General features: G+C 34.7%; 51 protein-coding genes and 1 tRNA gene. 31 read left to right on the top strand and 21 right to left on the bottom strand.

The window, feature by feature from the left end; all coding sequences use genetic code 11:
• Nucleotides 1-365 precede the first annotated feature (365 nt).
• From JST55_09905 to JST55_09885, 5 genes are all read left to right on the top strand, one after another.
• Complete coding sequence (locus JST55_09905) at nt 366-1,229, top strand: energy transducer TonB (GenBank protein MBS1493816.1); 864 nt, start codon at nt 366-368, stop codon at nt 1,227-1,229.
• A 276-nt stretch (nt 1,230-1,505) separates the two neighbouring features.
• Nucleotides 1,506-2,357 carry an energy transducer TonB gene (locus JST55_09900; GenBank protein ID MBS1493815.1) on the top strand — a complete coding sequence of 284 codons (852 nt, stop codon included), beginning with the start codon at nt 1,506-1,508 and terminating at the stop codon, nt 2,355-2,357.
• A gap of 18 nt (nt 2,358-2,375) precedes the next feature.
• A complete protein-coding gene (locus JST55_09895; protein ID MBS1493814.1) occupies nt 2,376-2,627 on the top strand; it encodes a hypothetical protein in 252 nt (83 codons plus the stop codon).
• Nucleotides 2,628-2,641: 14 nt separating this feature from the next.
• Nucleotides 2,642-3,613: a substrate-binding domain-containing protein gene (locus JST55_09890; protein MBS1493813.1), complete on the top strand. Its 972-nt coding sequence runs from the start codon at nt 2,642-2,644 to the stop codon at nt 3,611-3,613.
• Between the two features lie 20 nt (nt 3,614-3,633).
• Nucleotides 3,634-5,112, top strand: coding sequence for a tetratricopeptide repeat protein (locus JST55_09885; protein MBS1493812.1), 1,479 nt, complete (start codon nt 3,634-3,636; stop codon nt 5,110-5,112).
• Between the two features lie 70 nt (nt 5,113-5,182).
• Here the strand turns inward: JST55_09885 and JST55_09880 are convergent, their stop codons facing one another.
• From JST55_09880 to JST55_09865, 4 genes are all read right to left on the bottom strand, one after another.
• Complete coding sequence (locus JST55_09880; protein MBS1493811.1) at nt 5,183-5,386, bottom strand: hypothetical protein; 204 nt, start codon at nt 5,384-5,386, stop codon at nt 5,183-5,185.
• 19 nt (nt 5,387-5,405) lie between these two features.
• Entirely contained in the window at nt 5,406-5,612 is a 207-nt protein-coding gene (locus JST55_09875; protein ID MBS1493810.1) for a hypothetical protein, read from the bottom strand.
• 44 nt (nt 5,613-5,656) lie between these two features.
• Complete coding sequence (locus tag JST55_09870) at nt 5,657-7,123, bottom strand: T9SS type A sorting domain-containing protein (protein ID MBS1493809.1); 1,467 nt, start codon at nt 7,121-7,123, stop codon at nt 5,657-5,659.
• A 175-nt stretch (nt 7,124-7,298) separates the two neighbouring features.
• On the bottom strand, nt 7,299-8,768 hold the full coding sequence (locus tag JST55_09865; protein MBS1493808.1) for a T9SS type A sorting domain-containing protein: 1,470 nt from the start codon (nt 8,766-8,768) through the stop codon (nt 7,299-7,301).
• Between the two features lie 154 nt (nt 8,769-8,922).
• Here JST55_09865 and JST55_09860 point away from each other — a divergent pair, with 154 nt between their 5' ends.
• The 7 genes from JST55_09860 to JST55_09830 all read left to right on the top strand — a co-directional run bounded on the left by JST55_09860 (nt 8,923) and on the right by JST55_09830 (nt 13,899).
• The gene (locus JST55_09860; protein ID MBS1493807.1) at nt 8,923-9,432 is read left to right on the top strand and encodes an isoprenylcysteine carboxyl methyltransferase; all 510 of its coding nucleotides are present in this window, start codon (nt 8,923-8,925) and stop codon (nt 9,430-9,432) included.
• A gap of 14 nt (nt 9,433-9,446) precedes the next feature.
• Complete coding sequence (locus tag JST55_09855; GenBank protein MBS1493806.1) at nt 9,447-9,761, top strand: hypothetical protein; 315 nt, start codon at nt 9,447-9,449, stop codon at nt 9,759-9,761.
• Nucleotides 9,762-9,810: 49 nt separating this feature from the next.
• Nucleotides 9,811-10,900, top strand: a protein-coding gene (gene prfB, locus JST55_09850; GenBank protein MBS1493805.1) for a peptide chain release factor 2 whose coding sequence is annotated in 2 segments (ribosomal slippage) — nt 9,811-9,879 and nt 9,881-10,900 — 1,089 coding nt in all. Because the reading frame shifts where the segments join, the coding sequence is not laid out codon by codon here.
• A gap of 102 nt (nt 10,901-11,002) precedes the next feature.
• Nucleotides 11,003-12,133, top strand: a complete 1,131-nt coding sequence (locus JST55_09845; protein ID MBS1493804.1) for an ABC transporter permease — start codon at nt 11,003-11,005, stop codon at nt 12,131-12,133.
• A 12-nt stretch (nt 12,134-12,145) separates the two neighbouring features.
• Nucleotides 12,146-12,835, top strand: a complete 690-nt coding sequence (locus tag JST55_09840) for a ubiquinone/menaquinone biosynthesis methyltransferase (GenBank protein ID MBS1493803.1) — start codon at nt 12,146-12,148, stop codon at nt 12,833-12,835.
• 100 nt (nt 12,836-12,935) lie between these two features.
• Nucleotides 12,936-13,229, top strand: a complete 294-nt coding sequence (locus JST55_09835; GenBank protein MBS1493802.1) for a 30S ribosomal protein S18 — start codon at nt 12,936-12,938, stop codon at nt 13,227-13,229.
• Nucleotides 13,230-13,365: 136 nt separating this feature from the next.
• Nucleotides 13,366-13,899, top strand: coding sequence for a redoxin domain-containing protein (locus tag JST55_09830; GenBank protein ID MBS1493801.1), 534 nt, complete (start codon nt 13,366-13,368; stop codon nt 13,897-13,899).
• Nucleotides 13,900-13,906: 7 nt separating this feature from the next.
• Here JST55_09830 and JST55_09825 read toward each other — a convergent pair whose 3' ends face one another.
• Genes JST55_09825 through JST55_09810 form a run of 4 tightly spaced genes read right to left on the bottom strand, consistent with a single transcriptional unit; the run spans nt 13,907 to nt 17,035 of the window.
• Complete coding sequence (locus JST55_09825; protein MBS1493800.1) at nt 13,907-14,419, bottom strand: GrpB family protein; 513 nt, start codon at nt 14,417-14,419, stop codon at nt 13,907-13,909.
• A gap of 8 nt (nt 14,420-14,427) precedes the next feature.
• On the bottom strand, nt 14,428-16,167 hold the full coding sequence (locus tag JST55_09820; protein MBS1493799.1) for a PP2C family protein-serine/threonine phosphatase: 1,740 nt from the start codon (nt 16,165-16,167) through the stop codon (nt 14,428-14,430).
• A gap of 30 nt (nt 16,168-16,197) precedes the next feature.
• Nucleotides 16,198-16,677: an ATP-binding protein gene (locus tag JST55_09815; protein MBS1493798.1), complete on the bottom strand. Its 480-nt coding sequence runs from the start codon at nt 16,675-16,677 to the stop codon at nt 16,198-16,200.
• A gap of 7 nt (nt 16,678-16,684) precedes the next feature.
• The gene (locus JST55_09810) at nt 16,685-17,035 is read right to left on the bottom strand and encodes an STAS domain-containing protein (GenBank protein MBS1493797.1); all 351 of its coding nucleotides are present in this window, start codon (nt 17,033-17,035) and stop codon (nt 16,685-16,687) included.
• A gap of 446 nt (nt 17,036-17,481) precedes the next feature.
• On the opposite strand from JST55_09810, the gene JST55_09805 reads away from it, so the two are divergent.
• The 4 genes from JST55_09805 to JST55_09790 all read left to right on the top strand — a co-directional run bounded on the left by JST55_09805 (nt 17,482) and on the right by JST55_09790 (nt 22,096).
• Complete coding sequence (locus tag JST55_09805) at nt 17,482-18,645, top strand: anhydro-N-acetylmuramic acid kinase (GenBank protein MBS1493796.1); 1,164 nt, start codon at nt 17,482-17,484, stop codon at nt 18,643-18,645.
• Nucleotides 18,646-18,876: 231 nt separating this feature from the next.
• The gene (locus tag JST55_09800) at nt 18,877-19,617 is read left to right on the top strand and encodes an SDR family NAD(P)-dependent oxidoreductase (GenBank protein MBS1493795.1); all 741 of its coding nucleotides are present in this window, start codon (nt 18,877-18,879) and stop codon (nt 19,615-19,617) included.
• Between the two features lie 21 nt (nt 19,618-19,638).
• Nucleotides 19,639-20,697, top strand: coding sequence for an NAD(P)-dependent oxidoreductase (locus tag JST55_09795; GenBank protein MBS1493794.1), 1,059 nt, complete (start codon nt 19,639-19,641; stop codon nt 20,695-20,697).
• 10 nt (nt 20,698-20,707) lie between these two features.
• Nucleotides 20,708-22,096: an aldehyde dehydrogenase gene (locus JST55_09790; GenBank protein MBS1493793.1), complete on the top strand. Its 1,389-nt coding sequence runs from the start codon at nt 20,708-20,710 to the stop codon at nt 22,094-22,096.
• 61 nt (nt 22,097-22,157) lie between these two features.
• Here the strand turns inward: JST55_09790 and JST55_09785 are convergent, their stop codons facing one another.
• A complete protein-coding gene (locus tag JST55_09785) occupies nt 22,158-23,606 on the bottom strand; it encodes a hypothetical protein (GenBank protein ID MBS1493792.1) in 1,449 nt (482 codons plus the stop codon).
• 183 nt (nt 23,607-23,789) lie between these two features.
• On the opposite strand from JST55_09785, the gene JST55_09780 reads away from it, so the two are divergent.
• Nucleotides 23,790-24,071: a hypothetical protein gene (locus tag JST55_09780; protein ID MBS1493791.1), complete on the top strand. Its 282-nt coding sequence runs from the start codon at nt 23,790-23,792 to the stop codon at nt 24,069-24,071.
• Here the strand turns inward: JST55_09780 and JST55_09775 are convergent.
• The 8 genes from JST55_09775 to JST55_09740 all read right to left on the bottom strand — a co-directional run bounded on the left by JST55_09775 (nt 24,068) and on the right by JST55_09740 (nt 36,020).
• Nucleotides 24,068-24,667 (bottom strand): isoprenylcysteine carboxylmethyltransferase family protein, encoded by a 600-nt coding sequence (locus JST55_09775; protein ID MBS1493790.1) that lies wholly within the window; start codon nt 24,665-24,667, stop codon nt 24,068-24,070. The genes JST55_09780 and JST55_09775 overlap by 4 nt on opposite strands.
• 50 nt (nt 24,668-24,717) lie before the next feature.
• Complete coding sequence (locus JST55_09770) at nt 24,718-25,446, bottom strand: MtnX-like HAD-IB family phosphatase (protein MBS1493789.1); 729 nt, start codon at nt 25,444-25,446, stop codon at nt 24,718-24,720.
• 129 nt (nt 25,447-25,575) lie between these two features.
• Complete coding sequence (locus JST55_09765) at nt 25,576-26,640, bottom strand: M42 family peptidase (protein ID MBS1493788.1); 1,065 nt, start codon at nt 26,638-26,640, stop codon at nt 25,576-25,578.
• Nucleotides 26,641-26,659: 19 nt separating this feature from the next.
• A complete protein-coding gene (gene smc, locus JST55_09760; GenBank protein ID MBS1493787.1) occupies nt 26,660-30,439 on the bottom strand; it encodes a chromosome segregation protein SMC in 3,780 nt (1,259 codons plus the stop codon).
• Nucleotides 30,440-30,468: 29 nt separating this feature from the next.
• Nucleotides 30,469-33,123, bottom strand: a complete 2,655-nt coding sequence (locus tag JST55_09755; GenBank protein MBS1493786.1) for a hypothetical protein — start codon at nt 33,121-33,123, stop codon at nt 30,469-30,471.
• Nucleotides 33,124-33,203: 80 nt separating this feature from the next.
• The gene (locus JST55_09750; protein MBS1493785.1) at nt 33,204-34,331 is read right to left on the bottom strand and encodes an NADAR family protein; all 1,128 of its coding nucleotides are present in this window, start codon (nt 34,329-34,331) and stop codon (nt 33,204-33,206) included.
• Entirely contained in the window at nt 34,312-35,433 is a 1,122-nt protein-coding gene (locus JST55_09745; protein MBS1493784.1) for a hypothetical protein, read from the bottom strand. The genes JST55_09750 and JST55_09745 overlap by 20 nt, the downstream gene beginning before the upstream one ends.
• 212 nt (nt 35,434-35,645) lie before the next feature.
• Nucleotides 35,646-36,020, bottom strand: a complete 375-nt coding sequence (locus JST55_09740) for a PEGA domain-containing protein (GenBank protein ID MBS1493783.1) — start codon at nt 36,018-36,020, stop codon at nt 35,646-35,648.
• 898 nt (nt 36,021-36,918) lie between these two features.
• Between JST55_09740 and JST55_09735 the strand changes: the two genes are divergently transcribed.
• The 13 genes from JST55_09735 (at nt 36,919) to JST55_09675 (ending at nt 41,706) form a co-directional block, all read left to right on the top strand.
• Nucleotides 36,919-37,326 carry a hypothetical protein gene (locus JST55_09735; protein MBS1493782.1) on the top strand — a complete coding sequence of 136 codons (408 nt, stop codon included), beginning with the start codon at nt 36,919-36,921 and terminating at the stop codon, nt 37,324-37,326.
• Between the two features lie 131 nt (nt 37,327-37,457).
• The gene (locus tag JST55_09730) at nt 37,458-37,802 is read left to right on the top strand and encodes a hypothetical protein (protein ID MBS1493781.1); all 345 of its coding nucleotides are present in this window, start codon (nt 37,458-37,460) and stop codon (nt 37,800-37,802) included.
• 90 nt (nt 37,803-37,892) lie between these two features.
• On the top strand, nt 37,893-38,084 hold the full coding sequence (locus tag JST55_09725) for a hypothetical protein (GenBank protein MBS1493780.1): 192 nt from the start codon (nt 37,893-37,895) through the stop codon (nt 38,082-38,084).
• A 171-nt stretch (nt 38,085-38,255) separates the two neighbouring features.
• Nucleotides 38,256-38,621, top strand: coding sequence for a hypothetical protein (locus JST55_09720; GenBank protein MBS1493779.1), 366 nt, complete (start codon nt 38,256-38,258; stop codon nt 38,619-38,621).
• A 29-nt stretch (nt 38,622-38,650) separates the two neighbouring features.
• Nucleotides 38,651-38,848, top strand: coding sequence for a hypothetical protein (locus tag JST55_09715; GenBank protein MBS1493778.1), 198 nt, complete (start codon nt 38,651-38,653; stop codon nt 38,846-38,848).
• Nucleotides 38,849-38,872: 24 nt separating this feature from the next.
• Nucleotides 38,873-39,064: a hypothetical protein gene (locus JST55_09710; GenBank protein ID MBS1493777.1), complete on the top strand. Its 192-nt coding sequence runs from the start codon at nt 38,873-38,875 to the stop codon at nt 39,062-39,064.
• Nucleotides 39,065-39,260: 196 nt separating this feature from the next.
• Nucleotides 39,261-39,479 (top strand): hypothetical protein, encoded by a 219-nt coding sequence (locus JST55_09705; GenBank protein ID MBS1493776.1) that lies wholly within the window; start codon nt 39,261-39,263, stop codon nt 39,477-39,479.
• A complete protein-coding gene (locus tag JST55_09700; protein ID MBS1493775.1) occupies nt 39,476-39,706 on the top strand; it encodes a hypothetical protein in 231 nt (76 codons plus the stop codon). Before JST55_09705 ends, JST55_09700 begins: the two co-directional genes overlap by 4 nt.
• Nucleotides 39,707-39,759: 53 nt before the next feature.
• Entirely contained in the window at nt 39,760-40,131 is a 372-nt protein-coding gene (locus tag JST55_09695; GenBank protein ID MBS1493774.1) for a hypothetical protein, read from the top strand.
• A 298-nt stretch (nt 40,132-40,429) separates the two neighbouring features.
• Entirely contained in the window at nt 40,430-40,726 is a 297-nt protein-coding gene (locus tag JST55_09690; GenBank protein ID MBS1493773.1) for a hypothetical protein, read from the top strand.
• A 66-nt stretch (nt 40,727-40,792) separates the two neighbouring features.
• Complete coding sequence (locus JST55_09685; protein ID MBS1493772.1) at nt 40,793-41,092, top strand: hypothetical protein; 300 nt, start codon at nt 40,793-40,795, stop codon at nt 41,090-41,092.
• Nucleotides 41,093-41,105: 13 nt separating this feature from the next.
• A complete protein-coding gene (locus tag JST55_09680) occupies nt 41,106-41,255 on the top strand; it encodes a hypothetical protein (GenBank protein MBS1493771.1) in 150 nt (49 codons plus the stop codon).
• 43 nt (nt 41,256-41,298) lie between these two features.
• Entirely contained in the window at nt 41,299-41,706 is a 408-nt protein-coding gene (locus JST55_09675) for a hypothetical protein (protein ID MBS1493770.1), read from the top strand.
• Nucleotides 41,707-41,826: 120 nt separating this feature from the next.
• On the opposite strand, the gene JST55_09670 is transcribed toward JST55_09675, so the two are convergent.
• The 3 genes from JST55_09670 to JST55_09660 form a co-directional block, all read right to left on the bottom strand.
• Nucleotides 41,827-42,519 carry an SDR family oxidoreductase gene (locus tag JST55_09670; GenBank protein MBS1493769.1) on the bottom strand — a complete coding sequence of 231 codons (693 nt, stop codon included), beginning with the start codon at nt 42,517-42,519 and terminating at the stop codon, nt 41,827-41,829.
• A 49-nt stretch (nt 42,520-42,568) separates the two neighbouring features.
• Nucleotides 42,569-42,642: transfer RNA gene (locus JST55_09665), tRNA-Arg, on the bottom strand.
• A gap of 104 nt (nt 42,643-42,746) precedes the next feature.
• Nucleotides 42,747-44,204: a hypothetical protein gene (locus JST55_09660; protein MBS1493768.1), complete on the bottom strand. Its 1,458-nt coding sequence runs from the start codon at nt 44,202-44,204 to the stop codon at nt 42,747-42,749.
• Between the two features lie 540 nt (nt 44,205-44,744).
• On the opposite strand from JST55_09660, the gene JST55_09655 reads away from it, so the two are divergent.
• Complete coding sequence (locus JST55_09655; GenBank protein MBS1493767.1) at nt 44,745-45,248, top strand: hypothetical protein; 504 nt, start codon at nt 44,745-44,747, stop codon at nt 45,246-45,248.
• 223 nt (nt 45,249-45,471) lie between these two features.
• On the opposite strand, the gene JST55_09650 is transcribed toward JST55_09655, so the two are convergent.
• On the bottom strand, nt 45,472-46,788 hold the full coding sequence (locus JST55_09650) for a hypothetical protein (GenBank protein ID MBS1493766.1): 1,317 nt from the start codon (nt 46,786-46,788) through the stop codon (nt 45,472-45,474).
• Nucleotides 46,789-46,975: the final 187 nt, after the last annotated feature.

Here is a 46,975-nt window from a genome sequence, read left to right as displayed (position 1 = left end):
GGGGACTGAGGGGGTGGTTTAAATCATATTCAAAAGATACACTAATTTTTTATTCAATTTTCATATTAACCTAGATATTCAAATAAGAATTGAAGAGTGTAACCACCCCCTAACCCCTCCCGCCTTTGGCGGGACAGGCTCTCCTTGAAAAGGAGAGGGAATTAGTTGAATATTTTTTTCTCACTCAATATGTTCCACTTGGAACAAGAAACACAAACTTCCCCCTCCTTGAAAACGAGGGGGACTGAGGGGTGGTTTTAGTTCATATAAAAAATCAGTCCAAAATTTACGGAACATTTCTATAACCTCATAGTTTAATCTCTAAGTTTATTAATCAAATAATCTAATAACTTGCGAGGTTTAAAATGAAAACCGAAAAAGCAAAAGAAAGAAACACAGAAGTAACAAAAGAAGTAAAACCCCTTGGTAACATGAAGTACGGTGCTCCTGAATTGGTAGCATTATATCAGAGGTATGCATTCAGAGGATTGTTAATTGCAATCGTATTTGCTTTTATTATCATTGGAAGCGTCGCATTGTATAGTTCGCTGCATGCAACCGGCAATGATGAAAAAGAATACAACAGAGAGATTGTGATATTGAATTATGATATGCCGATAATTCCGAAGACAGAAGAAATAACCGCGCCGGTAGATGTTCCAAAGGCGGAGCAGACTGTTAAGTTAAAAGACCTGGCTGCGCTTATTCCTCAGCCCGTTGCTAAACAGGAATCAGAAATAATGACTACAAAAACAGTCGAAGCTTTGGATAAGGTAAATAATATTCCTGTTGGAAAAGATGGAACAGAAAATCCGAATGAAGTAACTGCAAATATGAACGATAAAACAAATGATAAGATTGCAGAGAATATTATAAAAGAAGAACCGGTAAAGATAAAAGACGATAAACCGTTTCAATCGTTTGAAGTTGAAAAATCTCCTGTAGCAGTAAACTTAAGCTCAGTGAAGAGTTCAATGAGATATCCTGAAATTGCAAAACAGGTCGGAACAGAAGGAACATGCGTAGCGAAGATATTAGTCGGTTCAAGCGGAGAAATTATAAAGATTGCATCAATAAGCGGACCGGAAGTATTCCGCTCAGAGATAGAAGATAAGATTATGAATCTGCAGTTTACACCTGCTATTAAAGGCGGTGAAGCAGTAAAATGTTATGTAAATGTTCCTTTTAAATTTACACTTGGAACACAGAAGAAAAGCATAGATGAATAAAATTGATGATTAAATATTTACAGAAAGTAATTATATACATATAAAACAGATAAAACCGGCAATTCGATAAGGATTGCCGGATTTTCTGCTTAAAATCAGTAAAACCCATCCCTTAAAAAAAAGTGTAAAAAAATTGTAATATTACAATTTAGCAATAGATTTTATGTTATTTCTTCTTTATTTTGCAGTTAAGAGGAACAATTATAAAATAGACTGGTTAAATCTATTACAGTTTTCTTACGATTTTTAAAATAAAAAACTTGCGAGGTTTATAACATGGCAACCGCAACAGCTACACAAGAAGTAAAACCATTGGGCAAAATGACCTATGGAGCTCCTGAACTGATAGCCCTCTATCAGAAGTTCGCTACCAGAGGATTAATGATTGCAATTATTTTTGCATTCGTAATTATCGGAAGCGTATTTGCTTACAATAAAATTAAAGCAAGTATAGAAGCAGAAAAGGAGAATCAGCAAAGATTAATCACACTGCAGGATTTGGATTTACCTCCTCCGACAAGTGAAGAAACTCCTCCTCCACCGGAACTTGAAACACCTCCGCCTGTAGCATTGAAAGATCTTGCAGCTTTGGTACCTGAACCGGTAGCTAAGGAAAAATCAGAAGTTTTAACAACAAAGACTCAGGAAAAACTTGATGAAGTTAAAGTGCCCGTTGCATCAACAGGTACAGATGACCCGAACAAAGTAACATGGGACGGAACAGGAAAACTTGAGCAAAAGAAAGTTGAACAAAAAATTGAAACAAAAGAAGTAAAGAAAGAAGAAAAGAAAAAAGACTTCCAGTCTTTTGAAGTAGAGAAAGCTCCCGTTGCTGTTAATCTCAGCTCAGTAAGAGGTTCAATGAAATATCCTGAAATCGCAAGAGCATCAGGAATTGAAGGAACCTGCGTAGCAAAGATTTTAGTAGGAACAAGCGGAGAAATTATCAAAGTTTCTTCAATCAGCGGACCTGATGTATTCCATAGTGAAATTTCAGATAAGGTTATGAACCTTCAGTTCACACCTGCATTGCAGGGCGGACAGCCGGTAAGATGTTATGTTAACGTACCATTTAAATTCAGTCTCGGAACCAAGAAGAAAACCGATGACGACGATAAAGAAAAATAATTTATACAATTAGTCTGAATGAATACGAATACTTCTGTCATCATTAGTTATATCACATCAATTGTTTTACTTGTTGCAGGAATTCTATTGATGACAGGAGTAATCATGGGAGCCGCTGAAAAAAGCACCAGAATGGTTTTCGGAGGAATACTTATAGGCTATGCAATTTACAGAGCCCTTAATATTTACTCCAAGCAAAAAGCTGCTGTGCTTGAAGAACGCCGCGAAGAGATGAAGAAGCAAACGGAAAAGCTTCTCAAACGAAAATGAGAAGGAAATGAATCATGACAAAAATCTTTTTACACACCCTTATATTTACACTCTTCTTAAGTTTTTCCCTCTACTCCGGATGTGATTTTGATAAAATAAAATCGAAGGCAATTACAGGCAACTTAGATGTTGATGTTGACGAAACTGTTGAACCTTTGATGAAAAAGCAAAAGGACGAGTTTGAAAGACTTAACCCGGAAGCAAAATTATTTTTAACAACACTTCCAACCACAAATTGTATTGCCGATTTAATAAACGGTAAAACAAAAACAATTGTTGTAACGCGCGACTTTACAGGTGAAGAGAAAAAAATCATTGCAGATAACAAACTTGAATTTAAAAAGTTTGAATTTGCAATTGACGGAATTGCCTTCATTGTAAATCCAAAGAACCCTGTTCTCAGAGTTACATCAGATGATCTGAAAAATATTTTTACCGGTGAATATAAAAACTGGACAGATATAAAATCTCAGAACGAGGAACAGAATAGTGAAACAAAATCGTATTTCAGCGGTTCAAAGGGGAACATAAAACTTTTTATACAGAGACAGAACTCTGCAGTTTATAATTTTGTTAAAGACTCTGTGATGAAAAGAATGGATTACTCAAGCTCTGCTGCAGTATGCTCTACAAGCACACAGATGCTTCAGATGGTAAGAGAAAATGTTAACGCAATAGGAATAGTAAATATGGCATGGCTCTCTGAGGGAAATCAGGATTCGCTTGATGCAACAGTTAAGGCACTAAGAGTATCTCAGATAACTGCTACAGGTTTTCAAAAAGATTTTGTTCAGTTCCACCAGGGATATCTTGCAAATGGAAATTATCCCTACAGAAGATATGTTTATCTTATGACGGGTGATTTGGGAATCGGGCTTACAACAGGTTTCCTAAATTATCTTTTGAAGCCGGATGGACAGAAGGTTGTATTGAAAAACGGATTAGTACCTGTTAGTCAGCCGGTGCAAACTATACAATTAAACTAATTAACACTTATTATTTATATATGAAAAACATTAAAATTCTAACACTGTTTGTTTTTGCTTTTATGGTTTTTGCTTCGGGTATATTTGCTCAGGTTGATAAAGCCGAAGGCTTTATTAAAAAAGGTGACTACGTAGGCGCTGTGAATGCACTTAAGGATGTTGTAAAGTCAGATAACGGATACGATGCCAACTATCTTTACGGTCTTGCGCTGTATAAAACAGGAAACATTAAAGATGCTGAAACTTATCTTAATAAAGCACTTGCAAAAGATGATGAAGGCGTGATGGCATTAAAAACAATGGGTGATTTATACAGTTCAAAAAAACAGTACGACAAAGCAGATACATATTATAAAAAAGCTGCAAAGCTTGACGCTGAAAATATAACAGTGTTAATTTCACAGGCAAACAATTATTCACTTGCAGGAAAAGTTGATGATGCAATCAGAGTTTTAACTCTTGCAACAACTATCAGCAAAGAAAATGCAGATGTGTATGCAGGTTTAGGCGATGCTTATTATTACAGAAGAGCATACGGTCCTGCTTTAGATAACTATAAAAAAGCGTTAGGTCTTAATCCAAAGAATGCAACAGCTACATACGGCCTCGGCAGAGTTTATTATAAACAAAAAAAATATACAGAAGCTTTAAATCAGTATATTGCAGCAGAGCAATTAGATGCTAACTTTGCAGATGCATACTATGAAGCAGCAAGATTGCTGTACTTCAATGAAAATTATAAAACAGCTTTAGAAAATATTGATAAATATTTAGCTTTAAGACCCTCTTCAATAGATGGAAAATCTTACAAAGCAAAAATTTTATATTACCTTGGCGAAAAAGATCAGGCAGATGCATTGATTGATGAAGTATTAAAATCAGATCCGAATGATGAAGGCGCTAACAGAATTAAGGCAACTATTCAGTTCGAGAAAAAAGATTACGCAAATGCTTTAACATTTTATACAAAAGTGCCGGATGATTTTCTTGAAACCGAAGATTTTATAAATATTGCCAGAACAAATTTAGCATTAGGCGATACTGCAAAAGCATTTACAATTTTTGACAAAGCTGCAAAGCTTGATCCCGATGAAGACAGAGTATATTTTGAAAAAGGAAAAATTTATTTAGCACAGAAAAATTATTCAGATGCTATTGCTAGTTTTGATAAAGCTATCGGAATGGATACAAAGAATGTAACGGTTTACTTTGCAAAAGGTGTAGCGCAATATCAGGATGGAAAACTTGATGATGCTTTGGCAACATTTAATCTTTTATTACAAAAAGATCCTACGTATTCTTTAGGTTACTTTTATATTGGTATAATAAATTATGATAAAAGGAAAGCTGCTATAACAGCAAATAACACTGCAGATGAAGCAAAGTATAAGGAAGAAGCAATTAAGAATTTCAATAAAGTTCTTGAAATGGAGCCCGACAATGCAGATGCAAAATCATTTTTGAATGCATTACAGGGAACTCCTCCACCTTCAAAATAAATTAATAGAAATAATTTTTAAAATAAAACCTGCCTTGTGAAAACGAGGCAGGTTTTTTTACGCCTTCTTTTTAATGACTGAAAATTAATTCATGCTTAAAAGAAGACTTCATCAGCCCTTTACTAACGAACTCGGGATTATATTTTGTAAAGTACTCATCGAATTTTTTTCTTTTAGAATCATTAATTGATGTATTATTATCAGATGTTGAATGATTAAACCCAATGAATATTCCGCAGATGAATAAAAGTGCAATTAATATAATTATTTTCATTTTTTGGCTTAGATTTATTTTATAGTTCAACTGAATGTAATTCATGGAAAAACTCAGACTGCTTTGAATTAATCTTTATATTAGAACCGGTTATTTTTGCGCTCTTAAAATTATTTTGTATAATTTTGTTGTATATTTTTTCCTGCTCATTTTGAAGTTTACTATTATCGGATAAGTTTAATGATGCCAGTAAACGCTCTGTTATACTTGCTGTAAAAAATTTCATAGCTTAAATTATAATTTGGGTTACGTTCAATTAAAATCTTAAAGTTATTTTATAAGAATCATTTTTTTTGTTTCAGCGTAATCTCCGGAAATTAATCTGTAGTAATATACACCGCTTGGAAGCTCAGCTGCGTTAAATTCTATATCGTAAGTTCCGCTTGTCTTTACTTCATTAATCAGTTCAATTATTTCTTTGCCTACGCTATTGTAAACTTTTAAACTGGTCTGTCCGGTTATTGGAATGTTAAATTTTATTGATGTAACCGGATTGAACGGATTTGGAAAATTTTGACTTAAAGAATAATTAGCAGGAGATGTTTTATAATTGTTATCTACTGAAGTGCTGCCTCCATTTAGTGTATGATAAATCCTTCCTTCCTGAAATGTCCCGCCGGCGATGTAATTATGATATCTGTCTATCATTGAGCTCGATGTAACATTTACATTAGGAGCGCTTTCTGTTATTGTTTGTAAAGACCATGTTTCACCAAAATTTACAGTTCTCAATACAGCGGGAACATAATTATCTCCTGTATAATATTTTTCACCGAATGCGATTCCCACTCCGCTTTCACCGTAAAAATTAATTCCTTCCAATATCAAAGAGTCGCGTGTATAAATAGTATTCCAGCTGTTCCCCCGGTCAGTTGTCTTTAAAATTACTGCGCCTGTCAGATTTGATCCTGATATATAGCCTGTATTATTGTTTATAAAATGTACTTGAGTGAATTTAAGTGTATCGCGGGTTATACTTGTCCAGTTTACACCGCCGTTAGTTGTTCTAAGTATGGAGCTCATTTCCCGGGTTCCGTTGAATTCAAACCCTGTAGCAAAAGCAAGATTTTCGTTTACAAAATTAATTGAACTTAAATCTCGTTCTATCAGGTCATTCATTGTTTTAAACCAGGTTAATCCGCCGTTTGTAGTCTTAAGTATTTTTGTCTGAATAGTTGTATTGGTATCCATTATGCTTCCTATAGCCATTCCTGTATTTGCATTAATGAAATCACAGTAAGTAACGTAGTAACAATCAGGAGGCATAGTGCCGTATTTTACCCATGATATACCGCCGTTAGTAGATTTAAAAAAAGCTCCCAGGGAAAAATCTATTCCGTCATGATTATTCCCGTTAGGCAATCCGTTTCTTTTAAATTTGGAAAAATCATTTTTGGAATTGTTAAGTGAGAAATTTTCATTGAATACATTTAATGCGCCGGTTGCATAAATAATCTGTGAAGAAATATATTCCGTTGAAACAATTGCTCGGGATGAATCCGGTACTGAAGAGGTAATCCAGGTTAATCCTCCATTTGTAGTATAATAAGCTCTGGAGGTTGTTTCAGGGTGTGATGCATCAATACCCCAGCCTGATATAACTCCGTTATTGCTATTTGCAAAATTAATTGAGTTAAAGAAGAACACAGTGCCCGGAGTTGTCTGCCGCACCCATTGAGCTGATAAATTTATTGTCGCAAAAAGGCATAGCAATATACTGATTGTAAAAATTTTCATGGTTATAAATTGATTAATTTAAAAAACTAGTATTGAATAAGTGTTTTTGCGAGAAAAATACAAGTGTGTTTTGCGAGAAATGAGTGTAACTAAATATGTTATACTGATTTGGCGTGAATTTGTTACAGAGAAAATTAACCCTGTCCATAAAAAATATGAACAGGGCAATATGAGATTATTTGATGAGTATCATTTTACGTGTTTCAGAATAACTATCTGAAATTAACCGATAGTAATATATTCCACTTGGGTAAGCTGATGCATCGAAGTTAACTTCGTAGCTTCCTTCCGTTTTAACATCGTTAAGAAGTGTTGTTAATTCTTTTCCGTTAATATCATATACTTTCAAAAAAATATTACTTTTTGTTTGTACATTAAATTTAATAGTTGTAGTTGGATTGAATGGATTCGGATAATTTTGTTCCAATGAAAATTTATCCGGGGTAAATCCTGTAATAGCTGTAACACCCACACTTCCTCCATTTGTTGTATGCAGAATTGCACCTGAATTTGCTCCTATTCCGGAGATATAATAATTATATTTATCCAGCATGAAACTGTTTATAACTAACGGGTCATCATTTTCTGATAACCGTTGAACACTCCACGTAAGTCCGAAATTCGAAGTTCTGAAAGCATAGGGAATATATGAACTACCATTAAAATTTTTATTTCCAAAGGCAATTCCAACTCCTGTTTCTCCAAAGAAATTAATTCCCTGAAACGCTATAGTATCAGCTGCGAGAACTTTATTCCAGCTGATACCCTGGTCAGTTGTTTTATACACATGTCCGCTGGTGGAATTTGTACTGGGACCTTCAGATTCGCCCCCTGCGGTAAATCCGGTCTGACTATTTATAAAATGAACAGCATTTGAATATACTGTATCTCTTAATTGTGTAGTCCAGTTCGTTCCTCCATTAGTGCTTTTAAAAATAACATTATGTATAACTGTATCTATATTATAAAAACCGCCGGCAAAAATTACATTATCTGAAGCATATTTAATAAATACTATCTGTCCGTTAAAATTTTCAGTCAGTGTTGGACTCCATGTTAAACCACCGTTTGTGGTTCTAAGAATATTCATGAAGTTAGTTCCGTTTGGACCAACATCAGCTAATACTACACCCGTATTTTCATTGATAAAATCCATGTAAGTAAAGTAACTGCAGTCAGCTGGTACTGTTCCGTATTGTAACCAGTTTAGTCCGCCATTTGTAGATTTGAAAAATGCACCTTTTGCATTATTACCTGCATAAGAAATATTCTTGCTCACCGAAGGTTTAAGCCGTCCCATAAAATCATAATCACCGGATTTATGTTTATCAATAGAGAGGTTCAAAGCTCCGGTACCATAAAGTATTTGAGGAGTTATGTATTTTACTGAAGCAATAATGCGGCATGTGTAAGGCACAGTGCCTGAAATCCAGTTCGCCCCTGCATTAGTTGTGTACAATGCTCTGCCGGAAGTAATATTGGTTGCCCCAAAATCCCAGCCTGTAGAGACACCGTTGTTAGTATTAATAAAATTTATTGAATTTAAAATAGAAGCGCTGTCAGGAACGGTTTGTGTTACCCATTGCGAATGCAGACTTGAACAATACAGACTAAGATATAGAATGACGACTAAAATTTTCTTCATTATTGTCTTTTAATATTATAAAAATTCATTAATCAAAATTAAATATGATAACTTATAAAATATATGTAAAAATATTGTATTAGTAAGTTATTTTGAGATATATTCAATATTTTTTCTGACTAAATAACTTGCCAAATAAAGGGTATTTTAAACGATGACTACATTATTTATAGTAGTAATAGGGATAGTTATCTTACAAAGGCTGGTTGAGCTTGTCATTTCTAAAAAAAATGAGAAATGGCTTTTGGCGAACGGAGCTATTGAATACGGAGCTTCTCACTATAAATATATAGTCTTGCTCCACACATTTTTTTTTATCTCAATAATCGTTGAATTTATTGTTTTTGATAGGGGTAAAGATTTAAATATATTAAATTATTCATTTTTAGTATTTTTCATACTTTTGCAGTTGGGAAGAGTATGGGTGCTTTCATCTTTAGGTAAATACTGGAATACAAAGATTTTCAGAATAAAGGACAGACAGTTAATAAAAAAGGGACCTTATAAATTTTTAAAGCATCCTAATTATGTAGTAGTTGTTCTTGAAATTGCAGTTCTTCCTTTAACTTTCAATCTATACTATACAGGAATAATTTTTACGATTCTGAACGCACTTATGCTTTCAGTTCGCATTAAAGAAGAAAATAAAGTTTTAAATATTTAGCATATAATTTACAAATGAAAAAAATTCAATTAAGAGAGATCTGCCACGGAAGAAGCGGCGATAAAGGTGACGCCGCAAACATAGGACTTATTGCATACAAAAAAGAAGATTATGAAATAATTAAACGCGAAGTAACTGCTGAGCGCGTAAAAGAATTTTTCACCGGTATCTGCAAAGGTGAAGTTGATCGATACGAAATGCCGAACATAAATGCGCTGAATTTTGTTTTACATAATACACTGGGCGGCGGCGGAACAGTATCGCTTATGCTGGATGCGCAGGGCAAAACTCTTGCCTCTGCATTATTAAAAATGGAAATAGAAATTTAATTTATAAAAATACTAACAAGTTTTAGAAAAATAAGAACAGGTAAACAAAATGTTTGAACAACAGAAATACAGAATAAAAGACTACAAAGAGAAGCTAGAGCATCTAAGGAGGTTTCTTTGAAGTCGATGAGAAGACAGTACAAATAAAAGACCTCGAAATGAAAACCGAGAGCGGAGACCTTTGGGAAGATAACAACGCCGCTCAAAAATTACTTCAGCAAGTATCATCTCTAAAAAAATGGGTGGACGATTATAATAAAGTCGAAGCTCAGTTTTCCGATGTACAAACCTTAATTGAAATTTCAGAATCAGAAGGCGATGACTCAGTTACCGAGGAAATAAATTCCGAGATAACAAAGTTTGAAAATATGCTGGAAGAAATTGAGCTGAAAAACATGCTCGCCGATGTTGACGATAAACGGGATGCAATAATTACAATCAACTCAGGTGCGGGCGGTACCGAATCCCAGGACTGGGCTGATATGCTCTTGCGTATGTATCTCCGCTACTGCGATAAGATGGGATTTAAATCTCAGCTTGTCGATAAGCTTGATGGCGACGGCGCAGGAATAAAAAGCGCAACGATTGAAGTCGAAGGAGACTTTGCTTATGGATATTTAAAAGCAGAAAGCGGTGTGCACAGACTTGTGCGGATTTCTCCGTTTGATGCAAATAAAAAACGACATACTTCGTTTGCCTCGGTTGCAGTAACTCCGATTGTAGATGATACCATAGAAATTGAAATAAATCCTGCCGATATCAAAATGGATACATACCGCTCAGGAGGCGCAGGAGGTCAGAACGTTAATAAGGTGGAAACTGCTGTGAGACTGACACACATACCGTCAGGAGTAGTGGTTGCCTGCCAGATAGAGCGTACTCAGATGAACAACAGGCTGCTTGCGATGAAGATGCTGAAATCAAGATTGTATCAGATTGAAAGAGAGAAACAGTTGGCCGCATTAGATAACATTGAAAAAGGAAAGAAAAAAATTGAGTGGGGAAGTCAGATAAGAAGTTATGTTTTTCATCCTTACAATATGGTGAAAGACCACAGGACAGGTTATGAAACAAGCGATGTGCAATCAGTTATGGATGGTGAGATTGATGAGTTCATAAAAAAATATTTGTTAAGTTAATTCAACTAAGCTAAACTGAATTATAAATATAACATAGCGAAACGATTTTTATTTTCACGAAGCGGCTCGAAGTTCGTTTCGTTCATTACTTATATTTCTATTTTGGGAGTCGCGCTTGGAGTTGCCGCTCTTATTATAGTAACATCGGTACTGAACGGTTTTGAACTTGAGATTAAAAATAAAGTCGCGGGACTTGTATCTCATATTCAGTTGAACTCGTTTGAACAGAAGGGAATTGTAGATTACCCGTCAGTCATATCCCGTTTAAAAAATGAGTATAAAGATATAACAGGTATTTCTCCGTATGTCCAGCGTGAGGCATTAATAAAGTATAAAGATAATGTTGAGGGAATTATTTTAAAAGGAGTTGACCAGAAGACAGATATATCTACTGCTAAAAGCAGAATTGTAAGCGGAGATTTTAATCTTACTCCGATTGATACAACTTTTTCAAGATTACTTATAGGTGATAAGCTTGCAAAGAAATTGAACGTTGAAGTCGGCAAGAAAGTTTTTGTATTCGGATTAAAGGGAGTTCCTTCTCCTGTAAATCCGCCCAAGATAAAACAGTTCATTGTAGCCGGGACGTATGAAACAGGACTGAAAGATTATGATGATGTTTTAATTTATACAGATATTGCTACAACACAAAAATTGTTTGAGTTCGGTAATAACATTTCAGGAATTGAAATGAATATGAACAACATAGATAATCTGGATGCAACCTCTGCTTCGATAAATGATTTTCTTGGTTATCCTTACAGTGCGAAGTCTATGTTCAAAATTTTCAGAACACTGTTTACATGGGTGGAACTTCAAAAAACTCCGGCACCAATAATTTTAAGTATGATAATTTTAGTTGCAACATTTAACATAGTTGGGACTTTGCTGATGCTTGTATTAGAGAAGACAAATTCAATTGGAATATTGAAGTCACTCGGTTCAAGCAACGGAGATATAATGGAAATTTTTATCTTTGACGGACTGATAATCGGCTTTGTGGGAATAATACTCGGTAATATTATTGGTATAGGGCTTTGCTTTCTCGAATTGAAATTCAAATTCTTTGCGCTTCCTGAATTCTATTATATGAAGAATGTTCCGATTTTATTGCAGCCGGAATATATTGTAATTGTATCGTTGATAAGTTTTGCACTGTGCTTCCTTGCAACAACAATTCCTGCATACTTCGCTTCTAAAATCAGTCCTATCAAATCACTTAAATTCGCATAGAGAAAATTATATTTGGATAAGTCACGAAAGAAAATTCAGGGGATGTTCGATGAGATCGCCGGAAAGTATGATTTTTTAAATCATCTATTTACGCTTAAGCTCGACCAGAAGTGGAGGAGAGAGATAGTAAAAGAGATTCGGAAAAATAATACCCCGAAGGATTTTATAATTGATTTAGCAACAGGTACGGGTGACTTATCTTTGGAACTGATTAAACTTAATCCCCAAAAATTATTTGCAGCAGATATTTCTTACAATATGCTTGCGCTGCAGAAGAAGAAAATAAATAATCCCGCTTTAGTGATTTTACAATGTGATTCGCTTCATCTGCCATTTGAGGATAATTCCATTGATGTTATCACAATAGGATTCGGAATAAGAAATTTTGAGTTTATGGAAAAGTGTCTTGATGAAATAAATCGCGTGCTGAAAAAAAACGGGCAGCTGATAATAATTGAGATGTTCAGCAATAACGATTTTAAAACAAAGCTCTTTAATTTTTATTTCGGAAAGGTAATGCCTGTGGTAGGGAATTTAATATCGGGCAGTAAGTATGCATACAGTTATCTGTATAAATCAGTCTCAAATTTCTATTCAGTTACGGATTTTGTTAACATTACAGAGAGGCATAATTTTAAGAATTTTAAGCTGAAAAACAATTTTCTGGGAGTCGTGAATACAGTTTATTTAAAAAAGCTTTAAAATTGATGTTTTTATATCAATCTTTCTGCAAAATAAACTTAAAATAGCCATTGAATAAAGCTTTAATTATTACTATATTTGTTGTTTAACAATTATTTGAATGAAGAAATTAACAGTAAAGCAGCAAGCTAAGAACTACAAGCTCACACAGCAAATAAGCGCAAAAAAGAGCCAGGGAAAGAAAAAAGATCCGTTTAAAGAAAGAGGAATTGATAAATTCATCGACTTCAGAGACGTAAGATTATTAACCAGATTCTTAAATGATCAGGGCAAATTACTTCCTGCAAGAATAACAGGCGCAACTTCAAAAATGCAAAGACAGCTTACCACAGCTATCAAAAGAGCAAGACACCTTGCATTTATTCCTTTTGTAAGCGACGGCACAAAGCACTAATCTTATATAATTTTATATACATCTATGCCCTTGTATCTTAACTGATGCAAGGGCTTTTTGTTTTGTATAAATTTGTATTAAGTAGAACCTTTATATGTTTATGTCCGTTCTATTTATAAAGACAAATCTATTTGAAATGTATAAGATTAAAATATTTTCAATAATATTCCTCGCTGCAATTTTTATTTTATCAGTTTCACTTTTCTATGCTTTTTCTAATAAGCCTTCCTATGAAATTAGTAATCTTAAAGATGTGAAAGGGAAGTGGATAAACTCCGATAAAGATATTTCGTTGAATGATTTAAATGGCAAAGTAGTTTTAATCGAGTTTTGGACGTTTGGATGTTATAATTGTAAAAATACCCTCCCTTATGTAAAAGACTGGTACTCAAAATATAAATCAGATAAGTTTGAAACCATTGGTATTCATTGTCCCGAATTCGACCGTGAAAGAAAATTCGATAATGTAAAGAAAGCTGTTAATGAGTTTGGAATTGAATACCCTGTATTAATAGATAATGAGTTTACTATCTGGGATAAATTCAATGTTGATGCCTGGCCGACAATTATTATTCTTGATAAAAAAGGAAATGTAAGATACACTAAAGTTGGGGAAGGGGATTATATCAAGACAGAAGAGAAGATAAAAGAATTGATTGCAGAAAATTAAGCCACAATTATTTTAATATCTCATTCATAAACTCAATTTTCTTTCTGTAATATTCTCTCGTCGTAAGTCCGTTCAAACTCTCTTTTAAAATTCTATACTGCTCTAAAACGTTAGGATTATTATTTAAATACTCGTAAAATTTTTGTCCTTCAGTCCATGCAGGACTCTCTTCATTCACTATAAATATTTCTATCTTCTTCCCATCTACGAAGGTATTGAAGCGCGCTCTTTCCAACGGATAATGTCCTTTTACCGGACCGAATAATTCCTCCAAAGTATCTATCATATCATTAAAATCTTTTTCAGCAACGGGAATGTGTATATCAATTTCGTCCTGGCCGGAAATTCCAAGACTGCTTGCTCCGCGATGCTCCACTCTTTGCTGAGTGCCTAATTTAGATTGTATTAATGATTTGACAGATTCAAATTTTTCATCGCAGGTCGGATCGAACGGAACAATAGAAATTATAGATTCATCGGATAAATGCTGAACCCACTTCTCCTGTTTCTCGGTAAGCATAATAAAAATTATTTAGTACACTTATTCTTTTTTAGAATAATAAGAGTAATATCGTCGTACTGAGGCATTCCTTTTGTGAATGTATCAATAGAGTTTGTGATTTCTGTAAGAATTGTTTTAGATGTTTCACCGCGTATATTTTTTACAAATGAAATTAAATTCTCATCACCGTATTCTTCGTTCAGATTATTCTGCGCTTCTGTCACTCCGTCAGTGTAGAATATCAGCACATCGTCATCTCCCAATGTAATTTTTCCTTTTTCGTAAATTACTCCCGTATCCATAATGCCTATCATAAAGCCGCCTTTATCAAGCAAATCCACATGAGAGTTTTTTAATACGAACGGGGGATTATGCCCTGCATTTATATATTCAAATTCATGTGTGTTAGTGTCAAGTATTCCCCAGAAAAATGTAATAAATTTTTCCGGCGGAGTGTTCTCATAAATTAATTCGTTAATTTTCCCGGTAACTGATTCCAGATCAAATGTATCTTCTGCATATAATTTTAAATATGAATGAACAGCTGATTGTATATTGGACATTAATAGCGAAGCCGGAGTTCCTTTACCGGATACGTCAGCAATTATAAGTGCTACTTTGTTTTCATTTAATTTTATTACGTCAAAATAATCTCCTCCGATATGAAGGGCAGGGATGTTTGTTGCAGTAATATCATAATCTTTTACCTGCGGAATATTTTTTGGCAATAACGCTATCTGAATCTCTCTTGCAATGCGAAGCTCACTTTCAATTTTTTTCTTATCAAGAAACTCATCGAATAACATTGAGTTTTCAATAGACATCACAGAAAGATTTACAATCGATTCAAGAAACTCAAGGTCGCTTTCACTGTATGGTTTAGGTGTAAGTTTTTTGCCGAGTATGATTATGTTATCTGTCTTACCATCGTTTACAGTTGGAATTATAAGCTCATAATGCTTTTTATATAAACTATCTAAAAACTCGTTATCGTTCTCTTCACGAATCATATACGGTTTGTTCATTGTATTCAAAATCTCAACATCAAAGTCTTCAAGATTTACATTCTTATTCTCCTTCATAAGATAAAGCTTATCTTCCTTATCCTTTGAAATTATTGCATAGTCTCTTATTCCGAAATTTCCGAGCAAAGAAAAATTTAACAGCTTCAGAATATTTTCTTTATTTAAAATATTCGAGTTGAATTCTTTGCTAAGCTCAAAAAGTGATTTTAACTGCTGAATCTTTGAATTCAGATTCTGGTTCAGCGCCTTTATCTCGGTAAACTTTAATGTATTCTCAATTGCAGATGCAGAGATGTTCAGCATAGTCTCAATAAAAACTATCTCACTCTTGCTTAATTCAGTTGTTCCTGCGCCGAGCTTATTGCCTATGCATAGTACACCAAGTAACTTATTCTGAAAATAAATTTTGAAGAAATATTTTAAATCGTAATCTTTTAGTTTATGACAAGTCTCCAACTCATCAGCATGGAAAAAAGGAATTTTCGGGAACACCAGCTCCATTTCCTTCGGAATGCTTTTTAAGTCAATGCCTCTGCTTGTTATTGGCAGGTAGACTTCTGTGCCGTTTGTGAAATCTTTTTTGATAAGAACGAGAGCTTTGGAGATAAGCATCTTACCCATAATACTCAGAAGAATATTACGGAAAATAAAATCGAGGTCAAGATTGCCGTTGAGAGTCTGTGAAAACTCAATCAGCGAATTCAACTCAAGCTGCTTTTGCTCTGATTCTGTTCTGGACATGGATTGCGAGAAGGTAACTTTTAAAAAATATTATCTGAAAAGTATTGTGCCTCTGAACTGCTTTGCCCCTGCCGGGAAAGAAGATGGTTTATCTATAGATTTTATTAATACAAGAGAATTTATATCAGGATTTTTATGCTGTGCGATAATTTTGCTCATGAATTTTTTCATGATTGGAATACCAAGTCCGCCGACCTTGAAATTTTTGAAGTATTCATTCATATCAGGATTTGCTGCATCGTTCGGGTCAAATGTGTTGCCGCTTTTATAATTGAAAGTGATTTTGAACTGATTGTTCTCAGTTTCAACTTCTATTTCAATTGTATTTGCTTCATTATATTTATGCGCATGTTTAATAATATTGGTGCATGCCTCGTCAACTGAAAGAACTATCTGGTTCACAACTGACTGGTCCAGTCCGCTGTGCTCAGCGCTCTCTTCAACAAACTTCCTTACGGTTGAAAGGTTTTTTGTAGAACTTGAAATCAATATTTTTACATTATCGCTCAATAGCTCTTTAGTTGTTGCTGAATTTTTCTACTGCTGTGTTCTCTTCATTGTAAATCTCAAATAAAATAGGGAAACCAAGCATATCGAAAATATTGAATATTTTCTCGCTCATTTCGCAAAGCTTTATATCTCCTTTATTATTTCTCGTATTTTCTATGTAAGCCATAAATACTCCAAGTCCGGCGCTGCTGATGTAAGTCAGCCTCTTGAAATTCACTATAATCTTAAACTTGTTAGATGCCAATAGTGTTTCAAGTTCCTTTTCCAGCTCTACTGAAGTATGGGCGTCGAGGAATCCTTCCAGGTTAAGGATCTCTATATCTCCCGAACTTTTCTTAGTAATGCTAAATTCTTCCATTTTAGAAATTAATTTTTACCAAAATCATAAAAAATATTATCAAAATAAATGTAAATAATAAAGATTTATAATCATTACATCCTTTCTCATTACGTTACGAACGAGGACGTTCGTAACGAGTTCGGAGTTTCGAATGTAAATAATAAAGATTTATAATCTTTACATATTGTTTGTTAATGTCCCCAAGTAAATAGTTTCGCCAATTGCCACGGCTTTTAAGCCGTGGTATAAATTCTCATCTCGAAAGGGCTTTAGCCAAATAATTTGCCCTGAAGGGCATCTTTATGAGAACATATTAAATCCATGCCTTAAAAGGCGTGGCAATTCATATTTGAAAATCATAATAGGATAACTTTGCCCTTACCTAGCGGATATGTTTCTCCATAGAAAGTAATTCGTAAAAATTGTATATTTGTTTCAAAATATGCTCAAAATTAACGGACTAAATGCCTAAAGTTACGAGAATTATTGGAATTTTATCGGGGACTTCCGTCGATTCTATCGACTGTGTTTTAGTGGAAGTTAAAGGATTTGGGCCAAAGACAAAAATTGCAGTTAAAGAATTTTATTCAAAGCGATACCCTAACGAGCTTAAAAAATTAATACTTAAAAATTCTCATATTGCAACAAGCAATGTTGAGGATATTTGCCTTCTGAATTTTGTAGTCGGCAAGGCATTCGCTCAGGCAGTTAAGGAGTTCCTCACAAAGCGGAAAATAAATTCTTCTTTAATTTCATTTATTGGCTCCCACGGACAGACTATTTACCATATCCCTCAGGAAAAATCAGTTGGCGGCATTAAATCCAAGGCAACTCTGCAAATCGGAGACCCTTCGGTTATTGCGACATTGACAGGGATTACAACGATTGGTGATTTCAGAACTGCCGATATGGCTGTAAACGGAAACGGAGCACCGTTTGCTCCATATTTAGATTATATACTTTTTGGAAATACAAAGAAGAATATCGCTCTTTTAAATATAGGCGGAATAGGAAATGTTACAATCCTGAAGAAAGGTTGTAAAAAAGACGAAGTGCTGGCATTCGATACCGGCGCAGGAAACATGATGATTGATGCTTTAATGAAAAAGTTTTACAAAATGGATTACGATAAGAACGGAAAGATTGCATCGCAGGGAGAGCTTAACTTAGGTCTTTTCAATAAAATGAAAACGAGAGATAAGTACTACGTGCAGGCACCGCCTAAAGCAACGGGACGTGAGTATTACGGCGAGGACTTTGTTAATTTTATTTTAAAGAATTCTACGGGAATACCTAAACAGGATATAATAAGAACGGTTACTGAATTCACGGCGTTTACGATTTGTTACAATATTAATAAATTTTTGCCGAAGGGATGCAGCACTATTGAAGAGCTTCACATCAGCGGCGGCGGAGCGGAGAATAAATTTTTAGTCGAAAGCATTGCTTCGCACATGCCCGGGACTAAAATTTTAAAGTTAGATTCAAAAGGTATAACAGCAAAGAATAAAGAAGCGGTTTTATTTGCAGTTCTTGCAAACGAGACATATAACGGAATGACTTCAAATCTGCCGAGCGTTACAGGCGCAAAGAGGGAAGTTATTCAGGGCAAGATTTGTTTAGCGTAAGATTATATTGATAAACGGTCTGCTGATTTGTAATCAGCAGGTCGGCTCCGTCCCAATTCGCCACGGCGAACTGTTTGGGACGGAAATAGTGAGCGAAACTCTGTTTCGCGCATTAATGTCGAAACGGAGTTTCGACTTCCACTGCCTTCCCAAACAGGAGTTTGGGAAGGAGAACTGAAATGTAGTGTTACGAGCGGGGACATTCGTAACGAGGGAACGAAATAATAATTAATGAAATCAGATACAAAAGATAAAGTAGCAATAGTAACAGGCGGAACAGGCGCTCTTGGAAGAGTTGTTGCTCATAAATTAGCAGAGCAGGGAGTTAAGGTTTACATCCCGACTCTCACAATGGATGAGTTCAATCACGTATTTGATAATTCTTCAACAGCAGATGAGGGTGAGTTTAAACTGAGAAAAATATTTGCATTCGATTGCAATGCCTTCGATGAAAATTCAGTTAAAGACTTTGTTGACAGTGTTGAGATTCAGGAAAAAGGAAGCATAGATTATTTAGTAAATACAGTCGGCGGCATCCACGCTCCCGTAAACATTGGTGACTTGGATACAGCGACTTTCGATAAGATGTTTACATTCAATTTTAAATCTACTTTCTTTTTTACAAGAGAGTGCCTTAAAATTATGAAGAGAAATAATTTCGGAAGGATTGTTTCCATTGGAGCAATTGCCGGAATGAAACCGGAAGCATCACGCTTTCCTTACTCTTATTCTAAGGCAGGAGTGAACTGGCTGATGGATACAATTTCAGAAGAGTATAAAGATTATAATATAAGAGCAAACACAGTGATGCCAAGCATAATGGATACACCTGCAAACCGTGAATGGGGAAGTGAAGAAGATATTAAAAAATGGGTGAAGCCCGAAGAAGTTGCCGAGGCAATTTCTTTCTTAATTTCAGATAACGGAAATTCTATAAGAAGTTCTATAATAAAAGTTTTTGGTAATTATTAATAATTAATATTATTTATATAAATGGCAGATAAAGAATTAAAAATTGTAGTAACAGGAGGAGCAGGTTTCCTCGGTTATCACATAGGTTTGAAGATAAATCAAATCACTCCATACAAAAATACAACGTTCTTTGATATCGCACCTTTTGAAGAAGGCGACTACAGCAAAGAGATAAATATGGTTTACGGAGACGTTCGGGATGCAAAACAAATGGATGAAATGCTCAAAGGCGCAGATGTTGTAATCCATTGCGCAGCAGCATTACCTCTCTGGAAGAAAAAAGATATTTATGAGACTAACGTAGAAGGCACAAGAAAGGTTTGCGAATCTTGCCTGAAAAATAAAGTAGGCAGAATGGTTTTCATTTCTTCGACATCTGTATACGGAGTGCCTGATGTTCATCCTTTATATGAGCATCATCCGAGAGTCGGTGTAGGTCCTTACGGCATCAGCAAAATCAAAGGTGAAGAGATTTGCGAAGAGTACAGAACTAAAGGATTGCCAATCGCTATATTAAGACCAAAGAGTTTTATCGGAACAGCAAGACTTGGCGTATTTCAGATTCTATATGATTGGATTGAATCAGGTGTGAAAATTCCAATAATCGGAAACGGAAACAACCGTTACCAGTTATTTGAAGTAGAAGATTTGGTTGACGCAATATTATTATGCGCTACACTGCCATTGGAAAAAATAAATGATACATTCAATGTAGGCGCGAAAGAATTCAAGACAGTAAAAGAAGATGTAGGAGCGATGTGTGAATATGCAGGAACAGGTTCAAGAGTAATGGGAACACCTGCAGGACCTATTAAATTTTTCTTAAGAATTTTCGAATTACTAAACTTATCACCATTATACAAATGGATTTACGGAACAGCCGATACAGACTCATTTGTATCAATAGAAAAAGCTCAGAAGCAGCTTGGCTGGGACCCGAAATTTTCCAATTCACAGGCTCTTATCCGTTCTTACCAATGGTATCTGGATAATAAGCACACAATACAGCAGGGCACGGGCGTGACTCATAGAATTGCCTGGAAACAGGGAGTTCTCGGATTATTTAAAAAACTATTATAAGGAAAAATTAATGCAAACATATTTAACAAAAATGCACAAGAAGTTCATACTTGATGTAAATCCTTCGACGGGTGCATTGATTGAAAAAATAAAATGTTCTTCAGCGGGCGAAATTGCTTCGGCAGTTAAACTTGCTCACAAGGCATATAAAGTATGGGGCAATACTCCTCTTAAAAAAAGAATCGCGTTGATGAAGTCCGTTGCTAAAGATTTAGCAAAAGCAAAGGATAGGATAGGAAGAATAATCGCAGATGAAATGGGCAAGCCTTTGAAATCAGCTGTAGGTGAAGTTCTTGGAACTGCATATGCTATTGAAGAAAATATTAACATGGCTGAAAAGGCTTATGAAACTGAAATCCTCAAAGAAGAAAATACAACAACTGAGCTTCACAGAATTCCGTTAGGCGTAGTTGCAGTTATTACTCCATGGAATTTCCCTGTAGGAATGCCTGAATCACTTCTTACACCGGCTTTGCTTGCAGGTAATACAGTTGTGTTCAAGCCGTCGGAAAATACTCCGCTTGCAGGTAAAGCAATCTATGAAATTTATAATAACTATCTTCCAAAGGGCGCTATAAATTTATTGCAGGGCGCAGAGGAAGTTGGTGAGATATTAATAAACTCCGATATCGATATGGTGGCATTTGTAGGTTCGCAGAATGTCGGTAAAAAAATCATGTCAGCGTGCGCAAAGAATTTAAACAGATTGGTTCTTGAGCTCGGCGGAAAAGACCCGATGATTATCTTAAAAGATGCAGATCTGGAAAGAGCTGCAAAGTATGCTGTGAATGGTTCATTAAGAAACTCAGGCCAGGTATGCGTTTCAGTAGAAAGAATTTACATCGAAGATAAAGTTGCAGAGAAATTTGAAAAGTTAGTTTTGGAAAATCTTAAGAACTGGAAAGTCGGCAAGAGCACAGAAGACGTTGATATGGGACCGATGGTAAACGATACACAAAGAAGCCACGTGCTTTCACAGATTGAAGAAGCAAGAAGAAAAGGCGCAAAACTTTTGCACGGCGGAAGCAAAATTGACGGCGAAGGATTTTTTATGGAGCCGACAGTTTTAAGCAATCTTTCAGATAAGCACGACATCATGGTAAGAGAAACATTCGGACCGGTTGTCTGCATACAGAAAGTTAAGACAGCAGAAGAAGCAATTGAGAAAGCAAACAACTCTAGCTTCGGACTCGGCGCAACAGTATGGACAAAAAATCAGAACAAAGGTAAAGAAATAGCAAGACAGGTTGAATCAGGTATGGTAGGTGTTAATCAGGGAATCGGCGGCGTATCAGGTACTCCGTGGGTAGGAATAAAACAAAGCGGCTTCGGTTACTTAGGTTCTATTGACGGTCTTAGACAGTTTACTGTTCCGAAGAAAATTTCTTATAAAGGATAATATATTATATATAGATGTAAAACAAAAAACCCGCTTCGTGCGGGTTTTTTTATGTTAAAAATTAACTAGCTTTCGGCAAGGAATGAAGAAGCTCTTTCACTTTTTCCGCCAGCCATTCCTTTTCTGCTACGTAACTTGATTTCAGAATCTCTTCCGAGCTAAGCCTCTCATTCGGATTCATTTTCATTCGCACTAATTTTTTCAGATAAGAAAGAAAATTATTAATAGCTTTGTTCATTGCAAGCGGAATGTTTTCATTTCTCTTCTGAAACTGTTTTATACTTTCAATAATTGATGAAATTTCTTTTAAGTAATTCAGTTCATAATATAGTTTGCAGAGCAGAAGCTTTGAATTTATATAATAGAAATAATTTATATATTTTACTTTTCCTAATGCAAACAGGGCTTTGTCAAATTCTTTCTTAGCAGTTAAAATTCTGGCAAGTGTCAGATAAACGGTTGACTCTTTAAGCTCGTCCGGGAAACGGTCTTTATATTTATTAAGGAAAGTATCAACCCACTGAGTCGCATTAAGCTTGAGAGAAAGATTTACAACGGTAAGGAAATTATTCGCATTAACTTTCTTATCCATAAATAAAATATCCCGTGAATCTAAATAAGAATTTATTCTTAGAATATCATGCAGTACATCGTTGTTCCCGTTCCAATATAATTTAACACAGTAGTTATTCATATTCATCAGGAAAAATCGGACACTTGCTTTATCAAGTTCATCAATATGATTTTCTATAAATTCTTTCATCTCATAATAAGAATTTATATTTTCATCGTCCTGTGTCATTTTGTAATTTAGATAATGAAGATAAACGACAGGATGATACTCTTTTATTTCTTTTTTATTCTTTTCTACAAATTTTATTACATCTTCAAAAACCCAGTTTCGCTGATTGAAATTTTTATTGGAATTATTTTTTACGTAACTGATAAGATAGTTGATATTAAGCTTGCTGATGATAAACTTATAGTTCTGTGCCTCTTCAAGTTTTGAAATCAATATTTCATATTCGGAAGAAATTGTATCGGCATGATACGAAAGCATCTGAGCATAAAGGTTAACCATATCCTGATAATACTTTTCATTCATTTTAATCCCCTGAGTTTTTTCTTTCAGGATAATCTGCTTAAGACTTTCAAATGACTTATTAATGTTTCTGTCTTTAAAAGCATTCAGCAAAATGATATTTGTATTAACTTTGTTATTCTCGAGCTCAAGTATAATCAGATATTGTTCAACCAGCTTGGTAAAATTAGAAAGAAGCTTTCTTGATTTTACATCGTCAAATTTTTCTTTGGGAAATATTTGTCTGAAAATTATTTCCTGTTGAATTTCTCCGGTAGATAATAAATGATAATTATCTTTAAAGATATAGTACAGTTTCAGAATATTCTGATTTTTATTGAAGAAGGGAGATAGAAGGAATTCTTCAAGGTTTCTGAATTCAATTTTTGTGAGCTTCAATAATATTTCGGCAAGCTTGGTGTCCTTCATGATTTTTAAGTGAAAAATTTAAAAATGCTCTTTCGGGGATAATTTTTAAATTCTCTTTCGCTCTTAATATAGCAATTTTTTGCTAAAAAGGGTATAATTTTATTTAAGGTATATTTTTTTTAAGATTTGTGACGCGAAATATTTTTAAATTATTTTTTAATTAAAATTATAATAAATTGCGGCATGAATCATTCAGGAATTGAATTTTGGAACTGTCAGGGAGTTCCCGTTATCTACAGAATAAATACCCCTGATTATTATTTTCTATCGGCTTGTGTTTCATTTTTAAAAGATTCAATCGAGATTTATCCTTTCCCTGAATTTTTCAAGAACGGCGATAAAATTTCTTATGAAGATTTTAAACTGCTGGTTAAAGAGACTTGGGAAAATCAGGGACTGGAATTCTCCGATGAGAAACTTGATATGCTGATTGAAAATAACAGCGAGTTTAAATCAGAAGTTTAAAAAATTCTTATTCCTGTAAAGTAAAAGAATAGAATTATTATCATTGTGATGAAGAACGATTGCAGCGTTCTTTTTTCCGATATTAAACCTGCCTTAAAATTTATTCCAAGCTTAGAATTAATTTCTTCCGGCACTCTTCCGAATGAAGGCATAAATCTGTTAACAGAATTATAATATTTTTCAAAAACACCTTTGAACTTCCCGCGTAAAAAATCTTCCTCGCTTAAAATAATACAGTAGTACTGAAACAGAAAATAGAAGAGTGCAAAAATTTGCAGATAAGGAAATAATGCATTGCTCATAACTCCCATACCGAGATAAATAAAAATGTTTCCCCAGTATAAAGGATTTCGAACTATGCCGTAAGGTCCCTGCGTTACTAAATACGTTCCGCCAACTCCCGATGTAACACGTGTTTCACTTCCCGCATAAGATACTGCCCATAAGCGTATTGCTTCGCCAGCAACTGCTATCATCAACCCAATTAACACTGATGTTGTAGTTGGATTAATAAAAAGCACCATCATTAACACCAATGGCAAGGGAGTGTAACTCCTGTACTTAAAAAAAACATTTCCTATTTTTCTGTAATCCATAATTTAAATTATTTCCCCTCCTTTTCAAGGAGGGGGTAGGGATGGTTAATTCACCCGCCTAAAAAAACATCTTTTCTTCTTACCTTAGCTTCCTGTCTGTGCTTTATCTTTCGCTGCTCGGTCAATTTGTTAATCTTCTTCATTACATCAGAAAAATCTTTATACTCAAAGTATGTCAGATTACTTTTCCAGCAGTAAGATGCTAAACGCTTCTTTGCAAAAAGTATATCAGCATAGTTGCTGACACAGTAATCTGATACTCCGTCGCCAATAAAAACTGAAATTTCTTCATCTAAATCATTCGTGTTGTTTACAAGAACATTACGCTTAGATACTCCGCAGTAACTGCATGATTCATCTCTGTGCGGAAATTCACAGGATAACTTATAATCATTACTGACTACAAGCGTGTTTGAAAAGAACTTTATTTCAATTTTTTCTTTTTCTAAAATATACTTTATATAATAATCCAAACCTTCACTTACAATTGTTGCCGGATACTCATTCTCATTGCACCAGTTCAGAAATTTTTGAAAATACGGGTCAAGACTTTCTTCATCTAGATATTTATTAAACTGTTCAAAACTGAAATCCTCAACCAAGTCCAGCTCTCTTTTAATACATTCTCTTGCAGAGATTTTCAAATCAACAAAATCATCTTCAATTTCTTTCAGTTTCTCTTTATCTTTAATAAATTTTCCTATAGAATTCACCCATACATCGTTCATCGTTATCGTCCCGTCAAAATCTATATAAAACTTCAGCTTAAACTTTTTCATCAAATGTTAAATAAATATTATTCTCAATCATTCAAATTAAAAAATCGTTCACCCCCTCCTTTTTTTAAGGAGGCTATCAATTATCTAGTCCCGCTTTTAGCGGGAGGGAAGGGGGGAGGTCCTCACAAATCAGATAGCAAAATTAAAATCTTCTTTCTTTTTATCGAACTCCAGAATTATATCAGTAAGCATATCAACACAAACATCTACGTCATCTAAATTAAGAACTTCATTGGATGAATGAAGATATCTTGTCGGGATTTCCATGCCGCCTACGGGAATACCGCTTCTCACTTTTGCGATCGCATCGGAGTCTGTTCCGAACCTTCCGTTCTCAACGTCAATCTGGAATTTATAATTCTTCGCTTTCGCAACTTCAATCATTTTATCACAAACAAAATTATTTGTCACAACTCCTCTTCTTATTACGGGACCGTTACCCAATTTTATATCACCGAACTGCTCTTTTAATACATCAGGAACATCAGTCGATGGCATTACATCAAGAGCAATGCCAAGTGTTGGTTTTAAATGATACGCAGCATTACCTGCGCCCCATACACCGGTCTCTTCCTGTACCGATGATACTCCGTAAACTTTTGTGCTAAATTTTTCTTTAGATAATTTTCTCAATACTTCAGCTACAATATAGATACCTATTCTGTTATCGAAACATCTTGCAGCAGCGTTGTTGCCGAGCAATTCACTGTAATCATTTCCGAAAATCACAGGGTCACCAATCGTAACATGTTTCTTCGCTTCTTCTTTGTTCTTAGCGCCAATATCAATATAAACTTCATGCATCTTTGGCAGCTTGCGTGTGTAACCGTCTTCCTGATGCAGAGATTTCTGACCGAAGATACCTTCTACAACTCCGTTGCTTGTAAGTATTCTTGCCTTATGCGCAGACAGAATTGACTGGTCAACACCGCCGACTCTCTGAAAATAAATATAACCTTCATCGCTGATGTAATTCACTATCAGCCCTATCTCATCAGCGTGGCCGACAATCATTATAGAAAATTCCGCATCGGGATTTAATGTTGCAGTTAAATTTCCATGCGGGTCATTTGAAATAGTTTTACAAAATTTTGATACTTCGTTTTTCCAGATTCTCTGTACTTTTATTTCATGGCCTGAGGGACCAAGCTCATTTATAAGGGAGACTAAGAAATCTTTTTGAAATTTTTCCATTTAAATAGTTTGTATAAAATTAATCTTTGAATCTTGTTTCTACAATTGTTGTTACTCCGGGTTCCTGCATAGTTACTCCATAAAGCCTGTCTACAGTTTCCATTGTTCTTTCATTGTGAGTGATAAGTATGAACTGTGTCTTATCTGAAAATCTTCTTATCATATTATTAAATCTTCCAAGGTTAGCTACGTCAAGCGGAGCGTCAACCTCATCAAGAATACAGAACGGCGACGGCTTCACTAAATAAATTGCAAAGAGCAGTGCAATAGCTGTAAGAGTTTTTTCTCCCCCTGAAAGAAGCTCAATAGATGTCGGACGTTTACCTCTAGGCTTAGCAGTGATTTCAATTTTTGCTTCAAGCGGGTCATCATCTACTTTGCCTTCCTCATCCTGCTCAAATATCATTTTTAAATCCGCTTCATCACCTTCGGAGAAAAGCTGCTTGAAAATATCGATGAAGTTTTCTCTTATCTGATTGAAAGTATTTAAAAATCTTTCGCGCGCTTCCTTATTGATTTTATCTATAGTCTTACGGATGTCTTTCTCTGATTCGAGTAAATCGTCTCTTTGTTTCACAAGTTCATCAAGTTCTTTTCTGTCGTTTTCAAAATCTGCAAAAAGCATCTCCTGATAACCGCCGAGACGTTTTAATCTCTCGGATAACTCATCAACCCTTCTCTTTGCATCATATAAATTAAATTCTTCTTCGGGTTCTTCCGCAGTTTCCGGTTCTTGTACTGTAACTTCTTCAACAACAGGAGCAGATACACTTTCAAGTTCTTCAGACTTTGCGACTTCAAGCTCTTCGATAACTTCATCTTGTAAAACTTCTGAATCATCAGAACTGATTTCCACTGCTACTTCGCTTTCAATAGCTTCTTCTATTTCTTTTTTTGTTTCTTTTGCTTTAGGTTCGGGTTTGCCTGTATAATCTTCTAATTGTATCTCGTACTTTTTCTTAATGTAATCAACCATCTGCTCAGCGCGGACCTGATTTTCACGTATCTTTACCTGTGCATCTACAAGTCCCTGAGATATTCTGTCAAAATCTATTCTCTTCTGTCTCTGTTCAAGATCAATTTTATACCGTTCTGCTTCTTTCGTTTCATAAGCTGCTTTTACTTCATTGTATGAACGTGAAATTATTTTCTCTTCTTCTTTATACTCGTTTAGCTGTGAAGCGTTGCTTTCTATTTTTGATTTTAAATCTTCAATCTGTTTTTCATTCAGGGCAAGGGTTTCATTGTTCTTTGCTAACTGTCTTCTTGAATTTTCAAGAGTGGATGTCATGCGCTTCAGATGCTCTTCTTCATTCTTTAATTCATTGCGGAGCTTTGTAACTTCAACGTTAAAGGAGTTATAATCAACTGAGCACTTAGAATATTCCTGTTCAACTTCGTTAAACTCATCTGTTAAAAATGATAACTGTCGTTCAGCATTGTTCTGCTCTGCTTCTGCATCTGCAACTTCTTTTATTAAGATATCTATTGAGGCAAGCAGCGATTTATTTGTTTCCGATATTGAATTATATCCGGCTTCGCTTTCGTTCAGCTGCTTATTGAGAATTTCCCTTTTATTATCAATCTTCTGTATCTCCAGCTCTAAATCGTCGCATGACTTTCTTAACTCATCTACATTTTTTTTATAAACCTTTATATCGATTTCATTATTTGCTGCAGTAAGCTGCTCTAAGTCTTTTAAATCGCTTTCAACTTCTATGTTATACTCTTTATATTCATCATCTAATTTCTGGATTTGTTTCTCCCTGCCGAGCTTCAAACCTTCTTTATTGGTCTCACTACCTGAACGTATAAATCCTTCTGTAAAAATATCTCCGTCAAGAGTAATAAACTTATAATAATTTCCTTTTGATAAACGCTTTGCAGTTTCAACGGTATCCACAATTACAAATTCATCAAGAATATATTTCATTAAGATGAGATACTCATCTTTTTTGCTCTTAACGAATTTATCGGCGATGCCGTAAACACCTTTTTCTCCTATAAAATCGGGAGTGTAATCTTCAAAATAAAAATTCTGCTTGTATGATTCTAACAGCTTATCATTCAGAATGAAGGTAACTTTACCTTTTTTGCTTTCTTCAAGTGAGCGGAGTATTGCATCCATGTCATTCGAATCATTTGCGATTACATAATTCGATACTTCACCAAGGGCAGTTTCAATCGCAATCTTAAACTTATCTTCTACGTCAATCGCATCAACTATTGTAGTAAGATTTTTTATCCCTTTATCCTTAATAAGATATTTTATTCCTTCGGAGTAATCATCGAATGAATCAATCAAATTCTTAAGGGCATCTGCTTTCGCTTTGATATTCTGAAGAGCGATTCTTTTCTCGTTAACCTGCTTTTCTTTTTCGGAAATCTTCGCAGTTAAATTTGTCTTTTCGTTTTCCTTATCGCGTAAGGTATTCTCTGCAACTCTTAACTTTTCAAGATTTGGTTTTAATTCGTCCTCTAATGTATTTTTATTGCTTTGCAATTCATCAAGCATCATCAGACTGTCCTTATTACCCGATGAAAGTTTTTCCAACTGATTTAAGTTCGCATCGTAGCTTGATTTATTTTTTTCATATGCTATCTTCTTAGTATTAACAAGCTTGTTAATTTCTTTCATCTTCGAACCGAATCCAACCAGTTCATTCTTCTTTTCAGTAATAACTTTTATTGTCTCATCAACTTTAACTTTCTTTTCTTTTAAAGAGTCTTCCGACATAATTAAAGTATTCTGCAATACCTTCGTCTTATTTTCAAGCTCTTCATGTGTAGTAGTATTTCTTTCGATAGTTGCTTCAAGCCTGTCGTTATCTTCCGTTATTCTGTTAATGTCATTGGTAAGGTTTTTACTCTTTTCAGTATTAACAAGATTTTCCCTCTCAATAAAATTTATCTGCTCGCGGACGTTCTGCAAATCATTATTATAATTTGCCATCTGCGTATCAATCTCTTTCAGTTCATTGCGCAGGTTATCGAGTATAGTATCGTTTTGTTTGAGCTCAATTTCAATCTGATTTTTTAAATCAATGTTGCTGCCTTCATTAGCTTTGATGTTTTCAATTTCAGCTATCAAGCTATCGTAATCCACTTTGTAAACTTTTAGCTCCAGTACTCTCAGCTCTTCCGATACATTCTTCGCCTCTTCATTTCTTTTTAACTGTCTTTCGAGCGCGTTTACTGTTCGCTGCTTTTCACGGATGATATCATTTACTCTTGAAAGCGTTTCCTTTACTGATTCTAATCTGTTATAAGTTAAATCCCTGTTGTGCTTATATGTAACAATCCCCGAAGCCTCTTCAAATAATTTTCTTCTTTCGTTTTTTACATTGGAAAGAATCGTCTCAACCATCTTTAATTCGATTACACTGTACGCATCGGGACCGATACCTGTATCGGCAAACAATTCCTTAATATCTTTTAATCTTACCTGAGTGCCATTTAGAAAATACTCCGTCTCACCTGAGCGGAAGAACCTTCTTGCAATCTGAACCTCACTGTACTCTGTGGGAAGCAATCCTCTGTTATTCTGAATCGTTAGCGCAACTTCGGCAACACTCAGCGGCTTGCGGAAACGCGTACCGTTGAATACAACGTCTTCGCGCTTCTGGCTTCGCAAAGCTTTATCGCCCTGCTCGCCAAGCACCCATCTCATTGCGTCAACGATGTTAGATTTACCCGAGCCGTTCGGTCCCACAACTGCGGAGACGCCCGAATCGAATTCTATCGTTGTCTTATCTGCGAATGACTTAAAGCCGAATATTTCGAGTTTAGAAAGATACAATTAATAAAAATACAATTATTAGCGAAGAATCAATTTAAATTTGCGAATACCATATTGAATGCATCTATGGCATTTGTGAAAAACGAGTAATAAAAATATATCAGTACGAATACTATAAGAAAAATTCCGTAGCCGTATATAAACGAGCGGAACGAACGCACTTCAAATAATATCTGCGTGCCTTTTACCAGTCTTACAATATAGAAAATATAGGCAATTAAAAAAACAATAAGCGAGTAAAAGAACAGCGATATGTTATACTCGTTCAGCTTGTAAAGCACAGTACCTATAGGCAGCATAATAAGAAGCGGAAGCGATGACCACACTGCAACAATATAAACGTTCTTGAAATAAACTCTGCCCCTCATATAAAGAGAAATTATATACAGCACAATCGCAGTAAACAGATTCAAAAATATATTCACGACTGAAAACACTGCGATAAATTTCCACGGCTCGTTTATCAGGTCAATGAACATCTGCTTCATATCATTTCCCGGAAGAAAATTCGTAATGATTATATCCACATTAGCGTACTCTTTATAGTAGTAAAGTATATTTGCAAAATATATTGCTATGCCTACCGATATCATCAGCGTCAGTAAAATATTTATCGCCATGGGTACAATAAGCTGCTCGCGGAGCTGCATAAAAAATGTTTCCGGCTGGAATATGCATCTGAAGAAATACTCTCTGAATCTTTTATACTGATTCAATAAAATTATAAGTATCACTATAAAGCCAAGCCCGACAATTAAAAATATCTGCGGAGTAGATTTCTTTGTATTGCCTTCAAGTATCTTCGGAGTGTCTTCCGAAACAATCATCCTTCTCAAAAACTCTGCTGACTGCTTTGCAGTCCTGTCTAAAGTATGTATTCCGTTTGTGCGGAGGAAAATATCCTGATTCTGCGGGAACAACTCCGGATGAGCAACAGGATAATCTGCCCATGCTGCTACGAAAAGCCCAGAGCTTATCGGATCAAGTATCTTGAACGCATCTACAAAATATTTTGTCTGCGATTCCTGTGAGTGCGCATCGCTGTAGCCGTTGCGGTTATCGTTGTTGATTGTAATCCCGAACGAAGCAACAAACAGCGTTGTGTTCTTCAGTTCAGGCGCCTGCTTCAGAGTGCTTCTGAAATACTCATTGTACTTTACAACTTTATCAATTCCGTTCTCATAAAAATTCAGTCCTTTCAGTTCAGTCAGTCCTAAGCATTTATCAGTTTTATAATTCGATGTTGTGTAATATGTAAACTTTTTATTGGCAGTGTAAATTGTATCAACAATGTTCTTTGCATTTTTTATGTATGCCGGCGCAAGGGAAGAGCTGACTTCAAACTCGTTGCCAAGCCCGATTGCAATCACGCACGGATAATTCCTGTCGCGAAGCGCTGCCTGCATTACTAAGTTCAGTCCCCAGTCAGTGAAATTATTTTTCTTGAATAAAAACTGCGGAACTTCATTGAACGGAACATCTTCAAATAAAAATAATCCTATGCGGCTGCAGATGTTCAGCAGGTAAGGATGCGCCACTGCTCCCGCAACTCTCACCGAATTAAATCCCTGCTTCTTTATGTTCGTAAGCTCTGCAAACGTTTCGTTATAGTCCAGCGCCGAGCCGAACTTAACCGATGCCTCAAAATAATTTGTGCCGTACAGCTTTAAGTTCTTTCCGTTTATTGTGAACTGCTCTGCCTTCTTTTGCAGTGTGTAAATTCCAAACTCAGTATCACATACATCAATTAAAACATCGTCCTGATAAATTTCCGTTCTGCAGATGTAAAGGTTGGGGCTCTCCGGTGACCACAGCTCGGGATTTTTTACAACTGCCTCGCTTACAACGCTTACTACATTGTTGTTCTCAATGGTGAAGCCCGTTCTTGATGTACTTGCAGCTTCATCGCCTGTTGTTCTTTTTAAAATTTTATTTACTACATAAAAACTTTTGAAGCCTTCGCTTTTTATTTTATCCAGCACCGTACTGCGCACCGATGAATTAATTTTTATCTTTGCCGAATTATCTGCGTTAATACTATACGTTACAAAATTAACAAGCGAGTATATCTTCGGCACAACGAGGATATAAATATCTTTGTTGATTCCGCCTTGAACTGCGCCAAAGCTTGTAACATTTGCAAGTGGCACTGAGGAGTTTGTTAGTCGCGAGTCAACCGAGATGCTTATTGTATTCATCTCACGTATTACGCCTTCATCTATCGGAGTAATGACGGGCAGTCCGCCGCCTGTATGCTTCGTGATGAATACATCGTTTATCTTTATCTCGCAGGTATTGTTTATGCCTTCTGCAACAAGAAGGAAACTGTAGTTTGCAATGGAGTCGGCGCTGACGGAAAAATTTCTGTTGAAGAATGACGTTCCGGAAAAATCGTATGAGCAGGGGACTATAAGCTTTGCAAAGCTGCCGCCGTTATTGAACGATACGTTCCAGTCGCCGTTAAGCATAAGCTTGCGGCGTGTGGATGATTCGAAGAATAAGCCCTTATCGCTAAGCGGGTTACGGGATTTATTCAGCGCTTTGATTGAATCGTTTGTGATGCTTGAATCTTTTGCAGACGTAACGGAAGAGTTCCGCTCGTAGATCTTTATCTGGGCGTTCAGTCCGGCAATTGCGGATAGTGTAACGAGTACTGTTAGTATAAAAACTCTAAATATAGCCAATCGGCAGGGATGCGTGAATTATATGGAAAGTGCAAATATAACGTTTATTTTGCAGAGAATAAATGAATTTCGGAGAGAAATTATTGATGAAACAGCGGAATTGCTGTAGAATTTTTCTTTTTATTTTTGGATTCTGTATTTTTGGAGCTTTTTGATTTAGATTTTCTCTTTTTATCGGATACATTTTCATCATGATTTAGAATTCTCATTCCAAGTAAACTTTCATTGCTGGACAATCCCATTGTGAGACTTTCATTCGTTGATAAATTCAATGTGTTTAATATTTTTACATTTGACCTCATATTTATTATGGTCGAATTTAAAGAATTATAAGCTACTAATGGTTTTAAAGGAGAAATTTCATTTAAGGATTCATTAGTAGGCGAATTATGGAACATTGGTGGATATACTGTGCCAAAATTTATAAGAAGATTAGATTTTTTTAACAGAAAATTAGATATAATAATATTTTTATGTAAAGTTTGCTGTTTATCAATTATATCATAATATGTTTGGTTCTCGACTTCCTTTTTAGATTTAATTTTAGTGTTAGGTTGTTTTATATTCCAATGATTCTGTAAAGAATTAATAAAGTTTTGTCTTTCATCTATAGGTTCAATCTTTTCCCCAAGGAGTTTAAAATCTCTTATTTTTAAAGATGGTACCATTAATAGATCAAACTTTTTCAATGAAAATAGTTCCTCTCTAAGTTTCATTAATAACCTTCCCAAAGCATTAACTCCTCGTAAAATATTTTTATCATTTCTTTCTCTCATTGCTCCCCAAAATGTGTCTTTAGTGCTATCCTCAACAATAGGTTTGTCAAATGTACTTTCTAATAAATTTCCAAAAGACATAAAATTTTGCGCAAGCTTCACCCTTAAACACCAATACATTATATCTTTACGAACTAAATCCCAATCATTGCGGCTTTGATCTCTATAAGGTTTACTAACCATCTTAGCAGTCATAGGACTTTTTTCAGATAATATTTTTTTTTGGAGTTCAGGTAAATCAGGGAATCTACAAGCTTGGTACAAAGCTTCAGAATTTAAAATTTTTATACCATTAACAATTAAAGGAAAACCAGGTGCCATATTAGAAAGTCCACCAAACTTTTCTTTAGTTTTTCTAAACACACAAGCATGTTCTACATTGTATATTCTTTCGCTCGAATTTATTTTATTATTAGAATCCAAAGATTTCATCTAACTCACTTTTTTTAAAATTATTCGTTTGACTCTTAACAAACAGTGGCAAAAATCCTCCACCACTATACCAAAATACCAAGGGACAGTTGTTAGGAACATTTCTCCAAGTAAAACATAAAGTCCCAAAACCAAAATCTTTAGTCGATGGTAGTGAGTAGCCTAAAGGACGAATGTTGTTCTTAGTAATATTTGCGTTGTTTAAAATTTCAACTCCTTTAAGTAATAAAATATTTTCAAATCTTTGTCTGTTCTGTAAGTTAGTAAAAAAGTTTTCTGTTCGAGGGGTATTATTTGCTCTATAAAATTCCTCCTGTACAGAACTTTTATAGGATTGTTTACTAATATACTCATCACAATTTCTAACTATTTTATCTTTGAAATCCGTAATAATGTTGGCTTGGCCTGTTTCTAATGGATATAAAAATTGTAATTTAGAATATGCATTCTTTTTATCGTTATCAATGTCTATTGCATTTCTAGTGTCAATCATTTCTTTAAATTTCTTTCCAATTTTTATTTCTATTTGTTTCATTTTTTTCCAATAATTGAGTGTATGTTTAAAAATAAAAATTGGAAATAATTTAGCGCTTCCATCGATTATAGCTAATTTGTTGCTTTTACTACTAGAATATTCCTTTAACGACCAATCATATATATCATCAAAAAATGTTTTACCAGTGCATAAAACATCATCTAAATATATAAAATACTTTTTGCTGGTTGAACCGCAATTATTAATATCATAATTATATTTTGTATGCAAAAATTCTTGTAGAAGTTCTAATAACTTTTTTTGACTTTTACCTTCTTCTTGAAGATCTAAAAATACAGTATTATTTAAAAATTCTTCTTCGGTTTGATAAATAGATTCTTCTGTTAATACTTCTATAACAGCATTTAAAAATTTTATGGCATCTACTTTTGTAACATATCTTTCTTTTAAAATGTTAATCAATTCACTTAAAATAAACTCTCTATCTTCTTCTTTAAATTGAAGTATCCATACTTTTATACCTTCAACTGTAATTTGATTTTGAGAACCTTCGTCTTCTCTATAATCTTTTATAATTTCATAAACTTCATTAATCAAGTTATCCATTATAATTGGGGGTTATATTAAATAAATAGTTTATCAATTATTATAAAGTAATTTTTATTTGGATAATATTAAATATATTAAATTTAGTATTTTAGCCGTCGTTGTTCTTCTGACCAACAACCACAACCCTTATAATTACCCACAAAAAAAATCCTGCCCCTCACTAAAGAAGAGCAGGATTGGATACTAATCACAAAATAAAAAATTAAATTTTAGGGATTTGCCTCTAAGTTTGCTTTGTAGGCAGACATGTCAAATTCATTCCAGTTGCCTGTTGCGGCATCGACGATAACTCCGATAAGTCCGCAGAGGATATCAAGGATAAGCCAGCCGGCTCCGAGTCCGTAGCTCATTCTCATCGATTTTTTTTGAAAGCCGTCTTTAACAAAATCTATTACGTAGTCTTTTCCTTTTTTAAGTTTGATCTTTAAAGGAGTGCTTCCTTCGTTCACTCCGTTAACGAGCACCTTAGCGCCTTGCGGCTCGCTATCGAGAGTGATTTCAGAATTACTGCCGGAAAACAATGTAGCGCATCCGCTGTAAACAGTGAATGAAAGAACAAGAACAGCAAGAATAAATTGTTTCATTAGGGGGTTATTTAATTAGGGAAAGACGAATAATATTTAAAATAAAATTTATCTTCAATTTATTTTAACTAAAGGATAAATATTATTTTTATTATTTGTGAATAGAATTTTTAAATTTTATTCTCACTATACCTGCTAATAGGGAAGATTTGATTTGAATAAAAAAAATAATTTTGTAAATTGGATTGTTGTTATCCGCCTAGGCGGATTGTTCTTTTTGTCTTGATACAAAAAGAACCAAAAAAATCAAGGCTGTATAAATTTTCCGGAAAATTACTCCGAAAGGCGGGCTGCGACGTAAACTCGCTTCGCTATCGCTCGCTCAGACAAACGTCTTCGCCGCGCCTGTTCTCGTAATTTTCTAATCGGAAAATTTATAAGGCCTGATTGGTTGAATTGAAATATTATGAAATAAAATCCGACTAAAACCCGACTGTTTTAAGAAAGTAGAACGTATGTATTGTAAAATCAATAGGGGGGATTTTCAAAATCCGTCAAAAATCCGTCATTTGAAACGAAATTTCATTTAAAAATATGAACGTTCCGAAGCTGGAGCATCGGAACGAGAGAGAAATATAATCCGACTATTTCCCGACTAATTTTTATAATTAGTAATTAATAATTAATAATGAGTAATTGAAATAACCCTGCTAGCGGCATTTTATAAATAAATATTATTTTGCAGAAAAATCCGACTATTTCCCGACCATTTTTTAAATGAATAATTGATAATTAGTAATGAATAATTGAAAAGCAAAACCCGACTTATTCAAACTTTTATTATTAATTATTAATTATTCATTATTAATTAGTCCCTACGTATTGTGTGGTATCTTACAATTAGAATGACTACAATGTAAGTACCCACCCCAGGCAATTAAACTCCGGACTACAATAAATGAGCAACAGAGAAAAACTTCTCCTAAGAGAAATTGATAAGGAGCTTGATACTCCCTCGCGTACTAAATTATCAGTAATAGAAGCAGACAACGAAGAGAAGTCAAAACCTGACCTGCACCTTCAGCAGCTTATAAAGAACTACCGGAATGCAGCCGATGAGCTTAGCAAGTATCTGCAGTATTTTAAGACAGATAATAACAAACAATATAATAAGCTGGACGATATAAACTCGAAGGAAAGCGAATTCTTTACAGAGTCCGATATAAACCGTCAAAAATTTAATGAAAAAAGACTGGCAGAAATAAAACGAATGCAGGACAAAGAAGCAGGCATCACAGAGCCTGCTGCAAGTAAACCGAATTTCATCAGCACTTTTGTCTCAAGATTTTTAAAGAAGAGAAGATAAAACTTGAGACTTGCTGCTCCGCTTCTTTAATGGGATAAATATAAATTATTCCCGCACTCCGTATTAAGTGGTATCTGATGTTTAGAATGACTACTCTATTAAACTCCCCAGGAAAATTAAAAGAAAAGACTATGAGCACAACTCAGGAACCTGCGGATGAATCGAAAGATGTTAATCGTGATGCAGAGCAGCCGAAAGAAATAATTAATAAGAAGCTGGAAGATAAAAGTCCCGCCAATATATATCTCATCAATAAGGAATTAAATCCGATGTTAGGCATACCGATGCGGAGGAATTCCGCATTGGAAAATGCATCACCGGAAAAAAAGTCACAGGATATAATTTCAGTCAATAAAATAATGAATGAAGAAAAGAACGAAGATAAGAATCAGGGAAAGAAGATTTTTCATAGGGGAATTGTGACAAGGGGATTTGATTTTGTAAAAGACGGAATGAAGAAGAACAGGAAGAAGTAATCTTTTGTATAAAGTATAAAGTAATAAGTAGAAAGAAAAACAAAACTACTTTATACATTCTACTTACTACATAATACTAAACATAATAAAATGGCTAATGTATTGAACGAAGAATTAAATGCAGCAAGAGCTGAAGAGGTAAGAGTGAAGAATTTGAAGCCCGTGAATCCGCACATCAAAAATCACCTCGGCAGCCAGAAGATAATGGAAAATATTTTCGGCGGACATAAGAGCCACAAGGATAATATTGTTCCTTATCCAATGCCTAAAAGCGAAAAATAGCAGGATTATTTTACTGCCACTTCTGTCATAAAAATGCCCCAGTCTGACATTTGTATATAGGTCCTTGTATAAAACCTGTTAAAAGCAGCCTAAAAATGCGATTCCCGTAGGTACAGGAATTGAATTGATAAGGCTAAGAAGGTGAATTAATCAAACTTAAATCATAATAAAATGGAGACAGAAAATAAGAACACTCAAAGTGATAATCTTCTGAACAAAGATGAACAGAAGGAAAAACGTGACTACGAAAAGAAGGATAAACCGTTTAGTGAGACAGTAAAAGAGCCGGGAAACCCAAGCCTTGAAAAGACATTTGATGAAGAGAAAAAGCATCATGAACATAAAATAATGAGCCATAAAAAAGAAGATAAGGCAAGGGAAAGCTCAGATGAATTTGACGAGCAGTACTCAGACGAAAACAAAGAACATGGTATTGCGAAGGATATGAATAACAGGGAGAGAGAAGCAGAGAAGATACAGGAAGAGGAAGATACAAAAAATGATAACAGAGAAATAGAGCTTAACAAAAAATTGTAACTTTCATTTTATAACTTAAAAAAACAATCATGGAAGCAGAAAAAAATAACAATCAAAATATTGATAAAGAAAAAATAGATGAACAGAAAATCGATGTTGGGTTTTCAATTCCTGAAAGCGATACAGAGAAGGAGTCTGATAAAAAGAGAATTGAAGTGATGGATGAAAAAGTAGAAGAGGGAACTCCTGAACGTCCTTCACAGAAAGACGGTGGCAAAGCTGAGTAAACAAATTAAACCAAGAAAAATTACATGACACCTGAAAAATCTGAAAAAATAAACGAAGCTATAAAAAAAGAAGTTGAACGAAGCGGGGCTGAAGAAGCGCTGGCAGACTATCCGAAAGAAATCTCTGAGCAGAAAGAGACAAGCAATACTGAGGATTTAAAAATTGAGCTCGCCGAGGAACAGGAAAAGGCAGAGGAAAGAAAAAGTGAAGAGTAGTAGAATCAAGTTAATGGGGCGAAAGCCCCATTTTTTATCCTATTAATATTGACAGCCCTGTCTCAAATTCCTCTTCGAGTCATACCTTATTATACAATTCCTTGAAATTTTAACTGTAATTGTGCCATTTGAGCGTGCCAAGGGGCACGGCTATTGAGGATATACTATAGTAGAAACAAACTAAAAAGGAGATGACATGTACAATCCTCAAACACAAAACCGCCCTAAGAGCACTCAACAGAAACAAGAGCCGAATGCTAGAATTGCAAAGCAACCCTCGGGACAAAGAGGTCCTAATAATAAAAATGTTCTGAACAGCGATACAACGACTCAATATGAGGAAGGCAAAACAAAACTTGAAACAAGCCAGCGTAATGAGATGCTTAGAGAAAATCATCAGAAGGGGGAAAAGTGAAACAATCAGATGAAAATAGAATTGATAAAAAAAATGATGCGACGTCGGAAGAGCGCGAAAATAACGGAGCTGAAATGAGCGATGCAAGAGAGCTTGATGAAAAGATGAGTGAAGAATACAGTCACGGAAAAAATAAGGGTGATAAGAAGTTAGAGAAGAATGAAGCATTGAACAAAAAAGAAAAAGAAAGAACCGACAGCAGTAAGTTAAACGAGAGTGAAGTTTAAAAGAGGTAAAAAATGAGTTTAAAAAAGTATTTATAAACCTAAATAAATTAGCTATGCAATACATTGAGCGCGAACAAAAATTGTATTACGATAAAGACAAAAAAGATGAAAAGGATACATCTAAAAATATCGTAAGCGCAGAAGCCGATATATCCGATATAAACAAAGCTCGCAGAGAAAAACCTGCAGGTGATATGGTGGATGGAAGACTACCTGAAAATAATAAACATCATCAGTGGAAACAGACGGGAGCGGAAGACATGCAGCAGGATGAAATATTAAATCAGGAAAGAGCAGTGAATGATAATTCGAAAAACGAAGCAAGAGACCCTGAAGGAAATCTTGAAGATAATTCTAAGCAAACAGCAACTGTTCCGGATGATTTTTTCAATAAACAAAATAATAAAGAAGAGAAAGCAGAATGAACCTGTTGAAATTTATCGCTGCGGAGTCGGTAGACCGCTAAAGGGATTAGTAAAATCCCACCCCGTAGCGATGTTTTAAAGCCAGGTTTCCTATCTAACATCCTGCCAACATTGTCATAATAACTCAACGCATTGTCACACCACTTACTTACTGGAATTAATATTTGAATTAGAAAGTTAGATTTTCGGAGTAAAAATGCAATTTTTGAAAAATTATTTTAAGAACTTTCTGCGATTTAATGGTATTCTCTTTGTAATTGTATTAATCGAAAGTGAGTAAATTTTAATTACAATAAAAATGGATAGCAAAGAAAAACAATCGAACCCGTCACTAACAGAAGGAACAACTCCGGAAAGTTTAACAGCATCATTAGATAAAGAACATAACAGCGCAGAACCGTTGCACACTACTCAGGCTAACAGAAAACAGGTTAAAGAAGTATTGGGCGGCACGGTTGAAGAAACTCCATATAGTAATTCAAACATCGAAAATTATTTAGGCAGCGAGAAACTCGATGAGAAGCTATCGACTCAGACTAAAAAACATCAGGATGATATGACAAAATCTGAAAATGCTAAAAAAGAAGTTTTATAATATAATTTAATTTAATCAATAGTTCCCGAACAGAAAATCAATTATTGAGAACATAAATCAAAAGTTATGAAAGACGAAAATACAAATAACAATGAATGGAATTCAGAATCCGAATGGAATCGAATCAGTCAGAATGCAGGTCAGTATAACCGTTCAAGCTTTTTTGGCGGGGAAAGAATAAGAGTTACATTCTCTCAGAAAATGGAAGATAATTCTAATCAGGAAAAACCGGATGATAACAATACAGATGAAAGAAAACAAAACAAACCGGAAGAAGAGAATCCTGACATCGCTCAAAAACCGGAAAAAGGTGATGGCGGAGAACAGAAAAAAGATAAACCTGAAATAAGGTACGATATAAATTAATATTAAAATCATCATGGATAAGAATACAAAAGTAGATAAGAAACAATTTGAGAATGAAAATACAGAGGAAGCATTGGTAAAAAAAACTCCTGTTGAAGGAGTTAATATGGAGGAAGATAAGAAAGAAACAGGGGATAATAATTCTGAAAAAGAAGAAGATTAAAGTAATACTTAAATTATACTTTAAAATTTAAATATAGAAAAAAATGGAACAAACAGAAAAAAGTAAAGCAGGTGTAGGGGTACCCGATGGAGATGGGGGCTCAATTGAAAGAGAAGATTCTGTAGAATTGGAAAATGAAAATTTAAGTGATGATACAAGCGAAGATACAGATGATGAAGATGTAAATCCCGCAGAAGATGAAGGTGACTGGGATGAAAATCCTGCAGTAGCTCAAAAACAAAATTCATTAGGTTTTGATAGCTCAAATCGTCGTAATAATGAAAGTATTGAAGGAGCCATGAATAATCCCGGTGTCAGAGTTTCCGGGGGAGATAGCTTTTCAATGCTTAAATATTTTAATATTGAATTTCATGATGTTGAAGATGGTAACAGAACGATAGGTTGTGAAGCTTCTGTTAGTGACAGAGGATATTACTTCAAAGGTGAGTAAATCAGATTTTGTTTTCTTCTTTTGTAACAATTAAGGGAAGTCCGTATTCTAAGTTCTCAAGTTGGGGTTTGAGAATTGAAGAATGGCAATCGGAGTTCCCTTTGTTGTGTTTATTCCAAATTATTTCTTCGGATTAGTTGGTCTTAGTTCTATCTCAGCTATAGTTGCTGATACAGGCAAACTTGCAGCGAGGAAACATGATTCAGCTATATCTTCAGCTGACAAAATTGATTCTCTGGACGAATTTAAAATTGTGCCGGGAGCATCAAAGAAATGAGTATCAACTGAACCCGGACAAATTGTTGTAACTCTCACATTGTGTTTCCTAACTTCCATAAAAAGTGAAGTTGATAATCCTATAACTGCGTGTTTAGTAGCCGAGTAAATTGAAGCTGTGGGAACAGCAGTTTTACCTGCTATTGAAGCGATATTTATTATTGTTCCTGCTTGTTTTTCAATCATAGATTTTAAAGCATATCTGCAGCAAAGATATAAACCGCGGACATTCACAGCAAACATTGAATCAAAGTCTTCAGTTTTTGAATCAATAAGATTTGCAAATAAGCCAAACCCCGCATTATTAATTAACACATCTATCTTGCCATGCTTTTCTATAGTTTTCTCTATTAGATTTTTAACTTCATCTTCTTTTGAAACATCAGTAGCTATAAACTCATATTCAGGATTATCAATAGGCATTTTATCTTTGCGGGAAGCGTTAATTACAGTATAACCGTTTAATAGAAATTTTTGAGCGCAGGCAAAACCGATACCAGAAGATGCGCCGGTAATGATACAAATCTTTTTATCCATAATATTGTCGAAATTTAATTGGAATTGAACTAATGAAGAGTGGAAAGAGTATGCCCGAGTGGAATCGAACCACTAACCTACAGCTTAGAAGGCTGTTGCTCTATCCGATTGAGCTACGGGCACGTTTTTGGTACAATATCAAAAATACGAATTTTGCAGTCTTATTGCAAACCCATAACTGAGGGATTTTTGATAAAAATTACATATCCAGATGTGGTTTCAGTTATTCAAATAAGCTTCTCCATTTTTTCAAGCAAATATTGTTTATGAATTATTCCTTTTTTCTCCTCAACTTCTTTTATCATCCATTCTTCTATTCTTTCACCTTTTTCTTCACACTTAATTATCTCGGCAAAGTACTTAAGTGAGTCCTGCACTCTCGTTGCAAACATTTCAGGAATAACATCGCTGTCATGAGTGAACTGTCTGAATGACTGCAATGCAGAGAGCGCGCTTTCGTAAGATTTCAGCTCAATATAATTCATCATATAGTAAAAACGAATATTCAATTTTTCCACTATATCAATCATTTTAACTACGCTGAAATGTCTTAGTGAATCTTCAAATTTCCCGCGCTTAAATGCTAGGACTCCACGGCAAAAATTTTCTGTATCGTGTCTTAGATCTTTGTTCATAAAATTAATATATTTATTTACAAAGTTTTCAGCCCAGTCATATTTTTTTAAAGCAATAGCAATAATGAAAATATCGCGGAACGGTCCGTTATCAAAAGTTTTAACATCAGCCAATGTAAATATTTCCAGCTCGTCTATTAACTCAGCAAACTCAATAACATCTTCGTAATATTTTCTTGTATCGACGGATAGTTTAGAAATAATCATGTGTATCATTCTGAAAATAAACTGTGTCTGGTCAAGCTTTTTTACTTTTCGGATAGTACTCAATATCTCTTTCTTAAATTCAAGATATTTTTCCTCCGTAACATCATTTTGTGAGTAATAATGAAATAGATAATGTACTCTAAGGTACGATGTATACTCGTGCCCTGTTTTTCCCATATAAGAAAGAATCTTTTCTGCATCGATAGAGCCTGCAACTACTTTCAAAATCGGGTTTTCATCCATCATAAAAATCTTATGATTCATTGTATCATAAAAAGACAGCTGATAAATATTGGTCATAAAAAAGATAATCAGCTTTTCTATCAGTTCAATATCGGATTGAAGGTATTCAGGCGAGCCATGCTCACGCAGATTTCCAAGATTATGAGCGTGATTAACATTGAGGGGATAGACATAATGAAATCTGTCAGCTATAGAAAGCAATCCGTCATCATTATCAATCAGGCTTTTTGCAATAAGCTTTTCAGAAATTTTATTAAGATTTTTCTTAGTTAATTCCGTTGTGATGTTAACATCCATCTGAAGTTTATTCTTAGCGAGATATTCGTGCGCAAGAAATTTTTTTAGCAGGTTTGAAAATTCAGCAGAGAGATTTTTAATTCTCTTCTCATTATATGTTTCAGAAGGATAAAGTTTTTTATAAATTCTTTCCCTGCTAAGTGATTCACCTTCAAATTCCGGAAATGTTTTTTGAACTATATCAAAAATTTTTTCCAGAGGTTTAGTTGTATTGAAATAAGGGGATTTGATAAAATCTCCAAATCGTTTTAATTCAGTTTTATCTAAGCTTCTGAGTATTTCTGCAGTCTGAGTTGTAAGCATTTTAACAGGATAAATTGATTGACTAAATTGCTGTTAATGAACAAAATAGTCCCGGAATTTTTATCTTTTTAACAGGATTTTTTGCTTATTTCTTTTTGTAATCAATATAGGTAAATAATATCTTTGTTTAAATTAATTATTAAAGAAAATACCCCTGCAAATACTCAATGGAAAAAGCTTTAATAATGTGTGTTTTAAAGTAATAAAAGGTAGATACCACGGCGGAAAATATGGCGCTGCCTGCGTCATAGGTAAGTTTTTCGCCGCTAATTTTTAAAACCTGTCAGTAAAATAACCCCGGTGAACTGACGGGTTTTATTTTGATGCCCTCTGCAAAATCCTTTACTTCTTAATTCACATTCACTACATTTACTATAGCGAAATATTTATTCTGTTAGCTATGGGATAATTTTCCGACATATTTCATTTACTCTCCTTTTTTGCTCTCTTGCGCAATTTGCATATTCACAGGAAAGCAAACCGTATCCTATTGACCAAAAGTCCAAACCTGAAAGAATAGATTTTTTATTTTCAACTCCAATGAAATCTTCCGAATTGAAAATTGAAAAATCAGTTGATGAAAAGTATGAACGGATGAAATCTATTCAATTTAGTTTTTACAAAGCTCCGGTAGAATTAAAAGAGAGTTATCGTTTCGATTTAATTCAGAGTGTGAACAGCAATGTTAAGTTCGGAGGATTTTATAACGGAAGCGTTAATATTCAATTCTCTCCTGCAATGTTTATAAAGCCTTTTGAATTTCTTAGCATATATGCAAACCATCAGAAGAATCTTTTTATTCCAATGGCAAACTTGCGTGATAATGCAGTTTCACTTGCAGTGGAAACAAGCGGAATGGTGCTGATTGAAAACGCAGTCAAGATTTTTGCTCCGCCAAATAAAGTTGTAAGGGGACTCACAGAGTTTACTTTGAAAAATTGTTTATCATTTCTTATCTATTCAATCTTTAATTCCTCTCAAACTAACAATACCGGCGTTTATAAGTATGATTTTTATTATATCTCTGCAGGAATTACTTTTTAATTCCTTCTAATTTAATCGACAAGTTTGATACCCGTGGGGGGTATTTGATACAACGATGGGAATTGACGGCTAAGATAAAACTGAAAAACCTGATTGTTCTTGTTTTTTTAAACACGGACTCTCAGGTTTTATTTTTTAGTTAAACTATTATGTAAAATTATTTAATTCTTCTTAAAAAACTATTTCATCTTTAAAATAATTTAAAAATTATTTTCAATTTATTTTACGGAATTGTAAAAGTTTTCACCGTAGTCTCCACGTTATTTGCAAGAGAGCCTGAAAAATTCGAGACCGCTCCGTTTAAAATTACTCTTGTATTAAACGACATTGTTGCGCCTGCGTAATTTTTTACCTTCACCGTATAATCGCCGCTAGGCATTACATTTCTCAGACTGTAAATATTTTCAGTTGCATTGCCCTGTGTTGACTGCCAGTCTCTATCCAATGAAAAATCAGAATTACTTCTGTTGCCATAATAAATATGCAGATTATTTGGACCGTACAAATGCAAATCCATATCTGCTGTTGCAGATGTTGAATTTGTCCATGTTAAAGTAGCTTGGAATACACCTGAGCCATACGGTACCGTTGGCGGAGCCCATCCGCCTGTACCCGTAGGTCTTCCTTGTACCCAGGTACCTCCGCTTGGTATTCCAATCGGAACATATACTACAGCATCATAAGTTGACCACCCGTTGAATATCAACGGATTTGTAACAGTAACTGATACAGGCGCAGTGTACGTATAAACACTAAAATTCGGACCCTGGCAATTAGAATATGACAGCCAGAATTCTATTGTGCCTAATGGAACAATAGCCTTTGTTGTTCCTATAGGGCATCCTAAAAATATTGGTCCCGAAAACGTCCTTCCAACAAATCCATCAGCATACATGCTCAGCACGGCAGGATCTTGAGGTACGATGCTTCTTACAGTCAAGTAATAATTAGTCCAAACTTCCAAATGGTCATAAAAACATCCTCCGGGTCCTACAATTGCTCTGTCACCACCTGAACTTTTTGTTAATACAAAATATCCAAGTGTGAGAACATCTATGCCGATCCTTTTTTTAACTGTATCCAATGCAGAAGTGGGAATAATTTTCCATGTTTGCAATGAAGGTGAATAATAGAAGACAGTTAGATTTTGTGGAGTAGATTGACTAGCAGCCGGGAAGTAAATTCGTATAGGGGAATTAAACGTAAATGATTCCGGACCTGCTTTCAGATATTTCCCAATTACAGTATATCCTGCCGGTATTGAAGGATATCCGCTTTCAATTGTGCTTGATGTATTTAAAGAAAAAATTACCGTGCCTGCTCCGCCGCCTGTAAGAGTAGGTACGTCTCCGCTTCTTACAACTAATGAGAACTCATCATAATCAAGACTACCGTTAGTAGTAGAAGTATAAGTACCGGTTGTTCCGTTGCTTCCGGTTGTTGGCGGGATTACAGGATTATCTTCTGTTTTAGTGCAGGATAAAGTGAGGACTGAGAAAAAAATTACAGGAATGATCAGAATTCTATAGATTTTTTTCATGGCAGTAATATTTTAATTTTTGGAATAATTAAAATGATTACCATTAAAAAGAACTATGGATGATGTGGATTTTTAATGTATCAATTAAAATTTAAACTTCAGCGCTGATTAAAAAAATTCAAAAAGCAGGGGATATAGCCGGAAGGGAATTCAGGCAGATTTTCAAATAATAAAATTCTGCCCGATA

This window comes from Bacteroidota bacterium, assembly GCA_018266835.1.
Lineage (GTDB): Bacteria > Bacteroidota > Ignavibacteria > Tepidaquicellales > Tepidaquicellaceae > JAFDZO01.
Note: the sequence above shows the minus strand (reverse complement) of the source record. Positions and strands in the feature narration are given on the sequence as shown.

Coding starts and splice junctions, on each gene's coding strand:
- JST55_09905 (MBS1493816.1), top strand. CDS start 366: ATGAAAACCGAAAAAGCAAAAGAAAGAAACACAGAAGTAACAAAAGAA.
- JST55_09900 (MBS1493815.1), top strand. CDS start 1,506: ATGGCAACCGCAACAGCTACACAAGAAGTAAAACCATTGGGCAAAATG.
- JST55_09895 (MBS1493814.1), top strand. CDS start 2,376: ATGAATACGAATACTTCTGTCATCATTAGTTATATCACATCAATTGTT.
- JST55_09890 (MBS1493813.1), top strand. CDS start 2,642: ATGACAAAAATCTTTTTACACACCCTTATATTTACACTCTTCTTAAGT.
- JST55_09885 (MBS1493812.1), top strand. CDS start 3,634: ATGAAAAACATTAAAATTCTAACACTGTTTGTTTTTGCTTTTATGGTT.
- JST55_09880 (MBS1493811.1), bottom strand. CDS start 5,386: ATGAAAATAATTATATTAATTGCACTTTTATTCATCTGCGGAATATTC.
- JST55_09875 (MBS1493810.1), bottom strand. CDS start 5,612: ATGAAATTTTTTACAGCAAGTATAACAGAGCGTTTACTGGCATCATTA.
- JST55_09870 (MBS1493809.1), bottom strand. CDS start 7,123: ATGAAAATTTTTACAATCAGTATATTGCTATGCCTTTTTGCGACAATA.
- JST55_09865 (MBS1493808.1), bottom strand. CDS start 8,768: ATGAAGAAAATTTTAGTCGTCATTCTATATCTTAGTCTGTATTGTTCA.
- JST55_09860 (MBS1493807.1), top strand. CDS start 8,923: ATGACTACATTATTTATAGTAGTAATAGGGATAGTTATCTTACAAAGG.
- JST55_09855 (MBS1493806.1), top strand. CDS start 9,447: ATGAAAAAAATTCAATTAAGAGAGATCTGCCACGGAAGAAGCGGCGAT.
- JST55_09835 (MBS1493802.1), top strand. CDS start 12,936: ATGAAGAAATTAACAGTAAAGCAGCAAGCTAAGAACTACAAGCTCACA.
- JST55_09830 (MBS1493801.1), top strand. CDS start 13,366: ATGTATAAGATTAAAATATTTTCAATAATATTCCTCGCTGCAATTTTT.
- JST55_09825 (MBS1493800.1), bottom strand. CDS start 14,419: ATGCTTACCGAGAAACAGGAGAAGTGGGTTCAGCATTTATCCGATGAA.
- JST55_09820 (MBS1493799.1), bottom strand. CDS start 16,167: ATGTCCAGAACAGAATCAGAGCAAAAGCAGCTTGAGTTGAATTCGCTG.
- JST55_09810 (MBS1493797.1), bottom strand. CDS start 17,035: ATGGAAGAATTTAGCATTACTAAGAAAAGTTCGGGAGATATAGAGATC.
- JST55_09805 (MBS1493796.1), top strand. CDS start 17,482: ATGCCTAAAGTTACGAGAATTATTGGAATTTTATCGGGGACTTCCGTC.
- JST55_09800 (MBS1493795.1), top strand. CDS start 18,877: ATGAAATCAGATACAAAAGATAAAGTAGCAATAGTAACAGGCGGAACA.
- JST55_09795 (MBS1493794.1), top strand. CDS start 19,639: ATGGCAGATAAAGAATTAAAAATTGTAGTAACAGGAGGAGCAGGTTTC.
- JST55_09790 (MBS1493793.1), top strand. CDS start 20,708: ATGCAAACATATTTAACAAAAATGCACAAGAAGTTCATACTTGATGTA.
- JST55_09785 (MBS1493792.1), bottom strand. CDS start 23,606: ATGAAGGACACCAAGCTTGCCGAAATATTATTGAAGCTCACAAAAATT.
- JST55_09780 (MBS1493791.1), top strand. CDS start 23,790: ATGAATCATTCAGGAATTGAATTTTGGAACTGTCAGGGAGTTCCCGTT.
- JST55_09775 (MBS1493790.1), bottom strand. CDS start 24,667: ATGGATTACAGAAAAATAGGAAATGTTTTTTTTAAGTACAGGAGTTAC.
- JST55_09770 (MBS1493789.1), bottom strand. CDS start 25,446: ATGAAAAAGTTTAAGCTGAAGTTTTATATAGATTTTGACGGGACGATA.
- JST55_09765 (MBS1493788.1), bottom strand. CDS start 26,640: ATGGAAAAATTTCAAAAAGATTTCTTAGTCTCCCTTATAAATGAGCTT.
- JST55_09750 (MBS1493785.1), bottom strand. CDS start 34,331: ATGAAATCTTTGGATTCTAATAATAAAATAAATTCGAGCGAAAGAATA.
- JST55_09745 (MBS1493784.1), bottom strand. CDS start 35,433: ATGGATAACTTGATTAATGAAGTTTATGAAATTATAAAAGATTATAGA.
- JST55_09740 (MBS1493783.1), bottom strand. CDS start 36,020: ATGAAACAATTTATTCTTGCTGTTCTTGTTCTTTCATTCACTGTTTAC.
- JST55_09735 (MBS1493782.1), top strand. CDS start 36,919: ATGAGCAACAGAGAAAAACTTCTCCTAAGAGAAATTGATAAGGAGCTT.
- JST55_09730 (MBS1493781.1), top strand. CDS start 37,458: ATGAGCACAACTCAGGAACCTGCGGATGAATCGAAAGATGTTAATCGT.
- JST55_09725 (MBS1493780.1), top strand. CDS start 37,893: ATGGCTAATGTATTGAACGAAGAATTAAATGCAGCAAGAGCTGAAGAG.
- JST55_09720 (MBS1493779.1), top strand. CDS start 38,256: ATGGAGACAGAAAATAAGAACACTCAAAGTGATAATCTTCTGAACAAA.
- JST55_09715 (MBS1493778.1), top strand. CDS start 38,651: ATGGAAGCAGAAAAAAATAACAATCAAAATATTGATAAAGAAAAAATA.
- JST55_09710 (MBS1493777.1), top strand. CDS start 38,873: ATGACACCTGAAAAATCTGAAAAAATAAACGAAGCTATAAAAAAAGAA.
- JST55_09705 (MBS1493776.1), top strand. CDS start 39,261: ATGTACAATCCTCAAACACAAAACCGCCCTAAGAGCACTCAACAGAAA.
- JST55_09695 (MBS1493774.1), top strand. CDS start 39,760: ATGCAATACATTGAGCGCGAACAAAAATTGTATTACGATAAAGACAAA.
- JST55_09690 (MBS1493773.1), top strand. CDS start 40,430: ATGGATAGCAAAGAAAAACAATCGAACCCGTCACTAACAGAAGGAACA.
- JST55_09685 (MBS1493772.1), top strand. CDS start 40,793: ATGAAAGACGAAAATACAAATAACAATGAATGGAATTCAGAATCCGAA.
- JST55_09680 (MBS1493771.1), top strand. CDS start 41,106: ATGGATAAGAATACAAAAGTAGATAAGAAACAATTTGAGAATGAAAAT.
- JST55_09675 (MBS1493770.1), top strand. CDS start 41,299: ATGGAACAAACAGAAAAAAGTAAAGCAGGTGTAGGGGTACCCGATGGA.
- JST55_09670 (MBS1493769.1), bottom strand. CDS start 42,519: ATGGATAAAAAGATTTGTATCATTACCGGCGCATCTTCTGGTATCGGT.
- JST55_09660 (MBS1493768.1), bottom strand. CDS start 44,204: ATGCTTACAACTCAGACTGCAGAAATACTCAGAAGCTTAGATAAAACT.
- JST55_09655 (MBS1493767.1), top strand. CDS start 44,745: ATGAAATCTTCCGAATTGAAAATTGAAAAATCAGTTGATGAAAAGTAT.
- JST55_09650 (MBS1493766.1), bottom strand. CDS start 46,788: ATGAAAAAAATCTATAGAATTCTGATCATTCCTGTAATTTTTTTCTCA.